The organism is Penaeicola halotolerans, assembly GCF_016464625.1.
GTDB lineage: Bacteria > Bacteroidota > Bacteroidia > Cytophagales > Cyclobacteriaceae > Penaeicola > Penaeicola halotolerans.
In genome coordinates, this window is record NZ_JAEAGO010000004.1 from 285,135 (window position 1) to 331,253 (window position 46,119).

Consider the following 46,119-nt stretch of genomic DNA (forward strand, 5'->3'; position numbering starts at 1 on the left):
AGCTTTAGCTTCGATAGAAGGGCTCATCTTCATAGCAGCCATATCAAATGATGCGCGTGGAGCTATTTGAGATTCGCCATAGTGTCTCACTTGATGAATCGCTGTTGAGCTGATGCCTAATCCTTCAAATATCACGTTGCCTTTTTCTTTAGCATCTGCGATGGCCATTTGTAGCAATTGTTTTTTGATAGCTGCTTTCTTTTCATCACTTAGTGTAAAATTAACGCTCATATTATTCGACACGTTTTTGCTGATGACAGCTACAGCTTTTTCTAGATCTTTTTGGACATTAGGAAATGTAAAGCTGATAAGTTGAGAGGCTACAAATCCACTATCCTTCATGTTATTGTTGCGATAAATGCGATTTGGTACAACAGAATAGTTACTTGTAGTAAGTTGTTCCTTTTTAAATCCAGCCTTGATCCATTCTCTTTCAAGTTTGGCTACTGATGCGTTGAGTTGCTTGGTCGCAGCATCTGCATCAGCCTGTATATTAGCCATTTCTATTTGAAATACTGCCAAATCTGGCTTAACTGAAAGTTTAGAGGTTCCCCGTACTTCGATCGTGCTGACTTCCTGAGAAGTGTTTTGTCCTACAGCTTGAATGTAGAGTAGCCCGATCAATCCCATCAATAGCGTTAGCTTTTTCATGATTTTTATGATTTAGTTTAAAAATATAGACGCTTATCCCAATTACTGCGCCAAATCTTGCGCTTAAAGAATGGTTAGCGCAAAGAAAAAAGCAGTTGTCAGATTATCAATTATTTATAAAAAGAGGGAATAAATAAAGGCTCCAAAGGAGCCTTTAATTTTAAGTGATTTGTTTTATTTCAGTTTTGCTAAGCTTTCTTCGAGTGCTTTGATCTTCGCTTCCGCATCAGCTTGTTTCTTTTTCTCATTGGCTACTACCTGCTCTGGAGCTCCACTGACAAACTTTTCATTACTGAGTTTTTTCATCACAGAGTTGAGAAATCCCTTAGTGTACTCTAGTTCAGCAATGATGTTAGCTTTTTCTTCCTCTAAGTTCACTTCACCAGCCACTGGAATAAAAAACTCATCTCCTTTGATCACAAAGCTTAGTGAATTGGCAGCTTCATCTCCGAAGCTGATACTTTCTACATTTGCGAGCTTAGTAATGATATTCTGATATTGAATATACTTGTCTTGCTGTGTAGTTTTGATAATCAACTCAAGCTCTACCTTCGGAGATATGCCTTTAGACGCACGGATATTTCTAATCTGCGATACTACTTCAAAGGTCAATTCCATGCCTTGGATATCAGCAATATCAAATGCCCGTGCACTTGGCCAATCAGCGATGATCAAGCTCTGATCTATGCTGCGCTCCTTGATCTGATGCCAGAGTTCTTCCGTGATAAATGGCATGAATGGATGCAAGATTTTCAACAGCTGCTCAAATATCTCAATAGTCTTGTCATAAGTCTGCTGATCTATAGGCTGCTGATAGGCAGGCTTGATCATCTCAAGGTACCAAGAGCAGAAATCATCCCATACAAGCTTATAAGTAGTCATAAGCGCATCAGAGATTCTGAATTTATCAAAGTGCTCTTCTATCTCACTCAGTGCTTGATTCAGTCTATTCTCAAACCAGCTAATCGCTGCCGCATTGTGGCTACCATCTAGCTTGGGATCTATTTCCCAACCTTTGACCAGTCTGAAAGCATTCCAGATTTTATTGCTAAAGTTTCTTCCTTGCTCGACTAGTTTTTCATCAAAAGGCAAATCGTTTCCAGCAGGGGAGGAGAATAGCATGCCCGTACGAACGCCATCTGCTCCATATTGCTCGATCAGATCGATTGGGTCTGGTGAGTTGCCGAGTGATTTAGACATTTTTCTACCTTGTTTATCTCTAACAATTCCTGTGAGATAGACATTTTTGAATGGCATCTGTCCACGGTACTCATAGCCAGCCATGATCATACGGGCTACCCAGAAGAATAATATTTCTGGTGCAGTCACAAGGTCATTGGTAGGATAGAAGTACTTGATATCTTCATTCTCTGGATCTTTGAATCCATCGAAAACTGAAATCGGCCATAACCAAGAAGAGAACCATGTATCAAGAACATCCTCATCTTGTCTTAAGTCTTTGATCGTCAGTGTAGCATCATATTTCTCTTGTGCGATAGCTAGTGCTTTCTCAGGAGAGTTGGCTACTACGATCTCACCGCTAGGGAGGTAGTAAGCTGGAATCCTGTGTCCCCACCATAGCTGACGAGAGATACACCAGTCCCGGACGTTTTCCATCCAGCTACGGTACATGTTTTTAAACTTAGCAGGGTGAAGTTGGATCTGATCATTCATCACATTTTCTAGTGCCGGCTTGGTGATTTGATCCATTTTCAGAAACCACTGCAGAGAAAGCTTAGGTTCTATAACAGCATCTGTTCGCTCAGAGTGACCGACATTAGACATGTAGTCTTCTTCCTTGACCAGTTGGTCTACTTCAGCTAGTAGCTTGGCTATCTTCTTTCTAGCGATGAAGCGGTCTTCACCCACTAGTATTTGAGCTTTTTCGTTGAGCGTACCATCATCATTAAGGATATCAATGACCTCTAGCTTATGTCTGAGTCCTATTTCATAGTCATTGAGATCGTGAGCAGGCGTGACTTTGAGACAGCCTGTACCGAACTCCATGTCCACATAGTCATCTTCTATGATTGGAATGCTTTTATTGATCAAAGGAATGATCGCCCGTTTACCTTTGAGATGCGTGAATCGGCTATCATTTGGATTGATACAAATGGCTACGTCAGCCATGATGGTCTCTGGACGTGTAGTTGCTATTGTCAGGAAATCCTGAGTACCTTCTATTTGATATTTGATGTGATAAAGCTTAGAGCGTACTTCTTTGAAGATAACTTCATCATCGGATAGCGCAGTTTTTCCTTTAGGATCCCAATTGACCATACGGATGCCTCTGTAGATTTGTCCTTTATTGAACAAGTCAACAAATACATCGATGACAGCAGCACTGAGATCTTCTTCCATGGTGAATCGCGTACGATCCCAATCACAGGAAGCCCCTAGCTTTTTGAGTTGCTCTAGGATGATACCGCCATATTTTTCCTTCCATTCCCAAGCATGCTTGAGGAAGTCTTCACGGCTGATATTTTTCTTATCGATACCTTTTTCTTTGAGCATAGCGACTACCTTGGCCTCTGTAGCAATGGACGCATGGTCTGTGCCCGGAACCCAGCAAGCCTCCATACCTTTCATACGTGCTCTTCTGATGAGTACATCCTGGATGGTGTTATTAAGCATATGCCCCATGTGAAGTACTCCAGTGACATTAGGTGGAGGAATCACGATGGTATAAGGCTTTTTCTCGGGATTGGCTTTGGCTTTGAAGAAACCATTGTCCAGCCAATACTGATACCATTTGCTCTCTGTTTCTTGTGGATTGTACTTTGTAGCTATCGACATGATATAATATATAATTCTGAATGCTCTATGAAGGCACAAAAATAAGGGAAAAAATGATTATGGCCTTGTCGTTACTTAAAGGAAAGGGAAATTTTAAAGCAGTGGTTTAATTTTTATAAAGCTACTAAAGTCTTATTTTTGCGCAACACTAACAGTTTAGAGATGACGAACGCGAATGACCCTTCCTTAAAAACATGGGTACAAGTCCCTAAAGGATCAGATTTTCCAATTCAAAACTTACCTTTTGGCATTTTTAAAAACAAGCGACTCAGTCCTAGAGCTGGGGTTGCTATTGGAGATAAAATAGTAGATTTAGCTGTTTTGCAAGAGGAAGGCTTTTTATCAGCACTTCATTTACCTGATGCGATATTTTTAGGTGAAAGCCTCAATGACTTCATAGAACTTGGTAGGCCTGTTACTAAAAAAGTACGTGAACGCGTATCAGAGTTGCTAAGAGAAGATAATGAAGAACTCAGAGACCATCAGTCACGAGGCAAGGTTATGGTCAATAGAAAAGAAGCAGAAATGCTCATGCCTGTCAAAGTGGGGGATTATACTGACTTCTACAGTAGTATGGAGCATGCAACCAATGTCGGCAGTATGTTTCGAGATCCAGCGAATGCTCTTTTGCCAAATTGGAAGCACTTACCAGTAGGCTATCATGGTAGAGCCTCTTCTATCATACCTTCTGGGGTGAATATTCACCGGCCTAAAGGTCAATATAAGACTCCTGACATGGATGCGCCACAGTTTGGCCCATCACGAAAGATGGATATGGAGTTGGAGATGGGTTTTATTACATGTAAGCCAACCAAACTTGGTGACAGTATCACAACAGCAGAAGCAGAGGAACATATATTCGGTTTTGTCCTATTCAATGATTGGTCAGCGAGAGATTTGCAAGCATGGGAATACGTACCTCTTGGGCCTTTCTTAGGAAAAAACTTTGCTTCTTCGATGTCTCCTTGGATCGTTACCTTAGATGCTTTAGAGCCGTTTAGAGTAGCGGGGCCAAAGCAAGACACTCCTGTTTTACCTTACTTGGCTTTTAAGGGAAATAAGAGTTTTGATATCAAGCTAGAGGCTTACTTAAAACCAGAAGGTGGCAAGGATAATCTAATTTGCCAGTCAAACTTCAAGTACATGTACTGGAATATAGCTCAGCAACTAGCCCATCACACCGTCAATGGCTGTAATATCAACGTGGGAGACTTGTATGCTTCAGGTACGATTTCAGGGCCTACTGAGGATAGCTTTGGTTCATTACTCGAGCTCAGCTGGAATGGTACCAAGCCACTAAAGCTAGCAGATGGTACAAAGCGAAGCTTTATGGAAGATGGTGATACCATCACGCTGAAGGGCTACTGTGAAAAAGATGGCGTAAAAATAGGCTTCGGTGAAGTCACAGCAACTTTACTTCCTGCAAAGTAAAACGAAAAAGGCACCTAATGGTGCCTTTTTATATTGAAATGACCTTAAGATTTCACCTGTTTTTTAGCTACTTTATCTCTAAGGTAGCTAACTGCTTGCTCGTAATTAGTGCTCTCATGATTACTCATATTGTAGAGAATCGGACCAGGTAGTTGTACTGTAAGGTGTTTAAACTCTTTTGAGTTAGCCTTGATGATTTCTTCTTTCCAAGCTGCTATATCTGTGATAGGGAACTGCCTTTTGACGCCTTTAAGTGGGACTCGGATCGATATTTTGCCTTTTCCTAATGTCAAAAATCGAATGTTGCTCATTAATTTGATCAAAACGAAAACAGCTGCTAATGTTAGTAAGGTAGCTAAGCCAATATACACATAGATCGGCCAAGTCTGTACAGTGTAAAAGTGTCTGAGCAGCCACATCACTCCTATGGAAAATAATATAGCCAAAAATGTCAAAAGAAAAATGACATTTGCTTTGGGCTTGCAGATGATCATAGTGTTTGGTTTAGGTTTTTGAGATAGTCTCGTGCAAAAATAACAAGTTCGGGGAAAAATGCATTAAAATCTTTGGTCAACTGATTTTCATGTTTGATGAGTGCTAGGTGTGCGTTTTCCATTCCAGAATCAAATGTAGTCCTACGTGCCAGTCCGCTAAGGGAGCGTTTGATACCCTCATGAGTGCCATAGTGTAGTAGCCAGTTTTGAGGGATCATATAGCTGAGCATGTGTTTGGCTTCTACAGGGATGATTTGATTAAATTTCATGAGCTCTTTATAGACTTCTTGAGTGTATTGAGCCAAAGCTGTAGTATGATAGGTTGACCAATTTGTCGCTAAAAAATAATCGTAAAACACGTCTATGACTACACCAGCATAGTGTCTGAATTCTTCTCTGATAAGAGATTTACTCCCGCTGACTATTGGATGCAGATCGGTATATTCATCTATGGCACGATGCAGTTTAACGCCTTTCACTATCTCAGCCTCAAACTGTTCCTCAGGATTTCCTTTGATGAAATCACCTAAGAAATTACCCACCAATATTTTCGGTTGGTCAAAGGAAAGATAGGCATGTGCTAAAAAATTCATTATTTCTTTTTAATTGATGAACAGGTCAAGATACTCATTAGTTTTGAACTCAAATCGAATAGTATGCAGGGAATCAGAGATCAGATCAAAAAACTTCAGGATTTGCTTAAAATCGAGAAGGAAGAAGATCTGTCGCAATATAAAAAAAGGCATCTCACGTATAGTTTTGAAGAAAAACGCAAAAGTGGTGTGTGCTGGTATCCAATTCAGATCAAGCGTCAGCTGGCAAGTCTTGGAGATAAAACCCTCATCGAAATCGAACGCACTCAAGGAGTCAATGAAAAGCATGCTTTTAATTCTGGTAAACTCGTAAGTCTTTTTGTCAATACTGGGGGAAAGCAAGATTCTCGAAGCTCAGTCAATGGGGTGGTGAATTATGTAAAAAATAACACCATGACCATCACACTCAATACAGATGATCTACCTGAGTGGATAGATGATGGCAAATTGGGCTTGGACTTACTTTTTGATGAGGCCTCATACAGAGAAATGGAGGCTGCGCTAAAAGACCTCCAACAAAGTAAAAACGAAAGGCTCAATCACCTTAAAGAAGTGCTTCTTGGTGAGCGAGAGGCTAGTTTTCAACAGCTGACACCGTTCAAAGTACCTCAATTAAATGATCGCCAAAACGCAGCCCTGCAAAATATCTTACAAGCGGAAGATGTAGCGATCATTCATGGTCCTCCTGGCACTGGTAAGACGACTACTTTGGTCTACGCGATCCTGAAAACGCTTGAGTCGGAGTCTAAAGTGATGGTCTGCGCGCCAAGTAATGCTGCTACAGATCTACTCGTAGAGAAACTTACGGAAATGGACGTGGAGGTACTAAGGGTAGGTCATCCAGCACGTGTGACAGAGAGTCAACTTAATCAGACCATTGACGTCAAAATCTCAAAGCATGCTACTTATAAAGACCTCAAGCAAGTCAGGAGAAAGTCAGAAGAGCTAAAAAGTATAGCCAAAAAATACAAACGCCAATATGGCTATGCAGAGCGTCAGCAGCGATCTATGTTACTCGATGAATCGCGCAGATTGAGAGAAGAAGCAGAGATGTTAGAGCATTATATTGTTCAGGACTTGCTAGGTAAGACGCAAGTAATAGCCTGTACTTTAGTAGGTGCTACAAGTCAGCTAATCAGACATTTGAAGTTTCAGACTGTCTTTATCGATGAAGCAGCTCAGGCACTAGAGCCGGCTTGTTGGATACCGATCATGAGAGCACAGCGAGTGGTCTTGGCAGGTGATCACTGTCAGCTACCGCCCACCATTAGATCTATAGAAGCAGCTAGGGGCGGGCTAGCAAAGACACTTTTCGAAAAAGTAATTGGAAAAGGTACTGTAGATGTGATGCTAGAGGTTCAGTATCGCATGCCTGAGATGATTATGGAGTTTTCGAGTAGGTCTTTTTATCAAGGTAGATTGCTCGCACATGATAGTGTCAAAGATCAGTCACTAAGGCCTGGAGAGGTACAGCTAGAGTTTATCGATACTGCTGGCTGTGGGTTCACAGAGAGTATAGATAAGGAGACTCTCAGTACTCAAAATATAGAAGAAGCCAATCTAGTATTGAAGCAATTGAATGCTTTGGTAAGAGAACTTGGGCTGAAGCAAATTCAAGAGGAGCGTATCAGCTTTGGATTGATCGCGCCATACAGGGCACAGATCAGCTACCTAAGCACACAAGTCTATGATACCTTTGAGTATCCTAATCTGAAATCGTTAGGAGAAATACTCGTCATAGATACGGTAGATGGTTTTCAGGGGCAAGAGCGGGATGTGATTTTTATCAGTTTAACTCGCTCTAATAGCAGTGGAGAGATTGGTTTTTTGGCGGAGACGCGAAGGATGAATGTGGCCATGACGAGAGCAAAGAAAAAAATGGTGGTCTTCGGTGATTCGGCCACACTCTGTAGTCATGAGTTTTATAGTGATTTTGTAGACTTCACCCAATCAAATGCAGGGTATAGGAGTGCTTATGAGTTGATGGAGTTTTGAAGGATATAAGTATCTGATGATTTTGAGAAAATAGTATCTATTTTTAGATTATTTCGTATAGTTTAAATATATTTAAAATATGTTCAGTGATATTTAATCTATTCAACTATTCTGTTAAAGATCACAAATTCACTTTTGTCTCAACTTAAATACTATCAAAATGCTAACTAGATCAAATTTCGGAAAGCTTCTAACAGCCTCAATGGTTGTGGTATTGGTCTTCATTTCTGCTTTAGTATCTTTTGCGCAAGCGCCTTCAGATCTCAAAGAATTTAAAATCCTCATCGAAGAAACTGATAATGGTATAAAAATGATCAGTGAAGAGGGTACTGCATGGAAGGAGTTGAGTTTTAAGTTTGATAAAAAGAAGCCTCATCTGATTGATGCATACGGAGTGACAACTCTAGATGAAATGCCTGTCAGAGAAGCTTCGGTATATGCTGATTTTCAGTTTACTATTGTAAAGGAAAAGGACAGAATAGTTTTAAAAAGCAATGAAGGCACAGCGTGGAAAGAGTTGAGTTTTTCATTTGCTAAAAATGGTCGTCAGCGAATCAATCAATTCGGAACGGCTTCAGTGAAGTAATTTAATCCCAAAAACTTGATAAGAAAGACTGAATGTCCTTTGATGTTCAGTCTTTTATTTCTTTATAGCAACAATATACATGACACGGATTGTACAGTATTATTTTGGTAGATCATCAACAAAGCACTTTTCGTATCGGGAGTTCTAGGAGTAATTTGGTACGTTAAATTTTTGAAGAAAAAATATAAATGCTTAAAAAGGAAATCCATATTGTTTTTGGTAGCTCAAAGAAATCTAATCTTTTAAGAAGTAGGGATTTAGCACTTTCAGCAGAACAAGTAATTGATCTCAGTGATGACCTGATGATCGGTCCTATTGCTGATCTTGAACAGAAATCGGGAGTTGAAGCTAGGAAAAAGTGGCTAGGAGAAACTACTTTTTGTCATTTCGCTATTGAGCATGTTATCAATCAGGTAGAGGAGGATGTCTCAAAGACTAATGCTGTAAAAAAAGCACTTGAAAAAGGAGCAAAAATTCACATCTGGTCTGGGCGCGACACCATTGACCGTTTGGGAACATCACGCTTAATTTATGAGATCCGTGATTTCAGCGAGCAGATTAATATCCTCGATGTTCCTTCAGATTTTAAAGTTAGGGCAAGATTAGGACATGAGTTTCATCCACGCTCACTTGTTGTTTTAAATGCTGATCAAATCCCTTTGTTAATTCCATACTTTAAAAAGTTAGATCAAAACAGCTGCAATAAATTAATCAGTTTGTGGGATCGGATGATAAAAGAAAAAGGGTTTTTGAGAGTAGCAGGTTCTGATGGGGAGATTAACTCACAAGAAGAAAACTATTTTGATGACGCGCTACTTTTCAGATGTCCTAATGAGTTTGTCAGCTCAGCACGAGTAGTAGGAGAGACATTGGTTGATATTAATTTTGAGATTTATAATGATGAGATACTCAATTGGCGATTAATCACATTAGCTAAAGAGCAGAAAATTGATTTTATAGGGGAATTACGCTGTATGAGAGATTATCATGTGAGGCGTAAGGCTTGATAGCTTTTTATTCATTAAATTTTTTCACTTTTTTAGTTTTAGCACCTCTGCCAATATTTTTTCATTGGCTGCGGCTATGAAGTCGTAGTTTGCAGTATGATCAAAGATGACATCATCAAGTGAGTTACCAGAGAGATCAGTCAGCAAAACCCCAGCATTTTTTGCGATGGGGTAAGCAAGCAAATTGTAAAAGTCAGATATTTTGCGTGCTTCGATCATCAGGTCAGCAGCTCCTCTAGCGATTTCGCAAAGTTCTATGCCTGAATTTTCAATAGCCCGAATATCCTTTACCGCTAAAAATACAGGTAAGCTGTAATCTAAGCTCGTTTGGGCAGCAGAATAGCCTGCTTTAAGGTAGGCATGTGCTTCTGATAATTTGTGTACTTGCTGATTAGAGGAGATTTGATAGGTGTTTTGTAGACGAGAGGACTTGAAATATGACTTGCCTAACTGTGTATAATAGATGTCTCCTGAAAAATATCCACCAATGAAGCTAAAGAAAAGCGATCCAAAAGTAGCGTCAGAGTCCGCAGGTGCGGCAGCCAAGCAGAAACAGGGGTCACCGACACCTCTATCCCAATTGCGAGAGCCATCTACGGGATCTATGTAGAGATTAGTTTTAGCGGATTTGACTAGGAGTGGTTCGAAACCCTCCATGTAGATATTATAAGGTTGAGTAGTTGCAGCTTTTTTGATCAACTTATAGGCTAGATAGTCAATAGAATGAGTGTCTTTTACGCCTACTTTCTCATGATAAGTCAGTCCGACAAAGCCTCTATCTTTTAGCTGATCAAAAAGGTTCTTTTTCAGTTGAGAAAAAAGTGTTTGTGAGAATACTAATAGCTGTGCTTCCATCATCCAAAACTAAGCAAATCGATGGAAATATGCTGAAACTAAAAAAGAGGTACTTTTGAAGTGCCCCTTTTTTAAGGTTGTGTGGTTTTGTTTGTCTTAGTTCTTTGGAGTCACTACAGCATCTACTACGTGGATCACACCATTTGACTGGTTGACGTCAGCGATAGTGATTTTTGACATGTTGCCATTTTCATCCTTTAGCACTAGGTTTTTGCCATCTTGCATTACCCATAGCTTGCCACCGCTCACAGTAGCGAGTTCTGCATAGCCTTCACCCTTTTTCACTAAAGCTTGAATGTCTTTAGCATTTAGTTTACCAGCTACTACGTGGTAAGTAAGGATTTGAGTGAGTAATCCTTTGTTTTCTGGCTTCAAAAGTGTCTCTACAGTACCTGCAGGAAGTGCTTCAAAGGCACTGTTAGTCGGAGCAAATACTGTGAAAGGACCAGCTGACTGAAGTGTCTCGACTAGACCAGCTGCTTTTACAGCGGCTACTAGAGTGGTGTGATCTTTAGAGTTTACCGCATTGCTGACGATATCTTTGGTAGGGTACATTGGAGCACCACCTACTTCAACTGTTTTCTGTGCTTGAGCACCAAATCCGATAAATAAAAGTCCTGCTACGAGGAATGAGAAAATTGTTTTTTTCATGACTGATTAATGTTTTAGATTGTTTGCAGTCATGTACGCTGATAAGTCACAGTTCAGATTTTCAGCCTATCAATAAAATTTTAACCAGTTGATTTTCAGTGGTTAATTATTATTCAGTTGTTGTCGCTGTCTGTATTTGTAGCTAAGGTAAGAAAGTACATCTCCAAAGGTATTGATACTTTTCATGGTGTCAGCTGGCACTTCTCTTCCTTTTAGTCTCGCTAATAGTAGTCCATAAACTCCGTTGATACAGATTTGGATTTCATTGTTGATTTGTCCCTTGGCTTCAGTAGCATGTTGTATGATATGAAGCTTAGCCTGATCATAGATTTGTCTATAATTCGGGTCAATTTTAATCAGATCCCAGTGGAGTTGCGCGAGCTCTTGCACATATTTTTGTACACTGCTTAGATGACCTTTTTCTACGATTGCTTCCTCTTTCATCTGCTGAGCAATGTCTTTATACCATTTGATATTGGCTTCTTTTTCCTCCTCTGAGACAGGGAAATGCTTGACTACATAAGCTCGGATGTCTTGGGTGTTGAATTCAAAGGCTCTGATGAGGTCTTCTGTCTGATACATGAATATGATGTACTCAGAGATATTATTTTGCTTTTTTTGATTGGCTATTTTCATTTTGAGCAACACTGATCTACGTAGCTGCAATTTACTATTTCTTTGAGGATGGACAATTTTCTCTTTTGTGAACTGAAAAAATAATTGAGCGAAAACCAAATGCTTAAATATTGAGTCATGCTCATAAAATCCTCTATGTATTGCTGTGCTGTTGAGGGATTATTTGTACTTTTGCGCTAATTATGAACATGGATAAAATAAGAAATTTCTGTATCATCGCTCACATCGATCACGGTAAGAGCACGCTGGCCGATAGACTTTTAGAGTTTACGCAGACGGTGACAGAGCGTCAGATGCAGAATCAGCTGTTGGACAATATGGATCTGGAGCGTGAGCGTGGTATTACCATCAAGTCTCATGCGATTCAGATGAACTACAAGTATAAGGGCGAGACCTATGTACTCAATTTGATTGACACTCCTGGTCACGTAGACTTTTCGTATGAAGTGTCTAGATCTATCGCTGCTTGTGAGGGTGCTCTACTTATCGTAGATGCTTCTCAAGGTATCGAAGCTCAGACAATCTCTAACTTATATTTGGCTTTGGGGCATGACCTAGAGATCATTCCAGTACTTAATAAAATTGACCTGCCAGGGGCTATGCCTGAAGATGTGGCAGATCAAGTCGTAGACTTATTAGGTTGTGATAGAGATGAGATCATCCATGCTAGCGGTAAGGAAGGTATCGGTATAGAAGATATCCTCAATGCCATCGTAGAGCGCGTGCCAGCCCCAAAAGGAGATCCAGATGGTCCGCTTAGAGCTATGATTTTTGACTCTGTGTTCAATTCTTTTAGAGGGATTGAAGTTATCTTTAGAATATTTAACGGTTCTATCAAAAAAGGAGATAGGATCAAATTCATGAATACGGGCAAAGAATACGATGCTGATGAGATCGGTGTTTTGAGACTTTCGCAAGATCCTCAGCAGGAGATGAGTGCTGGAAATGTAGGCTACCTCATCTCTGGTATCAAAGTAGCCAAAGAAGTGAAAGTAGGTGATACGATTACACATGTACACAGACCTACAGAAAAAGCTATTCAAGGATTTGAAAACGTTAAACCGATGGTTTTTGCGGGAATTTATCCTGTAGATACTACGGAGTTTGAGGAGCTGCGTGCTTCGATGGAGAAGCTTCAGCTCAACGATGCCTCACTTGTATGGGAACCAGAGACCTCAGCAGCCTTGGGATTTGGATTCAGATGCGGATTCTTAGGTATGCTCCATATGGAGATCGTACAGGAGAGACTAGAGCGTGAGTTTGACATGACGGTGATTACCACAGTACCTTCAGTGCAGTTTCATGCGGTGAAGACCAATGGAGATATCACTAAAATCAATGCTCCTTCGGATATGCCTGAGCCAAATACAATCTCTCATATCGAAGAGCCTTTTATCAAAGCGCAAATCATCACTGCAGCGGAATATGTTGGGCCGATCATTTCCCTTTGTATGGATAAGCGTGGTTTGATGAAAAATCAGGTTTACCTAACCACAGATAGGGTAGAGTTGACGTTTGAGATGCCACTAGCAGAGATTGTTTTTGATTTCTTTGACAAACTAAAAACCATCTCGAGAGGATATGCTTCACTGGATTATGAGTTGATCGGATTTAGAAGATCTACCATGGTCAAGCTAGATGTGATGCTCAATGGTGAGAAGGTCGATGCACTATCAGCTATTGTCCATAGAGACAAAGCCTACGAATGGGGTAAGCGTCTCTGTGAAAAATTGAAAGAATTGATCCCTAGACAGATGTTTGAGATTGCTATCCAAGCCTCAATAGGAACTAAAATCATTGCTAGGGAGACTGTAAAAGCACTTCGTAAAAACGTATTGGCTAAATGCTACGGAGGTGATATCTCTCGTAAGAGAAAGCTCCTAGAAAAGCAGAAGAAAGGTAAGAAGAGAATGCGCCAAGTAGGAAATGTGGAGATACCACAGGAAGCCTTCATGGCCGTACTTAAGCTAGACTAAGCTCAAGAGAATCAACATAAGGCGCAGTATCCCAAAAAGATAACTGCGCTTTTCAATTTTAATAAAAGATCAAAAACGATATCATGGCATATACACTCATAGACGGCAACAAAACAGCTAAAGAAATCAAATTGGAAATAGCTGATAAAGTAGCATCGATCATCGCTGATGGAGGTAAAAGACCACATCTAGCTGCAATGCTCGTAGGTGAGGATGGAGCGAGTCGTACATATGTTAATGCCAAAGTGAAAGATTGTGAAGAGGTTGGTTTTACCTCTACTTTAGTGAGATTTGGTGCAGATGTCACTGAGGAAGAATTGCTCGCAAAGGTGGAGGAGATCAATAATGATCCAGCCATAGATGGATTGATCGTGCAGCTACCTCTGCCTAATCATATCGATGTGGTGAAAGTAACCAATCGTATCAGGCCTGAAAAGGATGTAGATGGTTTTCATCCTGTCAATGTAGGTAGACTGGCTCTCAACTGGCCTACCTATATCTCCGCTACACCGAATGGTGTGATGGAGCTCTTAGCGAGGTATCAAATAGAAACTGCTGGTAAACACTGTGTAGTCATCGGAAGAAGCCATATCGTGGGATCTCCTATGAGTATTTTGATGGCGAGAAATGGTCAGCCTGGTAATGCAACTGTGACATTGACGCATAGTAGAACACAAAATTTGAAAGACATTACTCGCATGGCTGACATTTTGATCGTAGCATTGGGTAAGCCTGAGTTTGTCACAGCTGATATGGTCAAAGAAGGTGCAGTAGTTATAGATGTAGGCATTCACCGAATAGATGATGCAAGCAAGAAATCTGGTTTTAGACTTCTGGGAGATGTGAAATTTGACGAGGTAGCTCCCAAAACAACTGCGATCACTCCTGTGCCAGGTGGGGTAGGACCGATGACAAGAGCAGCACTCCTGATGAATACATTGCTTGCGGCTGAAAAGAAAGTATATAAGTAGACGCAGAAAATTTTACGTTCTGATTTTATGCTTACCTTTGTGTACTGATCTTTCATAGCGGTTCGATCACCCGCTCTAACAAAAATTCGAATGGAAACACTACAAAAAGACTCTTTGAGACAGCAAGTTGCTGTCGGTACTTCACTTCCCATTATGGAATACTTCTACACCATACAAGGTGAAGGAGTGCATACAGGTAAACCTGCCTATTTTATTCGCTTAGCTGGATGTGATGTAGGTTGCGTATGGTGTGATGTGAAGGATTCTTGGGATGCCGATAAGCATCCAGTATTGACTATTGAGGAGATCGTGGGTGCGGTCAAGCAGACACCAGCCAAGCTTGTAGTGATCACAGGTGGAGAACCTTTGATGTATGATCTGGATCCATTGACCAGTCTGCTTCAAAAGGAAGGTTTTCAAACAAATATTGAGACGTCTGGCGCACATCCTTTTTCAGGCAAGTTTGACTGGGTATGTTTTTCTCCAAAGAAATTTAAAAAGCCACATCCTAGTATCTATCAGCATGCAGATGAGCTCAAAGTAGTAATCTATCATCCTTCAGATCTCAAATTTGCTGAAGAGCATGCTGCATTGGTCAACCCTATTTGTAGACTTATTTTACAACCTGAGTGGAGCAAATCTGACACTATGCTTCCTTTGATCATAGACTACGTGAAACAAAACCCTTGTTGGCAGATTTCGTTGCAAACACATAAATACATGGATATTCCTTGATGAAGCAACTCATACACGTCATAGGTGCCTTTCTTATTTTTCCTCTTTGGAGCTATGGTCAAGCCATTTCTTCTGATGATAAAAAGGCCATCAAACAGTATGAGGTTGGATTGGAGTATCTGAGTAAGCGCAATTTTCAATTAGCTAATCAGGCGTTTGATGAAGCGATCAAAATTGATCAATCATTTGGTGCCCCCTATTTCAAGAAAATAGAAATTACTAAAACATATGGGCAACAGGAGGAGGTTTTCCCTATATTATTAAGTCTTAAACCATATTTGAGAGTTGCGGATAAGCCTCTTTGGCACACGTATTATGCAGAGGCTTTGATGAATCGAGGAGACTTTGAGCTTGCATCCGCGACCTTAGATAGCTTACCAGAAAATTACTCGAACCAGTTTGTAGATCAGTTACGCTCTAAAGTGCTTTTTTTCAAAGAAAGAGACGCATCCTCAGAAATATCTATCGCTGAGTTGCCTGAACATTTAAATCAGTTTGATCTACAATATTTCCCTACAATCTCTCCAGACGAGCAAAAGTTATATTTCACCAAGCGTGATGGCTTAGACCAATCTTTTGATGAAGATATTTATGAAAGTGAGTTGCTGCTAGAGGGCTTTTCAGAGCCTAAGAGTGTCTCAGATGTCATCAATGATCGCAATAATCAAGGGAGTGCGACCTTTTCATTAGATGGCAAGACCATGATCTTCTCAGGTTGTGACTGGGATATAGGTTTCGGAAGTTGTGATCTTTATGTGAGTTATTGGACAGAGGGTGAATGGTCTTCTCCTGCCAATCTTGGTCAACAGATCAATACGCGCTATTGGGATTCTCATCCAACACTATCTCCTGATGGACGATTTTTGATATTTTCATCAGATAGAAGAGGAGGTGTTGGACGCAAAGACCTTTACTGGAGTGAGCAAGTAGAGGGCGTTTGGCAAACTCCTAAGCTTATTGCTGATGTGAATACTATCTCCAATGAGATTACCCCTCAGTTTTTTAAAGATGGGCAGATGTTTTTTTTTGCTTCAGATAGAGCTGGAGCCTTCGGAGGTTTGGACATTTATCAAGCCACTTGGAATGATGGGTCTGTAGCGGATCTACAGCTTTTGCCCTACCCAATCAATAGCATAGGCAATCAATATGGATTTACTCTCTCAGCTACGGGGGATAAAGCATTTTATACATATGATCAGGAGGATGGAAGTCGATTGATGACTGCCAAAATTGATAATGATTACCTCGTCACTGCTCTGAAAAGGGTGTTTGTAGTGGTACATGATGAGGCTAATGAGCAAATGATACCAGCAAATCTAAATTTGACTAAGCAGTCATATAGTGATTGGACTGGAGGGCTTCTTTACTTTTCTAAAAAGGATAGTCTAATTAAGGTCAAATCAGAGGGCTATTTCCCAGATAGAAGATACTGGAAAGGGGAAGATTCATTATTGATTGCTTTGAAGCCTGTTTTCAAAGGAGCAAAGTTCACCTTAGAAGGAGTTTTATTCGATCAGGACAAATATGAGTTGACAGATGCATCTAAAGAAGCGCTCACAGATCTTTTAAATTTTTTGAGAGATAATCCGAAAGTAGCCATAGAAATAGGAGGTCACACAGACATAACTGGTAACCCAAGCTACAACCTTCAGCTTTCAGAGAAGCGTGCTCAGGAAGTCTATCATTTTTTAATAGCTCAAGGCATATCTTCTTCTAGACTATCCTATAAAGGTTACGGAGAGACCAGTCCATTGATTTTTTCAGGTCAAACTACCCAAAGCCTCAATAGAAGAGTGGAAGTTGTTATTAAGTAGCGAATAATATTTTGAGATTGATAGAAGCCTTTGTAAATTATTTTACAAAGGCTTTTTATTATTTATAAAAAATTCTATAAGCAGGTTAATAGCTTTATTGTTTTGATAATTTTTATTTTTTTTTATTTAATTAAAAAAATGTAACTAATTCAATAAATTACTTTTTTATGATTTAACTAGTTGTTATTATTGAATTACATTTTACTAAACAAAATAAAAATCTATGAGAAAGTTGTTACTATTTAGCTTTCTATTACTCTTTAGTACAGGGCTTTATGCTCAGTCTAGGGTAGTAACAGGGAAAGTGACCTCATCGGAAGATGGTCAGCCAATTCCGGGGGTTGGTGTTCAAGTGAAAGGTACTACTACTGGAGTACCTACAGATTTAGACGGAAGTTTCAGGATAGAAATTCCTTCTTCGGAGTCTGTCTTAGTATTCAAAGCTTTAGGGATGATCTCTAAAGAGGTACGTGTAGGTAATCAGTCTATTATTAATGTTGTACTAGATCCTGATACCAAAACATTAGGAGAAGTAGTTGTAGTTGGTTATGGCGAAATGACAAAAAGAGAAGTTACTGGAGCTATTTCTTCTGTGAGCTCACAAGACATTAAAGACCTTCCAGTTGCTGGTGTCGACCAGGCGATTCAAGGAAGAGCGGCAGGTGTTTTGGTAAGCTCTGCTTCAGGTACACCAGGTGGTGCTATCAGTATCAATGTAAGAGGTACTGCCTCCATATCGGCTAGTAATGAGCCTTTATATGTAGTGGATGGATTGCCTATTTATAGTGGGAATACTTCATCTATTGGTTTAGGTGGACAAGTTACAAATGTGCTTTCTCAGATCAATCCAAACGATATTGAATCTATAGAGGTTCTAAAGGACGCTGCTTCTGCGGCTATTTATGGTTCTAGAGGTGCAAATGGCGTTGTTTTGATTACCACTAAAAGAGGAAAAGCAGGGAAAGCTCAAGTTGATCTATCTATTTATAGAGGTGTTCAAGAGCCTGCAAACAGAGTTGAAAACGTTACTGGCTCTCAATGGAGACAATTGATGAATGAGTCTAGAGTGAATGATGGTGGAAATCCGATCTTTACAGAAGAGCAAGTGGCTAATGCACCTAACGCAGATTGGTTTGATCTCATTTTCCGTCAAGGTACTGTTGAAGACTACAATGTGTCAATTAGAGGAGGCTCTGAAAACACGCAATTCTTTGTTTCTGGAGGTCTATTTAGAAACGAAGGGTTTATAAAAGGTTTTGACTTCACAAGATATTCTACTAGCCTTTCCGTTGACCATAAGTTTAGTGAAAAAGTTGATTTAAGATCTAACTTAAGGATTGTAAATACTCGTCAGAATCTTAGAAACAACGATAATAATATTTTTGGAGTGTTCAGCGCAGCAAATTTAGGTCGTCCAGACTTTGAACCTTTTACAGAAGAAGGTGACTATAACAACGCTTTCAGTACTTTAATTGGTCACCCGTTAGCATTGGCTGAGGAAATAAAAAATGAATTAAACGAGTTTAGATTTCAGCCAAATATTGCAGTTGGGTATAAAATTATTCCAGGTTTGAGATTTGAGACTTCATTTAGAGCTGACATTATTTACGGTAGACAAGATACTTATGATCCAAATACTGTGAGAAGTGGTTTTGCTACAAATGGTACAGGTACGCAAGCAAATAATTTGTTTACTACATACTTGAACGAAAATGTATTGTCTTATTCAAAAACATTTGGAGATGACCACTATTTCGATGCGATCTTAGGTCAATCATACCAGAGATATATCTCTGAGACTGGTTTTGTAACAGGAATTAATTTCCCTGGACCAGATTTCAAATATATTACTTCGGCTGCAGAGGTTAACTCAGGCTCTTCCTCTAGAACAGAATATGCACTATTGTCTTATTTTGGTAGAGCTAATTACCGTTGGAGAGAAAAGCTGTTGATATCTGCAAGCTTAAGATCTGATGGTTCATCAAGGTTTGGTGAAGAGAATAGATATGGTATTTTCCCTGCAGGTTCAGTAGGGTATATTTTATCTGAAGAAAGCTTCTTGAATAGCTCCGAAGTAATTAGCTTATTGAAAGGTAGAGTAAGTTATGGTATAACTGGTAACCAAGATGGTATTGGTAATTTCCAAGCATTGAATCTATATTCTGCTGGAGCTAATTATCTTGCCTCTCCGGGTTTTGCCCCTTCACAACTTCCTAACGCAAGATTGAGCTGGGAGGAGAGTAGTACGCTTAACTTCGGTGTGGACATGGGCTTCTTCAATGATAGATTCCAATTATCTGCTGAATATTTTATTCAGAACACGACTAATCTACTTTTGAATAAACCAATTCCGAACACTTCAGGGTTTACTTCAATTACGGAGAATATTGGTTCTATGAGAAACAATGGCTTGGAGCTATCGCTATCTGCAAATGTTCTGAATAAGGGAGGCTTTAATTGGGATACTCAATTCAACATTTCATTTATCAAGAACGAGGTTACATCTATCGTAGATGAATCTACTCCGATTAATTCACTACAAAGTAGAGCTGCAGTTGGTCAACCGCTTGGAGCATTCTTCTTGATAGAAACAAATGGTGTAGATCCTGAAACGGGTGATCTTAGATTCGTAGATTTAAATAATGATGGTGTCATTAATCCTGATGACAGACAATATTTAGGTAAGCCAAATCCAGATTATTTCGGAGGATTTAACAACACATTCACATACAAAGGCTTTGATTTGAATGTATTCTTCCAGTTTACTCAAGGATTTGATGTGATAAACAGATCTGCACAGTTTAATCAGCACCTAGGCTTCTCAGCATGGGGTATGTCTGAAATAGCACTTCAAAGATGGCAGCAACCTGGTGATATAACGGATATCCCAAGAGCTACAGCTGCTGATCCAAACAGAAATAATAGAGTTGACTCAGACAGATGGTTGGAAGATGGCTCATTTGTAAGACTTAAAAACCTTTCAATAGGATATACACTTCCAAAGAGTGTGCTACAGAGTATGGGGGTGAGACAGTTCAGAATTTATGCGATGGCTCAAAACCTAGTAACTTGGACAAAGTACACAGGATGGGATCCTGAATTGAATTCATCTCCTGGAGCGAATATTGCAAGAAATTATGATTTCTTGACTTTCCCACAAGCAAGAACAATTACTCTTGGGCTTAATTTAGGATTTTAAAGTATAGAAATATGAAAAGTATATTTAATAAAAGATTATTAGGTTCCTTATTAGGTGTTGCTTTAATAGCTTCATCTTGCTCAGATGATTTATTGAGTTTAGAACCTGTAGCTTCACTATCTTCAAATGCAGTATTCGTAAATCAGCAAGGTGCTAATGCTGCGGTTTTGGGTATGTACGGTGGATTAGCTGGTGGTAACAATCTAGGTTTTAGAATGAACGTAGTTGGTGATATAGCGTCAAATGATGTTTCTCATACTGGTTCTTTTAATACATGGAGGGATCTAGATTTGAAAAATTGGGATGCAGTTAATGGTGAGATTGGGGCAATTTGGTCATCTTCATATAATAGTATCAATAGAGCCAACAATATTATAGCTCAAGTTGATGGGATTGATATGGATCAATCACTGAAAGACCAATATAGAGGAGAGGCTTTGTTTGTTAGAGCGTTGAATCATTTCAATTTAGCTAACTATTTTGGAGATGTGCCAATTATTACTACTCCTACAGCTGCTCCTATTGATGATAGTTATTTTGTTTCTAGGGATCCAAGAGCCTCTGTATATGAAAGGGTTCTTCAAGATTTGACAGAGGCTGCATCATTGTTGCCGGTGTCTTATAGTACAAATAACAATACAAGACATAGAGCTACTAGAGGTGCTGCTCAGGCTTTATTAGCTAGGTTGTACCTTTATACTGGGGATTATGAAAATGCTGAAATAGCTGCAACTGAAGTTATATCGAATAGTACTTATGCTTTGGTTCCTTTTGAGAATCAAGTGGCGTCTAAGGGTACTTCAGAAGCGATATTTGAGTTGTTTTTTGACGCTAATAATCAAAATCCAGTTACTTTTTGGTATGGAAGGGATAATGGTGGTCGTTTTGAATTCGGTGCAACTGAAGATCTTTGGAATTCTTTTGAAGCTGGTGACCTAAGAAGACAATCATCTATCCGTGAAGAAGCTCCTGGTGTTTTTGTTAATTTTAAATATAGAGACAATACAACGGGTACTGATGGAGTTCATATCTTGAGACTTGCTGAAATGTACTTAATTAGGGCTGAAGCTAGAGTAAGAACTGGGGATTTTCTAGGTGCAACTTCTGATATACAAGTGATTAGAAGGAGAGCGTTTGGAGATCAAACACTAGTTGTCACAATTCCTGCAAATGTTGAAGATGCTATTGATTTTATCCTTGAAGAAAGAAGACGAGAGTTTGCTTTTGAGGGTCATAGATGGCATGACTTAGTAAGAACTGGACGAGCTGTTGATGAATTCGAAATCCAAGCATTTAGAACATTAATGCCAATTCCATTGAATGCTAGAGATGTAAATCCTAACCTGACACAAAATGATGGTTATTAATTTATGATTATATAAAGTTGAGAAGGGTGTTTTTACACCCTTCTTCTTGATTTAAACAAAATGATAAAGTGATGAAAGCTCTATTTTTATTTATTTATTTGTCATTCATGTCTCTTGGTCTAAGTGCCCAAGTTTTATCTGGATTAGATGCTCAGAATAATTTGAATGATATTGGAGGTCAGGGTGTTACTGTCAGAGAGATTGCTCCCATAAAGGGGAATACGCAAGGAAGCCCCTATTTGTCAGAGGCTTTTCTCAAAGGTATTTTAGTGCTATCCAATGGGGAAACTTTTAATACAGAGCTTAATCTTGATCTGATGAAGGGGGTAATCTATGCAAAATCACAAAGAGGCATCCTTATGTTGGAGGCAAGTAAGGTAGATACCATTAAGATAATAGATAAAGAAGTGGAGCGAATTTTTTTACCTAGTTATGGTATTAAGTTGGGATGTGAGTCTTGCTTGATTGAGTATTTAGGAGAATACAAAGGCCAATTTTTTTACGGAAGAGAAAATGTCTTGTTTGAACCAGCTCAAGTAGGAGGCGCATATAACGCGGGAAAAGATTATGATCGTTATTTAAGAAAGTTAGAAGTTGCTACGCTTGTTAATGGGGAAGCTTCCAGTTTAAATAAGTTAAATAACAAATGGTTGAAAGAAGTTCTTGGTGATGACTTTAAGGCTTTTAAGTCTATAGAAAAATCTCAAAATCTAGATAGTAATGATCCTTTAGCATTTAAAAAAATGCTTTTGATGCTTTAGATTATAATTTAAATGGCTTTTGTTGCTAATAACACTTAGCTTGAATCTATTATTGTAAAGTTAACAGAATATTATACTTCTATTAAACTTTTGTTTAACTAAAAGCGACACAATATTTGGTCGCTTTATTTTTTATAAAATTATATAGTTTATTATTTCATAATATTTGCTGTAAAGTCTCTATTTTTTTACTTAAAGATATATTAAGTATGATTTATTTTGTTGAATCTATTTGTGTTTTCTCCATTTATTTTCTTTAAACTTGCATTACACAACATGTTCAACTTAATAAAAACACTATGAGAAAGTTATTACTATTTTGCTTTCTGACGCTATTTAGTATTGGGACATATGCCCAATCTGTAGTAGTGACAGGTACAGTAACTTCTTCTGAGGATGGGCAACCTATCCCTGGAGTTGGTGTTCAGGTCAAAGGTACTACCACAGGTGTGCCAACAGACTTGGACGGAAAATACCGAATTGAAGTACCAAGCACAGATGCAGTTTTGGTATTTCAGGCATTGGGTATGGTCACTCAAGAAATTCGAGTTGGTAATCGTTCTACTATCAACGTAATACTTAATCCAGATACTAAGACACTAGGTGAGGTAGTGGTAGTAGGTTACGGTACGCAGGAGAGAAGAGATGTGACTGGTTCAGTAACTTCTATCAAAAATGAATCAATTGAGAACTTGGTTTCTCCTTCATTTGATGCTCAGTTAGCTGGTAGAGCTGCTGGTGTACAAGTGACAGTGCCTAACGGTATTTTAGGTTCAAGACCTATTATCAGAATTAGAGGGGTTAACTCACTTTCTGGTGGTGCTGATCCACTCATCGTGATTGACGGTGTACCAGTAGTAGATTCTGATAGATCAGGTGCAGTGGCTTCTAACCCACTCGCAAATATCAACCCAGCTGACATTGAAACTTATGAAGTGCTGAAGGATGGTTCTGCTACTGCAATTTATGGATCTAGGGCAGCAAATGGCGTGATTCTCATCACAACCAAAAGAGGTAAATCTGGAAAGGCGCAAGTGAACTATAATGTAAGCACTGGTATCAATGAATCAGTAGGAAGATTTGATCTATTGAATGGTGAGCAATTCGTTACAATTGCCAATGAAAAAGCAAGTAACATCAACCCAGCAAACACGGGTAACGCTCAATCAAGTGGTATTAACACTGACTGGCAAGATGCAGTATTAAGATCAGGTAATACGCAACAGCATAATCTATCTATTTCAGGTGGATCTGAATCTACGACTTATTTCTTCTCATTAGGTTTCACAGACCAAGAGTCTGTAGTAAAAAACAATGATCTAGAGAGATACTCTTTTAGATCAAATATAGATCACAAGATCTCTAGTAAAGTAAGAGTGGGTGCAAGTCTTTCTTTTACTCATACTGCCATCACAGGGCTGAATAATGGCGCAAACTCACTCTCTGGAGCTATCTACAATGCTACTAGAGCATTACCAAACGTACCAATTTTCGATCCAAATAATCTAGAGTTTGAAGGCTATAACATAGCGCCAGGTGGCGCGACTACTGGCTTTGGAGCTAACTTAGCGGGTCCAGATAATAATATCCCTAATATTGCCTATGTGCTTGCTAAAAACCTTTACAGAGGTAGAAATAACAGAGTTCTTGGTAATGCTTATGGAGAAGTAGATATCGTAGATGGCCTTACTGCAAGATCTCAAATAGGTATAGATCTCACTTTGGCAGATGATTTTACTACCTTAGACCCAAGACATGGTGATGGCCGTGGTGTTATTGGTTCAGTTACGATGGCATATAACCCAGCAATCAGATGGAATTGGCAAAACACTTTGAATTATCAAACAGTGATAGCTGAAGATCATTCATTGAATATTACAGCAGGTGTGGAATATCAATACACAAACTTTTATGCATTCTCGGCATCTGGAACTGGTCTTTCAGATGATTTCTTCAGATTGAGAAACTTGATTTCTAACTCTTACAACAACCAGTTTTCTGGCGGTAGCTTCTCTGAAAATGGTTTCGACTCTTATTTTGCTAGAGTAAACTATAGCTTTAAAGGAAAGTATTTACTTTCATTTGCGGTAAGAAATGATGGTATTTCTCAACTAGCAGAAGAAAATAGGAGAGGTACATTTCCGGGAGGTTCAATCGGATGGAGAGTCTCTGATGAAGATTTCTTTAACAGTGGTCTGATTTCTGATTTGAAACTAAGAGCATCCTATGCAGAAGTAGGAAACGTAAGTCTACCAGGTGGTGCTTTCCCATATGCAGGTGGATTCGGTCCAGTTCAGGCAGCAGCGGGTGCTGGTATTGGTTATACCAACGTAGCTAACGTGGCATTACAGTGGGAAACTTCAAGAAAAACCAACGTTGGTTTTGACATGACTGTGGGGAAAGTGACTCTATCAGCTGATTATTTTAGAAATGATGTAGATGGTCTTGTATTAAATGCGCCAACTGCGCCATCTCTCGGGGTACCAGGAAATACGATTAGCCAAAACGTAGGTGAAATGTACAATGAAGGAGTCGAGTTTAGAATCGCATCTACAGTACTTCAAAGAGGTAAGTTTACATGGAATACAGACTTCAACTTCACTTATATCAAAAACGAAGTGACAAGCCTAGTGCAACCATTGACTGGAACATATAACAGAACAGTAGAAGGAGGCCCTATCGCTCAGCTTTATGGATTTAAGTATGCTGGTGTCAATGCTGCTAATGGTAACATTATGTATTACAGCGGGGATGATATCGTACAACTTGTAGGAGCATCTTCTTGGAGAGTGTATAACCCAGCAGATCCAACAAACATTGCTACAACTGGTACTGCTCCAACACAATTCTTTTTAGGAAATACCCTTCCTAAATATCAAGGTGGTTGGTCAAACAACTTTACTTATGGTAACTGGGATGCTGAGATCTTTATCAGATATCAAGGTGGTAACTACATCATGAACGAGACAAGAAGAGGTCTTCTTGGACTTGGTTTCTCTAATAACCATGCTGAAATCTTAAACAGATGGACTGAGAGTGGTCAGGAGACTGATGTCCCTAGACTATATCAAGGACGTGATGCCAATACTTGGCAGACTTCTGCCTCTAACTCTAGATTCGTAGAGAAGGGGGATTTCGTAAGAATTCAAAATATTGTGATTGGTTATAGAGTGCCTCAAGAGACTCTGACTAATGCCTTTAATGGAGCCATCAGAAGTGCAAGATTCTTTGCTCAGGTACAAAACCCAATTATCTTCACGAAGTATTCAGGTATAGATCCAGAATCTAATAGTTTCTCAGGTCAGTTAAGTTATGGCGTTGACTGGAACGTAGCTCCTATCATCAGAACTTGGTCTGTAGGTCTAAATGTTGGATTCTAATTAAACAACCTTAAAAAGAAGAATCATGAAAAATATACTTTCAAACAAAATCAAAACAGCATTTGTAGCTGTAGCGATGATCGGAGCAACCTCATGCGAGGTGACTGATCTACAGCCAGCTAACATTATTCCAGATGCTGAGGCATTTGCAGATGCTAATAGAGTAAATGCCGCTGTATTGGGTATTTACGAGGCAGCTCAGAGAGGTTTCTACTTAGGTGCTGTGCAAAGAGGTTATCCTTTTGGAGCAGCTTCTACGCAACAGGGTGACATGAGAGGTGAAGACATGTATAATGACCAACTCTTTTATGAGATCACTTATACCAATGGACAAAATCCAAATACTGCCAATAACAATGGTCAATGGATCTCTTTATATAGAATGATCAATAGGGCCAATATTGTAATTGAGAATTTAGATATCGCTTTAGAGGCTGGCGCTATCACGCAGGAACAAAGAGATGGGTATCTTGGAGAGGCTCTTTTCTTAAGAGCATTAGCACATCACGAATTGGTGATCTATTTCTCTAGACCATACTCTGATGATCCATCAGCAATGGGGATTCCATACAGAACTTTCCCTATCAATGACGTATCAAGAGTTGCAGAAGGGGAAGCTGTAGGAAGAGGAACAGTTCAAGGTGTTTACGATCAACTTCTTGAAGATCTAGATGCGGCAGAAGGATTATTGTCTCCAGATGGTAATGCTTTCCGAGCTACACAAGGAGCTGCTATTGCACTCAAGGCTAGAATCAAGCTTCACATGGAAGATTGGAATGGCGTTTTGACTGAGTACAACAAAATAGCAGGTGACTATGCAGTTACAGCGGATCCTCTCGAACCGTTTAGAAATGGAACAAGTTCAGACAATATTTTCTCTTTTGAAAATACAGAGGCGTCTAATGCAGGAGTAAACGGAGCTTTAGCGACTATGTATGGTAACCCAGCTAACGGTGCCAGAGGTCTTGTAAAAATCAGTCCATTAATATGGAGAGCAGATTTTTGGCATCCAGAAGATCTCAGAAGAACGGATGAAACTACTGAAGGTGAAGGTATGGTAAGTTCAGGACCTCTAGGGATTTTTACTTACAAATACACTGATGCTAGTACTTATAGTGATCCTACAGTAATAATCAGATTCTCTGAAATAGTCCTTGCAGCAGCAGAAGCGCAAGCGAGATTGTCTCCTACTATCCCTTCAGCAAGTGCAATTACGTTGTTAAACTCTGTAAGAGATAGAGCACTTCCTGCATCAGTACCATCTTACACGGCACTTGACTTCTTGAATACAGATGCTTTGATTGAGGCAATCATCAACGAGAGAAGAATTGAGTTTCTAGCAGAAGGTAGAAGATGGCCAGATATTCATAGATTATCTGGTGAAGGTAGAATGGCAGGTATCCCTGATAAGGCAGCGAGTAGATCAGTGAATAATTTAGATTTCTACACAACTGATCGTGAGATCTTGTTAGATCACTCATTGGAGTATTCAGATGACTTATTCATTTGGCCTATTCCATTAGAGGAAATCTTGACAAATACCTCTAATCCATTACCTCAAAACCCAGGGTATTCTGGTTAAACGATTAGGAATATCATAAATCACCAATAGCTGTGGGTTCTTACTCACAGCTATTTTTTTGAAAATTATTTTTTATGCAATCGATTGAAATATCTCAATATCTTTAAAATATTTTATTCCATAGATTGTTCGGAATTCCAATGTTATTCTAAAGTTATTCAACTGTTATACGAAAGTATACTTTTAATTATCAGAATAATATTTCAATAATTTGATTTTAGCAATAACTTTAATTGCATTTTTTCGCTATCATCGATCTAATTTTTCTTTTGAGACTATTGTATTATTCTAAGCACTTCCCTATACTTGTTCATTAAATCATTCTTAAAACCATAAATTCAAACAGTATGAGGAAGTTTTTACTAGTCAGTTTTCTGGCGCTATTCTCTGTTGCATCGGTTTTTGCACAGTCGAGAGTAGTGACAGGAAAAGTAACCTCCAGTGAGGACGGCTTGCCGATCCCTGGAGTTGGTGTTCTTATTAAAGGAACAACTACGGGCGTTCCCACCGATTTTGATGGAGATTTTAGAATTGAGGTTCCAGGACCTGAAACAGTTCTTATTTTCCAATCTATCGGTATGATTAAGCAGGAAATAGTTGTTGGTAATAAAAGTGTTATCAATGTAGTATTAAATCCAGATGCAAAAACACTTGATGAAGTAGTTGTAACAGGATATGGAACATCTACTAAAAGAGAAATAACTGGATCTATTGCCAACGTATCTGGAGAAGCAATAGAAAACTTACCATTACAATCTTTTGATAGAGCACTACAAGGTAGAGCAGCTGGAGTTTTGGTTCAAAATTCATCTGGTATCCCTGGTGGTGCCTTAAGGGTGCGTATTCGTGGTCAAGGCTCTATCAATGCTGGTAATGATCCTCTTTACATCGTTGATGGAGTACAATTTAACAATTCCAGTGACGCATCAAACGTGTCTACTAACCCTTTAGCCTCAATCAACCCAAATGATATTGAGTCAATGGAAGTATTAAAAGATGCGGCTGCTTCAATATATGGCTCACAAGCTGCCAACGGGGTTGTAATCATTACAACTAAAAGAGGTAAGCAAGGTAAAACACAGATCAATTTTAACACATACACTGGGTGGGTAACGCCAATTAGACAGTTAGATATGATGAATTCTCAAGAGTTTCTTGAGTACCGTCTTTTAGCTTTCAGGAATAACTATGAAAGATTTGCAATCTCTGCAGATAGAAGAGAGGGCTTAGCAAGACGAGATGCTTTGAATGGTTTCACTGCTGCTGATTTCCCACTTCTAGGTCAATTTAATCTTAACTCTGCGGCTGGTCAGACAGCTTTTGGTCAGGTACCAGAGCAGCAAATTCTTGATTTTATAGCTGGTGTTCCAACGTTTGACTGGCAAAATGAGATATTTTCTAGAACTGGTTTGATCAATAATTACGAATTGAGTGCTAGAGGAGGATCAGAAAAGACTCGATTCTTTATCTCTGGTGGATATAATAGACAAGAGGGTCAAATCAAACAGTTTGATTTCGAAAGAGCTAACTTAAGACTTAACTTAGATCATGACATCAGTGAGTTTGTAACAGTTGAGACAATTCTAAATGCTAGTACAATTACTCAAAATGCCACGGTAACTGGTGGTTCTCAATTTGAAAATCCAACATTTGCTGGTCTTTTAGTTTTACCTTGGAATCCATTCTTTGATGAGACAGAAGCTTCTGGTTTTAAAGAGCCTTTGGCAGGTATCCTACAAGAGAATCCATTGAAGTCATTAGCTTTTAATGAGAGAAGAAATACCACTAATCAGTTGAACGGTAGTTTTGCTTTGAACTTTAAGCTTGCTGAGAACCTAAGATTTAGATCATTTATAGGTCTTGATTACAGGGCAATTGAAGAGGAAAGATATACAGATCCAAGATCGTTTGGTGGTAGAAATACAGCTGGTTCAGCTTTCGCTCAGTTTCAGTCAAATATCAACTATATTACGACTCAGCAATTAAACTATTCTTATAGAATCAATCCTGATAATAAGATAGATGTATTGCTTGGTGCTGAATACAGACAAGAAGCTAATGAAGGCTTCTCTGCTAATGCTCAAGGATTTCCAACTCCACAATTCAGAACAATTCAATCTGCCGCTGAGCCTACAGGTGCGGGCGGATTCTTTACGATTTGGAAAAATGCGGGTGTATTTACTAACGTGAAATATGGCTGGAAAAACAAGATGTTTTTAAATGGTACTTTGCGTTATGATGGTTCTTCTAGATTTGGATTTGATACAAGATGGGGTCTTTTCCCAGCAATTGGTGCGACTTACATCTTGACAGAAGAGGAATTCTTAAAAAATGTTTCCTTCTTGGATGACTTAAAAGTCAGAGTTAGCTACGGTACTGCAGGTAATAATAGAATCGGTAACTTTGACTCTAGAGGTCTTGTTAGTTCTGCTGGTTCTGGAAACTACTTGAACACGCCTGGTTTGACTATTTCGGGTCTGGCTAATAACCAACTTTCTTGGGAAACTCAAATTACAACCAACGTTGGTTTAGATTTTGGGCTATTCGAAGGAAGAATTTCTGGTTCGGTAGATGCATATAGAAGATTATCTACTGATCTTCTTCTTGCTAGAGCACTTCCGAATACCTCTGGTTACGGTTCTATTACAGAAAACGTAGGTGAGCTTGAGAATAGAGGTATTGAAATTGGCTTAAATGGTACTATCATAAATTCGCCTTCATTTAGATGGAACTCATCTTTCAATATTGCTTTCCAAGACCAAAAGCTATTAGCCTTGTTTGAAGGTCAAGAAAATAATGGTACTGCGCAGCAAGTAGGTAAAGAGTTGAACCTATGGTATGCTGCTGAGTGGGCTGGTGTAAACCCTGCTACTGGTCGTCCTATGTACTATGATAGAGAGGGTAATATTACCTACATACCTACAAGTGGATCTACAATCGGAGATGAAAATGATGACAGAAAAATCCTAGGAAGCTCAAACTCTGATTTCTTTGGTGGATGGACTAATACATTTTCATATAAAGGTTTCTCTTTAGAATTGTTAGTTCAGTATGACTATGGTAAAATCGGTCAAGATGGTACTGGTGGGTTTTCTTATAATCCTTACGAGACTAGACTTAACCTTTATGACAGGTTGAATAATATTACTTGGAGAGAGCCTGGTGATATTGTAAGTATGCCACGTCCAAACTCTGCTGCTGAGGTAGGTGGTGTAGGTGTAGGAGCTGGTAGAACGCTTCAAGATCTATCTTACATCAGATTGAAGCAGGCAACTATTTCTTATGAGGTGCCAGCCGCCTTCTTAAGCAAGTTTAAATTATCAAGAGCAAGAATATATGCTCAAGGTATTAACTTGTTGACAATTGACACATATACTGGCCTAGATGTAGAGTTCGTTGGTGGATCAATTACAGGTATCTTCCCATCAAGTAAAAACTATACAGTAGGTTTACAATTAGGATTCTAAATTGAAATTCAATATGAAAAAATATTATAAAATATTTGCATGTTCTTTAGCAGTGATGTTCGCATCTAGCTGTAGTGACATATTAGACACTGAACCAAGGCAATCAATTTCTATTGATGGTGCTTTGGAATCTCCAGAGGTTTTGAGAGCATTGTTAATTGATAGTTATGATGATTTTCAAGGCCTAGGTAGATATGGTAGTGCTTGGTTAGTTCAGCCTGAGATAATGGCAGATAATTTCACTAGAAATATCAATAGAGGTACTTTCGGAGCACAGTTTAACAATACGTTTGGAGCTCATTTATCAGGTTCATGGGGTAACTATGGAACACTATTAAGTCTTAATGTAGTTATTGCTGGCTCTGATGTTTTAGATGATGCTACTATAGGAGAAGCTTACGCATTAAGAGCACTTTGTTATCATAACTTGATGAATAATTATGCGTATAATCCAACAGCACTTCCTGCAGATCCAGATCAAAATCGCGGGGGTGTTCCTCTAGTAACAGAAGCAGTCTTAGATATTGCAGATGTTACTTTTCCAGCAAGAGCTCCCATCAATGATGTATACCAGTTCATGTTAGACGACATTGAAAGAGCGATTCCTTTATTGAATAATAATGGTAGTAGAGCTAGATTTACTAGAGCAGCAGCTCAAGCGCTTGGTGCTAGAATAGCATTATATGCTGGTAACTGGACGTTAGCGGCTCAGTATGCGCAAGATGTAATCGATTCTGGTATTGCTGATTTATCAGCACCTGCCGATTATGCATCAGATTGGGAAGAAGCTGTACATCCAGAGGCTATTTGGTATTTAGAATATCAGACTAACGAAAATCAAGGTCCTAATGAATCCTTGCAGTCTATTTATATCAGTGGTCCTACAGCACTTCATCCTGATTATGTTGGTAACGGTGATTTCACTCCTTCTGCTGAGATAATTAGCTTAATACAGTCTAATCCAAATGACGTAAGAAATGGTATACTTAAGCCTCAAAGCGGTACAGGTAGAGCTAATCCAATTGGCAGAATTGAAATGCACAAGTTCCAAGGAAATCAAGGAAATCCTAATATAGACAATATACCCGTATTTAGATTGTCTGAAATGTACTTGATACTTGCTGAAGCCTTACTTGAGTCTAACAATCCTGTTGGCGCCCAACAAGCACTTCAGACTCTAAAAAGAAGGAATTACAATGATCCAGCATTATTAGTTACGAATACTGGTGCAGCTTTATTGGAGGAAATTCTTGATGAAAGACGTTTGGAGCTTTTAGGTGAAGGTCATAGATTCTTTGATCTAAAGAGACGTGGTAGAGCAATTGACAAAACTGCTGCAGATCTAACAGGTGAATTGATTCCGTTTAATGATCCGAGAATACTATCACCGCTTCCAGGTGGTGATTTGAACTTGAACCCTAACTTAAGAAACAACTTTGGCTATTAATTTTAGAAATATGAAAAATTACTTTATAAAGATTTTCGCATTATTTCTTACAGTTTCACTTTTAGGAAGTTGTATTGAAGATGTTGATGAAGAACGAATATTTAAAGACAGAGCGCAGGTAGAGTTTAATGCTACTGCCTCAAATGTTAATTATAACAGGTTGACTAACGCTGGCGCAGGAGTATTGAATGAGCAAGTAAATTTAATTGCTCCGCAGTTTACTACGGATCAGGTAATTAATTTTACAGTAGACCCTGAGTTAACAACGGCTGTTGAAGGTGTTAACTATACGCTTGGTGGTAATGGTACATTTACCATCGCTGCAAATTCTAGCTTTGGTACTGCTTCAGTAGAAATATTAGGTACTACAATACCGGCAGGAGAGACTAGAGTTTTGGTGTTGATGCTTGAAGGGAACTCCCAGATAATACCAGCAGAGAACTATAAAAGATTGAGGATAACAATTAGACCTTAAAATTTTAATAAAAGGCTTCCAAATTGGAAGCCTTTTTTTTATATTAGTATCATTATGAGAAAGCACTTATCGATATTCGGATTTTTACTATTGATTTTGAATCTAAACCTTGCTGCTCAAGATCAATGGGATAGTACTATTCCTGAGACATGGTTATTAGGAAGAGATAATACCAATGATTTTAAGAATGTAAAAGGATCTCCTTATCTACTGGAAAATTGGGGTAAAGCTAAAATTAAATTTAGTGATGGAAAGGAACATGTCGGAACATATGTTAATGTTAATCGATACTTGAATGCAGTTGCTGTAAAAGGTGATATGGCTGCTCAAGAATTCGTAATTGATGCCTCAAACATTGCAGAGATTGTTTTTATAGATGGCGGGAGAAGGTTTGTCTTTTACAAACAAGATGACTTTACTTCATCTAATGTAAGTGAGACGCTCTATGAAGTGATATATGAGGGGGAAGAAGTAACTATACTAAAGGATGTTTTTACTGAATTAGTAAAAGCTGAAAAGGGTGGGTATGCTTTGGCAAATGATACAGATAGATTTGTAAAAAAGGATTATTATTATCTTAAATCTTCTTCCAAATTTGATCAGATTAAATTGAATAAGGCTAGTTTTAAGAAAGTTTTAAGTGAAGATGTGTTTAATAAACTAGATGCCTACATTAAAGGAAATAAATTAAACTGGAGCGAGATAGATGATATAGTTAAGGGTTTAAAATAGTTACATGAGAGTATTTTTATTCCTTTTTTTTTTTATTTTCACTAAAGTCTGTTTATCGCAGACAGTTTCCTCTCCTAATAGGTCAGATCTCTTAATTTTTGAAGGTAAATATCCGGTAGAGAAGGTTTTTGTGCATTTAAGTTCAGCAGTAATTGTTGATAATCAAGATATTTTTTTTACATGTTTTGCTACTATGGGGTCTGATAATAAACCTTCAAATATTAGTGAAACGATGTATGTAGATGTGCTTTCAAAGTCCAGAGGTAGGATTTCTACACTAAAAGTAAAGTTAGAGGGTGGAAAGGGATACGGGAAAATTGACAATAAAATATTTGATGTAGATGAAGATTACTTTCTCACTGCATACACAGCATATTCATTGGATTTTGGGGAAGAATTTCTGTTCAGTGAAAAGTTATTTTATGCTAAGAAAAGTTATTTGCCAAAACCAACAATAACTAATAATTCTAGATTTACTCAATCTTCATTAAATTATAGTTTTCTAGCTGAGTGGAAGGGGCTCGAAATTTTTGAAAGTTTCAACTTTTACTTTGAAGTTATTCTTTCAAAGAGTGATTCAATTTTTTACAGGTATAATCAGAAGTTTACTAAGACAAATATTAATATAGATTTCTCTCTTAATAGAGCAGCTTTTTATCCTGATCTTTTAACTATTAATATTAAAGACAAAGATGCTAATCTTATTCAGTGTTCGGAATTATATTTACCCTTATTAAATAATGATATAATTGTATTTAACAAAAGTGTTTCTGTAAGTGATTCTTTAATCCGGCATGTAGTTTTTTTTAAAGACATTAAAAATGTTGATTTTGGAGAGTCTTATTTTATCGTAGGCGATAGTCTTTATGTTCCTGAAACTGTTCCTGAACTAAATTATTGTTACATAGATCTACCAGAAGAGTATAGGTCATTTGATTTTTCAATAAGGTCATTGTATGATCAAGAGCCATTTAGACTAAAAATAAATACACTGGATAAACCTGTTAGCATAGTATTTAATCAAATATCTAATCAACTTGATATTAGTTTTTCTGTCAAAAATAGAGATCAGGTCCCAATATTTATAGAAGTACGTTCTGGAAACAAACGTCAAATATATTTTAAACATAATTCTGACACAATTATAAATTTAAAAAAGGATAATTTACAAATTGGATTAAATGCGTTAAATGTTTATGATAGTGATGGAGATCTTCTTGACTTTAGGTATTTTTATGTACCACCAATGGATAAAGGAAATGTTTTATTGAATAAAGTTTTATCTTTTCAAGATGATAATTATTATGTGTCATTTAATGGATTAAGTGAAGAGCTTTATTTTATATCTATGTCTATTCTCACTCGGTTTAATCAATCAATTCAAAGTCAATCATTCGTTTCGAGTAGTTTGATATCCTCTAATTTTAAGAATAGCATTTTTAATTACGGTGGTTACTTAGATTCAGAGGATCCAAGTAGTCATAGAAACATCAATAATTCATTACTTTATTTTGAATATAATGATTATCTCTATAATAAACAGTTAGAGAGAGACGTTAAGCCAATTGCAAAACCGAAATTGAGCTATGATTTTCAAATGCCAGTATTGAAAAAGCTTTTAAAAAGTGACTTCCCTATTAGTTTAATCTTTTTTAGCGACCTTCATAGTAGCTCAGCTGTTGTTGATCCGAATGCAGATGGCACTTTTTCTATTTCAGGATTAGATTTTTATGATTCAGTGAATGTGGTCATTAGTCATAGGAAAGTTGATCTAGCAAATGTTGAGGTTTCAATAAGTAATATTATCTATGATTTTGATTTAATTATGGATAGAAGAGGATATCAATTAATAAACTATGATCTTGTACATCCCCTTAGAAAGTATAATGGTGATACTTTAAAATTTGTTGATCTAGATGAATTTACAGTTTCTTCATATAATTTTAGTGACTTTCAGAATAGAAATTATTTACCAGGAGATGTTACTATAAGTACCTCAAATATCTTGGGTTCAGAGTCTTTTTTGACTGTTTATGAATTGTTAGCAGCAAAAGTCCCCGGTGCTAAAATCACAACCAATGGAGCTGATGAGGGATTTATTTCAATTCGAAATAATGGAACTTTAGAGATTGATCCAGTTACAGGATCTGCAATACTTTACCCACCATTATTTTTATTGGATGATATGCCATTCGATCCTTCATTTGTTAGATTTTTAAAAGTTAGTGATTTAGAGTCAATTGAGGTATACAAAGATCCTGCTTCCATCTCTCAATTCGGTGTTGTAGGTGCTTCTGGAGTAGTAGCCATGTATTCAAAAAAGGGATTTTCTATAAATAATATAACAAATACTCCTGTTAAACTTAACTCACAGCTCTCTATCTCTGGTTATTATGACAATCGTTTATTAAAGCCATTTTATTTATTTAATGATCCATTTTTGTTTTGGAAGTCTTTAGGTATAGTTAATGAGTCTTTTTTCCTTCCAAAAGGTGAATTCTACACTTTAGTTCTCAACGGTTTTGATAAGGAGGGAAATATTGTTTCTAAAATGCTTAATCTTCGTTAATAAATCATTATCAAACTTTGTACTGACGAAAAAGCTTCTACTTATTTTTCATTCATCAAAAGGTGATCCTTTATGATAGGAATAATTAATATCCTGTCTATATCATAACCTGCTTAAAAGCATTGAATAGCAAAAGGCTCCATCAGGAGCCTTTTTATTTCCTCTCAATCCTTCCTATCTTTGCGGACTTATTAGATATTTAGCATGATCTACGTCAGTCGTAAAGAACATTTCAATGCAGCACACAAGCTGTACAATCCTAATTGGACCAAAGAAAAGAATGAGGCTATTTTTGGACCTTGCGCCAATGAAAATTGGCATGGGCATAATTTTGAACTGATCGTGACGGTAGGGGGGATTCCTGATCCTGAGACTGGTTTCGTAGTTGATATGAAAGCTTTAAGCCAAGTGATTAAGGCTGAATTGATTGATAAAGTAGATCATAAGAATCTTAACCTAGACGTAGATTTCATGAAAGGTAAAATGGCCAGCTGTGAGATTTTCATCATGGAGATGTGGAAAATATTAGCACCTGCCATTGCTAAAATCACCACCAATGGTCAGCTATATAAACTGAAACTGTATGAAACTCCAAGGAATTTTGTGGAGTACTACGGAGAAAATGCATAAGCTTTGAAATATTATATCATAGCAGGAGAGCGATCAGGAGACCTTCATGGGTCTAATTTGGCTAAGGAACTTTTTAATCAAGATACCGATGCTGAAATCATAGGCATGGGAGGTGACTTCATGGCTGAGGCTGGAGTATCACTCCATTTTCACTATAAGGACATTGCTGTCATGGGCTTCTGGGAAGTGCTAGTCAATATCCGTAAGGTGAAACACATGATGGACGCTGTAAAACGTGATTTACTCCGCACCAAACCTGATGTACTCGTGCTGATAGATTTCGGAGGCTTTAACATGAAAATGGCCGCTTTTGCCAAATCACAGGGCATCAGAGTGCATTATTACATTTCCCCTAAAGTATGGGCTTGGAATACCAAAAGAGCTTGGAAGCTTAAGGAAATAGTAGACCGAATGTTTGTCATATTACCTTTCGAGAAGGATTTCTTCCAGCAGTTTGACTGGGAGGTAGATTATGTAGGCAATCCACTGTTAGATGCGATTAGAGACTTTACCCCGCATGACTTCTTTTATCAAAAGAATGAGCTGAATTACAAGCCCATCATAGCACTCTTACCCGGTAGTCGTGAGCAAGAGGTCTTGAATATGTTGAAACCAATGCTTTCAGTCATCAAGCAGTTTGATCAATTCCAATTTGTCTTGGCTGGGGTTAAAAACTTGGATGACAATATCTATGCATCAGCTAGAAGGCTTGGTATTAATGTGATCTACGATCAAACTTATGACCTGCTCCACTATGCCAATGCAGCTCTAGTGACCTCTGGTACAGCTACACTGGAAACAGCACTCTTTGGTGTTCCTCAAATAGTTTGCTATAAAACGAGTCCGCTAAGTTATCAAATAGGTAAGCGCGTCATCAAAGTGCCATACATCTCTTTAGTGAATCTCATTGCAGATAAACCTGTAGTCAAAGAGTTGATCCAGGATGAGCTGAATGCTGAGCAGCTATCGGTCAACCTCAGATTGATCACTGCTGACCTGTACACCAAAGGCGTGATAGCAGAGGGTTATCAAGAGATCAAAGAAAAGCTAGGGAATGAAAAAGCCTCACAAAAACTTGCGAGGCTTATCATAGAAGATTTATCAAAAGTTAAAGCTTAAGCTACTTTCAATTTTTTGAATTTAGATTTATCAAACTTCTCAGAAGCATAGGCTCTATCGATCACCAAGGCTTCTTTATCTGTTTCTGAAGGTAATTCGTACATCGCATCTGTGATGATAGCTTCACAAATCGATCTTAGACCTCTAGCACCTAGCTTAAATTCTATCGCTTTTTCCACGATATAGTCTAGCGCATCTTCTTCAAACTTGAGGGAGATCCCTTCCATGTCCATTAGCTTTTTATACTGTTTGGTCAAAGCATTTTTTGGACTAGTCAAAATCATCTTGAGCGTTTCTTTATTTAGAGGCTCTAGATAAGTTAACACAGGAAGTCTACCTATGAGTTCTGGGATCAAGCCGAATGATTTGAGGTCTTGAGCAGTCACATATTGCAGTAGATTGTCCTTATCGATATCCTCATAGTCTTCTTTACCACCAAACCCAAGAGGACGAGTATTCAGTCTATTGGCGATCATCCTCGTGATACCATCAAACGCTCCACCACAAATGAAGAGGATGTTTTCTGTGTTCACTGCGATCATCTTTTGATCAGGGTGCTTACGTCCTCCTTGTGGTGGGACATTGACTACTGTGCCTTCTAGCAATTTAAGCATGGCTTGCTGCACACCTTCACCACTGACATCTCTAGTGATAGAAGGATTATCTGACTTGCGAGCTATCTTATCGATCTCATCGATATATACGATCCCTCTTTCTGCTGCTTCTACATTATAGTTGGCAGCCTGGAGTAGTCTAGTCAAGATGCTCTCTACATCTTCACCGACATACCCTGCTTCTGTCAATACAGTAGCATCCGCTATGCAAAATGGCACTTCTAAAACCTTTGCTAGTGTCCTAGCTAAATATGTTTTACCTGTACCAGTATCGCCCACCATGATGATATTAGATTTTTCTATCTGTATTTCATCAGAGCTTTTATGCTGCATCAATCGCTTGTAATGATTATATACAGCTACCGTTAGGTATTTTTTAGCTTCATCCTGCCCTACGACATACTCATCCAAAAACTTCTTTAGTTCTTTTGGCTTTAGTAGGTTGAATTTTGGAGCCTTGTTCTCTTTTTGAACCTTATGCTCTTCGTCTAAAATTTGATTAGCCTGAGAGATACACTTGTCACATATGTGTGCATTGATCCCAGAGACCATCAGTTCGACATCTTTTTTATTTCTTCCGCAAAAGGAACAGGTTACTTGAGCCATAATTATTTTTTTCTGATCAATACCTCATCAATTAAGCCATATTCTTTAGCTTCTGATGATTTCATCCAAAAGTCTCTATCAGAGTCTTTTTCTATTTGTTCGTAAGTCTTACCACTGTGATGAGCCAAAATATCATATAGATCCTTCTTTACAGATAGTGTTTGCTTGAGGCTAATCTCCATATCTGAAGCTTGTCCTTGCATACCACTCATAGGTTGATGGATCATGATACGGGCATGTGGCAGGGCAGAACGCTTACCAGCCGCACCTCCAGCTAGTAGTACAGCCCCCATAGATGCTGCTAGTCCAGTACAGATCGTACCCACGTCAGGAGTCACAAAGTTCATGGTGTCGTATATACCAAGACCTGCATAAACTGACCCTCCAGGACTGTTGATGTATAAAAGAATATCTTTTTTGCTGTCAACAGACTCTAAGAATAGAAGTTGTGCAGTGATGATATTGGCGATATTATCATCCACTTGCATACCTAAAAAGATGATCCTATCCATGATCAATCTAGAAAACACATCTATTTCTCTGAAATTGGTAGGTCTCTCTTCAATGACAGCACGGGTCATATTTTCTATATGATTCACATATCCGTCAAAGGCAGTGCCACTCACACCTTGATTATGAATAGCGTATTTTCTAAACTCATTTTTATTTATCATTTCTTTTTTGATTAAAAGGGTTAAGTACAAAAATAAAAAAAAGCCCTACAGTGAGGACTTTTCTTTAACATATTTATTCACTGATTAGTTTGCTGCGATCTCGCGCAGTTTATCAGGGCTTACCTTTTCAGTTTTTACAGTGATTTGCTCTTTAGCCACAGCTAGTACTTTTTCAGATTGTACTTGATTGAGCGTCTTCATGTAGTTGTCACCATTCTCTCCTTTGAGATAGTTATCGACAAAAGCATCCATATTGGCTTCTAGCTGAGCACCTAAGCCACTTGCAGCAAGTTGCTCTCTGATCATATTTTTGGTAGCTTCTACGACATCTTCATGCTCAACTTTGATGCTGTTATTTTTAGCAATCTCATTAGCGATGATAGACCATCTAAGTTGAGTAGCATACTGATCATACTCTGCTGCTACTTGTTCCGCTGAAAACTTATTCTCATTAGCGGCTACTAACCATTTCTTGAGAAATTCATCAGGAAGATCGATCTTCATTTTAGATACGATAGCTTCTTTGATTTTTTCATTTGAAAATGAAGCAGCTTCTTTGTTGTAATTTGATGTAAGGACATCCTTCACTTTAGCTTTGAAACCTTCAAGTGAATCCACAGCATCTTTACCGAAAATCTTATCAAAAAAGTCTTGATTTAGTTCAGCTTCGCTAGTTCTATTGATGTTTTTCACAGTGAAAGTTGCTTTGCCAGTTGCGAAAGCTTGACTTTCTTCAGCAGTAAGATTCAAAATATCTTCAGCAGATTCACCTTTTTTGAAAGCTTTAGCAGGTTCAAATTCGATTGTATCATCTTTCTTTACTCCAATGAATTTCTTTTGAACACGACCATCCATTTTCTCTAAGGGAAGAGAGGTGGTCTTTTTAGTAGACCCATCTTCAGACACTAGTTCACCGAATATGAAGTCGCCTTCTTCACTCACTTCAGGATTTGAAGTATCACCATATTGGCTTCTGAGATTAGCGATAGTGTCTTCTACAGCCTTATCATCCAATTCGATTTCGTAAGCAGTAGCTTTGATTTTATCATTGAGCTCTATTTTTAGATCTCCAACAAAACCGATTTGATAGGCAAATTCAAACTCTTTTTGATTGTCCCAATCGATTCTTTTAGAAGCTTCCATGTCAGGAAGTGGCTCACCTAAGATTTGAATATCGTTGGTTTTGATATAATCATTAAGTGTCTTAGAAAGGATGTCATTGATCTCCTCTACCAACACAGATGTACCATACATCTTCTTGATCATGGATGCAGGAGCTTTTCCAGGACGGAAACCTTTGATGTTTACCTTTTTGCCGTAGTCTTTGATTTTAGCTTCGACTCTAGGTTGATAATCTGCTTCAGTTAACTTAATTTTAACTAAACCTTCGTTGTTAGATTTCTTGTCAAGTGTGATTTCCAAGGCAATATATGATTAGGTGAAAGATTACTTTAAACTAAAAACCCTCAATCTCGATGGATATCGTGACTGAGGGTTGTGTGTGCGGATGGAGGGACTCGAACCCCCATGCCTCGCAGCGCTAGATCCTAAGTCTAGTGCGTCTACCAATTTCGCCACATCCGCTTCTCTAATGTGGATGCAAAGGTAATTAGCTTTTTTATAATTTCAAGAGGCAGGTTGAAAAAATCTTAAAAAAATATTTCCTTAGATAGGGAGTCAAAATTTATGGTAATTTTAATTTATGATTAAAGTTGATGTAGAGTCAGAGCGTAAAGAGATATTAAAAAGGTATCGTAAGCTACTCAGATATGCGAAGCCATTTTTAAAGCCAGGTGATGCCCGTATTATTAAGAAGGCTTTCAATACTTCATTGGAGGCACACAAAGAAATGCGTAGAAAATCTGGTGAACCATACATTTATCACCCGTTAGATGTGGCGCAAGTATGTGTAGAGGAGATTGGGCTTGGTACGACAAGTATCGTAGCGGCACTACTTCATGATGTAGTCGAGGATACTGATGTGGAGCTGAGCGATATAGAAAGAGACTTCGGAACCAAAGTGGCTAAGATCATTGATGGTTTGACTAAGATCTCTGGAGTATTTGACTATGGTACTTCCCAGCAAGCAGAAAACTTCCGAAAGATGCTCCTTACATTATCTGAAGATGTGAGAGTTATCTTGATTAAGATAGCGGATCGTCTCAATAATATGAGAACCCTAGACAGCATGCCAAGGCATAAGCAGCTCAAGATAGCCTCGGAGACGATGTATCTCTATGCTCCTTTAGCCCACAGACTGGGACTTTATGCCATCAAGTCCGAACTGGAAGACTTACACTTAAAATTCACCGATACCCCAACCTATAGAACGATCTCGCATCAGATCAATAGCACAAAACTTGCTAGAAATAAATTTATAAAAGCTTTCACGGCTCCAGTAGAAGAGGAATTAGTAGCGCAGGGATTTACTTACCAGATCAAGGGTAGACCCAAGTCTATTCACTCTATATATAATAAGATGAAAAAGCAAAACATACCCTTCGAAGAGGTGTATGATCTTTTTGCTATCAGAATCATCATCGATTCTGAACCTGAAAATGAAAAGGCAGATTGTTGGCAGGTATATTCTATAGTGACTGATTTTTATAAGCCAAATCCTGATAGATTGCGCGACTGGATTAGTACGCCTAAGGCCAATGGCTACGAATCGCTACATACTACCGTGATGAGTAATACAGGACAATGGGTAGAAGTTCAGATCAGAACCACTCGTATGGATGATATCGCTGAAAAGGGATATGCAGCGCATTGGAAGTATAAGGAGAAGGAGCAGGCACCTAATCAAAAATATGGTTTGGAAGCATGGATCAGCAAGGTTCGCGATATGCTAGAGTCCAATGATAGCTCTGCGATAGAGTTTATGGACGATTTCAGGTCTAATTTATTTCAGGACGAAGTATTTGTCTTCACCCCTAAAGGTGATTTGAGAGCACTTCCTTCAGATGCCACTGCATTAGATTTTGCTTTTGATATTCATACGCAAATAGGAGCGAAGTGTATAGGGGCTAAAGTGAATCAAAAGCTGGTACCTATTAACTATAAACTCAAAAACGGTGATCAAATAGAAATCCTAACCTCAAATAAGCAAAAACCATCCGAAGATTGGTTGAGATTTGTGACTTCATCTAAAGCTAAAGCGGGTATCAAAGAAGCGATCAGAGAAGAGAAAAAAGGTTTTATCGCAGATGGAAAAGAGATCGTTCAGCGAAAGCTGAAGAGCATGAAGATTGAGTTTACTTCTGAAGTGGTGGATCAATTAAGAGCTTATTTTGAGACCAAAACTCCAAATGAATTTTACTATAGAGTTGGTAAGGGCCTGATAGATGCGACCCATATCAAAGCATTTAAGGAGGAAAAGAAAAAAAGAAAAGAGCAAAGTCCACTATCCAGTGTCACAGATGAGTCGAGTTTTGTCAAACAAATAAAAAATCTCAAAGGGCCAGATCATGACCAGTTGCTCATAGGAGAGGACATGGATGTGGTGGATTATATCATGGCCAAATGTTGCAATCCTATCCCTGGAGATGATGTCTTTGGATTCGTTACGATCAATGAGGGAATCAAAATTCATCGAACTTCTTGTCCAAATGCCCTTGAGTTACTTTCTAACCACGGTAATAGAGTCATCAAAGCTAAATGGACATCTCAGCAAGAGATCGCATTCTTAGCAGGTCTCAAGATTATCGGTACAGATAGAGTAGGTTTGATCAATGACGTCACCAAAGTGATCTCTAATGAACTGAAAGTAAATATGCGCTCGATCACAGTAGATTCTGATGCAGGAGTCTTTGATGGCACGATCAAGCTATATGTCAACAGTACCAAGCACCTCGATGAATTACGTCTAAAACTTATGAAGGTAGAAGGCGTATTAAAGGTGAATAGATTTGATTAAATCTTTTTAGCTGAGACTTTGTTGTCTTTGCAGTTATATTTGCGATTCCTAATGATAGATTTATTTAGATGGCATTAAACGAAACAATATTTACAGAGGTAAAAAAGATCTTTACAGCTTATCTGGAGAACAAAAAACTCCGAAAAACTCCTGAAAGATATGCTATACTCGAAGAGATATATGGTAGAGATGGACACTTTGACGTAGAGTCTCTATATATAAGTATGAAAAATAAGAACTACCGAGTTAGTAGAGCTACTGTGTATAATACCTTAGATCTTTTAGTAGAGTGTGATTTAGTTACCAAGCATCAGTTTGGAAAGAACCTTGCCCAATACGAGAAATCTTACGGTTATAAACAGCATGATCATTTAATTTGCACTGAGTGCCACAAAGTATTGGAGTTTTGTGACCCAAGGATTCAAAATATTCAAAACACAGTAGGAGAAGTTTTGAACTATAAAGTCATTCATCACTCCTTGATTTTATATGCTAGTTGCATGAAGCAGGATTGCGAGCATAAAAAGGAACTATCTGCTTAAGAAATCTCAAAATGAAAAATAGAAAAGAAGTTGTTGACGGAGTACTTTTACTTCATTTATCTGGTGACTTGATAGGTGATCAAGATGGCCCAAGATTATTAGAAATAGTAAATGATGGGATTAATAGTAAGATCACTAAGGCTATCATTAATTTAGAAGAGGTGAGATACATCAGTAGTAGTGGTATAGGGGTTTTGATCACTATCCTTACGAAGTTGCGAAATGTTGGTGGTGATATTGTATTGGCCAAGCCATCCGAGCATGTGAGTAAGCTTCTTATTATTACTAAACTGAATAATATCTTCCAAATCTACGATGATGTGCCAGAGGCACTGACAGCCCTCAAATAATCTAAATCGATAGGCAACAGGATATTATTTCAATTCCTGTTGTTTTTTTTTATGCTTATTGCAAACTTCACGCGGCATTTTAAAAATCACAAACAAACAGAAGATGAAATTAGACGTACTGCTTGGCTTACAGTGGGGAGACGAGGGCAAAGGTAAAATCGTAGATTATCTAGCACCTAAATATAATATGGTCGCAAGATTCCAAGGAGGTCCAAACGCAGGCCACACTTTAGAATTTGATGGGTTCAAACATGTGTTGCATCAGATTCCAAGCGGTATTTTCAGAGAAAACATTGAGAATGTCATTGGTAATGGAGTTGTATTAGACCCAGTAGTACTGAAGAGGGAGATATTGGCTTTAGATAAATTCCAGCTAGACTTAACGAAAAACTTTTTCGTATCCAAAAAGGCAGCTTTGATACTTCCGACCCACAAATTATTAGATGCAGCGTATGAAAACGCAAAAGGAGATCTCAAAATCGGATCTACACTAAAAGGAATAGGTCCAACATACCAAGATAAAATTGGTCGTATGGGTCTACGAGTGGGAGATATCTTAAGTGATAAATTCAAAGATCGCTACCATAGCATCAAAGAGCAGCACCTTTCTATTCTGGCATATTATAAACATGACACATCTTTATTAGATGAGATGGAGGGAGAATTTTACGCTGCGCTCGACTTTTTGAAGCAGTTCAACTTAGTAGATAGTGAATACCAAGTTAATGAAGCCCTAAAATCAGGAAAGACGGTATTAGCTGAAGGCGCGCAAGGATCTCTTTTAGACATAGATTTTGGTAGTTACCCTTTTGTGACAAGTTCTAATACGATGGCAGCGGGTGCTTGTACAGGACTTGGAGTTGCTCCAGCAAATATTGGTGAAGTATTTGGGATATTCAAAGCTTACTGTACGAGGGTAGGTAGCGGACCATTTCCCACAGAGCTTTCTGATGAGGTAGGTGAGATGATGAGAAAAGAAGGAAGAGAGTTTGGAGCCACTACTGGAAGACCTCGTAGATGTGGTTGGATTGATTTGCCAGCTTTGAAATATGTCATCACGATCAATGGAGTCACTCAGCTATTCATGATGAAGGCTGACGTGCTCAATATATTTAAGGAAATAAAAGCCTGCGTAGCTTATAAGCTATCTGATGGTTCAGTTACAGATAAGCTTTCGTTTGAAACACTTTATGAAGACATTGAGCCTATTTATGAAGTGTTGCCTGGTTGGAACTGTAGTTTAGATAATATTTCTGATTTCAATAAGCTCCCTCAGGAACTGACTAATTATGTTTCTTATTTAGAAAAGCACCTTGAAGTGCCAATCAAAATAGTATCGATTGGCCCAGACAGGACTCAAACAATCATACGATAATTTATTTAAATGTTTAAGAATGCAAGATTTTCATAAGTCTTGCATTTTTTTCTTCTTGTTACTCAGGGTGTTTGGTTAGTTTGTCAAAAAAGGTTTTGTGTATGATTTGGTAGTTGATTTAAA

34 protein-coding genes and 1 tRNA gene (1 of these 35 cut by a window edge) are annotated in these 46,119 nt (G+C 38.3%); 24 read left to right on the forward strand and 11 right to left on the reverse strand.

Annotated features, from left to right (window positions below):
* A protein-coding gene (locus tag I5349_RS12210; protein ID WP_226391052.1) for an SIMPL domain-containing protein crosses the window boundary here: on the reverse strand, positions 1-651 show its 5' portion. It extends 45 nt beyond the left edge of the window; the window shows 651 of its 696 coding nt (coding positions 1-651); it begins with the start codon at positions 649-651; its stop codon lies off the left edge, out of view.
* A gap of 174 nt (positions 652-825) precedes the next feature.
* Positions 826-3,447, reverse strand: coding sequence for a valine--tRNA ligase (locus tag I5349_RS12215; protein ID WP_226391053.1), 2,622 nt, complete (start codon positions 3,445-3,447; stop codon positions 826-828).
* Between the two features lie 162 nt (positions 3,448-3,609).
* On the opposite strand from I5349_RS12215, the gene fahA reads away from it, so the two are divergent.
* Positions 3,610-4,878: a fumarylacetoacetase gene (gene fahA / locus I5349_RS12220; protein WP_226391054.1), complete on the forward strand. Its 1,269-nt coding sequence runs from the start codon at positions 3,610-3,612 to the stop codon at positions 4,876-4,878.
* Positions 4,879-4,922: 44 nt separating this feature from the next.
* Here the strand turns inward: fahA and I5349_RS12225 are convergent, their stop codons facing one another.
* Both I5349_RS12225 and I5349_RS12230 read right to left on the reverse strand, forming a co-directional pair.
* Positions 4,923-5,372: a hypothetical protein gene (locus tag I5349_RS12225; RefSeq protein WP_226391055.1), complete on the reverse strand. Its 450-nt coding sequence runs from the start codon at positions 5,370-5,372 to the stop codon at positions 4,923-4,925.
* Entirely contained in the window at positions 5,369-5,965 is a 597-nt protein-coding gene (locus I5349_RS12230; protein ID WP_226391056.1) for an acyl carrier protein phosphodiesterase, read from the reverse strand. Before I5349_RS12230 ends, I5349_RS12225 begins: the two co-directional genes overlap by 4 nt.
* Positions 5,966-6,028: 63 nt before the next feature.
* Here I5349_RS12230 and I5349_RS12235 point away from each other — a divergent pair, with 63 nt between their 5' ends.
* The 3 genes from I5349_RS12235 to I5349_RS12245 all read left to right on the forward strand — a co-directional run bounded on the left by I5349_RS12235 (position 6,029) and on the right by I5349_RS12245 (position 9,553).
* Positions 6,029-7,960, forward strand: a complete 1,932-nt coding sequence (locus I5349_RS12235) for an AAA domain-containing protein (RefSeq protein WP_226391057.1) — start codon at positions 6,029-6,031, stop codon at positions 7,958-7,960.
* 160 nt (positions 7,961-8,120) lie between these two features.
* On the forward strand, positions 8,121-8,546 hold the full coding sequence (locus I5349_RS12240) for a hypothetical protein (protein ID WP_226391058.1): 426 nt from the start codon (positions 8,121-8,123) through the stop codon (positions 8,544-8,546).
* A 188-nt stretch (positions 8,547-8,734) separates the two neighbouring features.
* Positions 8,735-9,553, forward strand: coding sequence for a DUF3658 domain-containing protein (locus tag I5349_RS12245; RefSeq protein ID WP_226391059.1), 819 nt, complete (start codon positions 8,735-8,737; stop codon positions 9,551-9,553).
* 24 nt (positions 9,554-9,577) lie between these two features.
* Here I5349_RS12245 and I5349_RS12250 read toward each other — a convergent pair whose 3' ends face one another.
* From I5349_RS12250 to I5349_RS12260, 3 genes are all read right to left on the reverse strand, one after another.
* On the reverse strand, positions 9,578-10,411 hold the full coding sequence (locus I5349_RS12250) for an inositol monophosphatase family protein (protein ID WP_226391060.1): 834 nt from the start codon (positions 10,409-10,411) through the stop codon (positions 9,578-9,580).
* A gap of 93 nt (positions 10,412-10,504) precedes the next feature.
* Complete coding sequence (locus tag I5349_RS12255) at positions 10,505-11,059, reverse strand: fasciclin domain-containing protein (protein ID WP_226391061.1); 555 nt, start codon at positions 11,057-11,059, stop codon at positions 10,505-10,507.
* Between the two features lie 102 nt (positions 11,060-11,161).
* On the reverse strand, positions 11,162-11,725 hold the full coding sequence (locus I5349_RS12260) for a DUF4924 family protein (protein WP_226391062.1): 564 nt from the start codon (positions 11,723-11,725) through the stop codon (positions 11,162-11,164).
* A gap of 158 nt (positions 11,726-11,883) precedes the next feature.
* Here I5349_RS12260 and lepA point away from each other — a divergent pair, with 158 nt between their 5' ends.
* The 16 genes from lepA to lpxB all read left to right on the forward strand — a co-directional run bounded on the left by lepA (position 11,884) and on the right by lpxB (position 37,919).
* A complete protein-coding gene (gene lepA / locus I5349_RS12265; protein WP_226391063.1) occupies positions 11,884-13,671 on the forward strand; it encodes a translation elongation factor 4 in 1,788 nt (595 codons plus the stop codon).
* Positions 13,672-13,754: 83 nt separating this feature from the next.
* Positions 13,755-14,642: a bifunctional methylenetetrahydrofolate dehydrogenase/methenyltetrahydrofolate cyclohydrolase FolD gene (gene folD, locus I5349_RS12270; RefSeq protein WP_226391064.1), complete on the forward strand. Its 888-nt coding sequence runs from the start codon at positions 13,755-13,757 to the stop codon at positions 14,640-14,642.
* Between the two features lie 90 nt (positions 14,643-14,732).
* Positions 14,733-15,377 carry a 7-carboxy-7-deazaguanine synthase QueE gene (locus tag I5349_RS12275; RefSeq protein WP_226391065.1) on the forward strand — a complete coding sequence of 215 codons (645 nt, stop codon included), beginning with the start codon at positions 14,733-14,735 and terminating at the stop codon, positions 15,375-15,377.
* Positions 15,377-17,191: an OmpA family protein gene (locus tag I5349_RS12280; protein ID WP_226391066.1), complete on the forward strand. Its 1,815-nt coding sequence runs from the start codon at positions 15,377-15,379 to the stop codon at positions 17,189-17,191. Before I5349_RS12275 ends, I5349_RS12280 begins: the two co-directional genes overlap by 1 nt.
* A 223-nt stretch (positions 17,192-17,414) precedes the next feature.
* Positions 17,415-20,390, forward strand: coding sequence for a SusC/RagA family TonB-linked outer membrane protein (locus I5349_RS12285; protein ID WP_226391067.1), 2,976 nt, complete (start codon positions 17,415-17,417; stop codon positions 20,388-20,390).
* Between the two features lie 11 nt (positions 20,391-20,401).
* On the forward strand, positions 20,402-21,757 hold the full coding sequence (locus I5349_RS12290; RefSeq protein ID WP_226391068.1) for a RagB/SusD family nutrient uptake outer membrane protein: 1,356 nt from the start codon (positions 20,402-20,404) through the stop codon (positions 21,755-21,757).
* Between the two features lie 71 nt (positions 21,758-21,828).
* On the forward strand, positions 21,829-22,518 hold the full coding sequence (locus tag I5349_RS12295; protein ID WP_226391069.1) for a hypothetical protein: 690 nt from the start codon (positions 21,829-21,831) through the stop codon (positions 22,516-22,518).
* Between the two features lie 299 nt (positions 22,519-22,817).
* Positions 22,818-25,898, forward strand: coding sequence for a SusC/RagA family TonB-linked outer membrane protein (locus I5349_RS12300; RefSeq protein ID WP_226391070.1), 3,081 nt, complete (start codon positions 22,818-22,820; stop codon positions 25,896-25,898).
* Between the two features lie 25 nt (positions 25,899-25,923).
* A complete protein-coding gene (locus tag I5349_RS12305) occupies positions 25,924-27,480 on the forward strand; it encodes a RagB/SusD family nutrient uptake outer membrane protein (RefSeq protein WP_226391071.1) in 1,557 nt (518 codons plus the stop codon).
* Positions 27,481-27,827: 347 nt separating this feature from the next.
* On the forward strand, positions 27,828-30,947 hold the full coding sequence (locus I5349_RS12310) for a SusC/RagA family TonB-linked outer membrane protein (RefSeq protein ID WP_226391072.1): 3,120 nt from the start codon (positions 27,828-27,830) through the stop codon (positions 30,945-30,947).
* Between the two features lie 13 nt (positions 30,948-30,960).
* Positions 30,961-32,394: a RagB/SusD family nutrient uptake outer membrane protein gene (locus I5349_RS12315; protein ID WP_226391073.1), complete on the forward strand. Its 1,434-nt coding sequence runs from the start codon at positions 30,961-30,963 to the stop codon at positions 32,392-32,394.
* 10 nt (positions 32,395-32,404) lie between these two features.
* A complete protein-coding gene (locus tag I5349_RS12320) occupies positions 32,405-32,869 on the forward strand; it encodes a DUF4843 domain-containing protein (protein ID WP_226391074.1) in 465 nt (154 codons plus the stop codon).
* 54 nt (positions 32,870-32,923) lie between these two features.
* Complete coding sequence (locus I5349_RS12325) at positions 32,924-33,601, forward strand: hypothetical protein (protein ID WP_226391075.1); 678 nt, start codon at positions 32,924-32,926, stop codon at positions 33,599-33,601.
* A 4-nt stretch (positions 33,602-33,605) separates the two neighbouring features.
* Positions 33,606-36,170 carry a TonB-dependent receptor gene (locus I5349_RS12330; RefSeq protein ID WP_226391076.1) on the forward strand — a complete coding sequence of 855 codons (2,565 nt, stop codon included), beginning with the start codon at positions 33,606-33,608 and terminating at the stop codon, positions 36,168-36,170.
* A gap of 204 nt (positions 36,171-36,374) precedes the next feature.
* On the forward strand, positions 36,375-36,800 hold the full coding sequence (locus I5349_RS12335; RefSeq protein ID WP_226391077.1) for a 6-pyruvoyl trahydropterin synthase family protein: 426 nt from the start codon (positions 36,375-36,377) through the stop codon (positions 36,798-36,800).
* A 3-nt stretch (positions 36,801-36,803) separates the two neighbouring features.
* Complete coding sequence (gene lpxB, locus I5349_RS12340; protein ID WP_226391078.1) at positions 36,804-37,919, forward strand: lipid-A-disaccharide synthase; 1,116 nt, start codon at positions 36,804-36,806, stop codon at positions 37,917-37,919.
* Here lpxB and clpX read toward each other — a convergent pair.
* The 4 genes from clpX to I5349_RS12360 form a co-directional block, all read right to left on the reverse strand.
* Positions 37,916-39,139, reverse strand: coding sequence for an ATP-dependent Clp protease ATP-binding subunit ClpX (gene clpX, locus I5349_RS12345; protein WP_226391079.1), 1,224 nt, complete (start codon positions 39,137-39,139; stop codon positions 37,916-37,918). The genes lpxB and clpX overlap by 4 nt on opposite strands.
* 2 nt (positions 39,140-39,141) lie before the next feature.
* On the reverse strand, positions 39,142-39,813 hold the full coding sequence (locus I5349_RS12350; RefSeq protein ID WP_262895399.1) for a ClpP family protease: 672 nt from the start codon (positions 39,811-39,813) through the stop codon (positions 39,142-39,144).
* A gap of 84 nt (positions 39,814-39,897) precedes the next feature.
* A complete protein-coding gene (gene tig / locus I5349_RS12355; RefSeq protein WP_226391080.1) occupies positions 39,898-41,235 on the reverse strand; it encodes a trigger factor in 1,338 nt (445 codons plus the stop codon).
* Between the two features lie 80 nt (positions 41,236-41,315).
* Positions 41,316-41,397 (reverse strand) — tRNA-Leu (locus tag I5349_RS12360).
* A 118-nt stretch (positions 41,398-41,515) separates the two neighbouring features.
* Between I5349_RS12360 and I5349_RS12365 the strand changes: the two genes are divergently transcribed.
* From I5349_RS12365 to I5349_RS12380, 4 genes are all read left to right on the forward strand, one after another.
* The gene (locus I5349_RS12365; protein ID WP_226391081.1) at positions 41,516-43,729 is read left to right on the forward strand and encodes a RelA/SpoT family protein; all 2,214 of its coding nucleotides are present in this window, start codon (positions 41,516-41,518) and stop codon (positions 43,727-43,729) included.
* Positions 43,730-43,797: 68 nt separating this feature from the next.
* Complete coding sequence (locus I5349_RS12370) at positions 43,798-44,271, forward strand: Fur family transcriptional regulator (protein ID WP_226391082.1); 474 nt, start codon at positions 43,798-43,800, stop codon at positions 44,269-44,271.
* Between the two features lie 11 nt (positions 44,272-44,282).
* Positions 44,283-44,621 carry an STAS domain-containing protein gene (locus I5349_RS12375; protein WP_226391083.1) on the forward strand — a complete coding sequence of 113 codons (339 nt, stop codon included), beginning with the start codon at positions 44,283-44,285 and terminating at the stop codon, positions 44,619-44,621.
* 103 nt (positions 44,622-44,724) lie between these two features.
* Positions 44,725-45,996, forward strand: a complete 1,272-nt coding sequence (locus tag I5349_RS12380) for an adenylosuccinate synthase (RefSeq protein ID WP_226391084.1) — start codon at positions 44,725-44,727, stop codon at positions 45,994-45,996.
* The last annotated feature ends 123 nt before the right edge of the window (positions 45,997-46,119 follow it).

Excerpts from the sequence above, each read along its gene's own strand:
- I5349_RS12235 (WP_226391057.1), top strand. The coding sequence starts at position 6,029 with ATGCAGGGAATCAGAGATCAGATCAAAAAACTTCAGGATTTGCTTAAA.
- I5349_RS12245 (WP_226391059.1), top strand. The coding sequence starts at position 8,735 with ATGCTTAAAAAGGAAATCCATATTGTTTTTGGTAGCTCAAAGAAATCT.
- I5349_RS12325 (WP_226391075.1), top strand. The coding sequence starts at position 32,924 with ATGAGAAAGCACTTATCGATATTCGGATTTTTACTATTGATTTTGAAT.
- I5349_RS12380 (WP_226391084.1), top strand. The coding sequence starts at position 44,725 with ATGAAATTAGACGTACTGCTTGGCTTACAGTGGGGAGACGAGGGCAAA.
- fahA (WP_226391054.1), top strand. The coding sequence starts at position 3,610 with ATGACGAACGCGAATGACCCTTCCTTAAAAACATGGGTACAAGTCCCT.
- I5349_RS12250 (WP_226391060.1), bottom strand. The coding sequence starts at position 10,411 with ATGATGGAAGCACAGCTATTAGTATTCTCACAAACACTTTTTTCTCAA.
- I5349_RS12300 (WP_226391070.1), top strand. The coding sequence starts at position 22,818 with ATGAGAAAGTTATTACTATTTTGCTTTCTGACGCTATTTAGTATTGGG.
- I5349_RS12240 (WP_226391058.1), top strand. The coding sequence starts at position 8,121 with ATGCTAACTAGATCAAATTTCGGAAAGCTTCTAACAGCCTCAATGGTT.
- I5349_RS12290 (WP_226391068.1), top strand. The coding sequence starts at position 20,402 with ATGAAAAGTATATTTAATAAAAGATTATTAGGTTCCTTATTAGGTGTT.
- I5349_RS12365 (WP_226391081.1), top strand. The coding sequence starts at position 41,516 with ATGATTAAAGTTGATGTAGAGTCAGAGCGTAAAGAGATATTAAAAAGG.
- I5349_RS12330 (WP_226391076.1), top strand. The coding sequence starts at position 33,606 with ATGAGAGTATTTTTATTCCTTTTTTTTTTTATTTTCACTAAAGTCTGT.
- I5349_RS12370 (WP_226391082.1), top strand. The coding sequence starts at position 43,798 with ATGGCATTAAACGAAACAATATTTACAGAGGTAAAAAAGATCTTTACA.
- I5349_RS12305 (WP_226391071.1), top strand. The coding sequence starts at position 25,924 with ATGAAAAATATACTTTCAAACAAAATCAAAACAGCATTTGTAGCTGTA.
- I5349_RS12225 (WP_226391055.1), bottom strand. The coding sequence starts at position 5,372 with ATGATCATCTGCAAGCCCAAAGCAAATGTCATTTTTCTTTTGACATTT.
- I5349_RS12295 (WP_226391069.1), top strand. The coding sequence starts at position 21,829 with ATGAAAGCTCTATTTTTATTTATTTATTTGTCATTCATGTCTCTTGGT.
- I5349_RS12255 (WP_226391061.1), bottom strand. The coding sequence starts at position 11,059 with ATGAAAAAAACAATTTTCTCATTCCTCGTAGCAGGACTTTTATTTATC.
- I5349_RS12350 (WP_262895399.1), bottom strand. The coding sequence starts at position 39,813 with ATGATAAATAAAAATGAGTTTAGAAAATACGCTATTCATAATCAAGGT.
- I5349_RS12230 (WP_226391056.1), bottom strand. The coding sequence starts at position 5,965 with ATGAATTTTTTAGCACATGCCTATCTTTCCTTTGACCAACCGAAAATA.
- I5349_RS12320 (WP_226391074.1), top strand. The coding sequence starts at position 32,405 with ATGAAAAATTACTTTATAAAGATTTTCGCATTATTTCTTACAGTTTCA.
- clpX (WP_226391079.1), bottom strand. The coding sequence starts at position 39,139 with ATGGCTCAAGTAACCTGTTCCTTTTGCGGAAGAAATAAAAAAGATGTC.
- I5349_RS12375 (WP_226391083.1), top strand. The coding sequence starts at position 44,283 with ATGAAAAATAGAAAAGAAGTTGTTGACGGAGTACTTTTACTTCATTTA.
- I5349_RS12215 (WP_226391053.1), bottom strand. The coding sequence starts at position 3,447 with ATGTCGATAGCTACAAAGTACAATCCACAAGAAACAGAGAGCAAATGG.
- I5349_RS12280 (WP_226391066.1), top strand. The coding sequence starts at position 15,377 with ATGAAGCAACTCATACACGTCATAGGTGCCTTTCTTATTTTTCCTCTT.
- lepA (WP_226391063.1), top strand. The coding sequence starts at position 11,884 with ATGGATAAAATAAGAAATTTCTGTATCATCGCTCACATCGATCACGGT.
- I5349_RS12335 (WP_226391077.1), top strand. The coding sequence starts at position 36,375 with ATGATCTACGTCAGTCGTAAAGAACATTTCAATGCAGCACACAAGCTG.
- folD (WP_226391064.1), top strand. The coding sequence starts at position 13,755 with ATGGCATATACACTCATAGACGGCAACAAAACAGCTAAAGAAATCAAA.
- I5349_RS12275 (WP_226391065.1), top strand. The coding sequence starts at position 14,733 with ATGGAAACACTACAAAAAGACTCTTTGAGACAGCAAGTTGCTGTCGGT.
- I5349_RS12315 (WP_226391073.1), top strand. The coding sequence starts at position 30,961 with ATGAAAAAATATTATAAAATATTTGCATGTTCTTTAGCAGTGATGTTC.
- I5349_RS12310 (WP_226391072.1), top strand. The coding sequence starts at position 27,828 with ATGAGGAAGTTTTTACTAGTCAGTTTTCTGGCGCTATTCTCTGTTGCA.
- I5349_RS12285 (WP_226391067.1), top strand. The coding sequence starts at position 17,415 with ATGAGAAAGTTGTTACTATTTAGCTTTCTATTACTCTTTAGTACAGGG.